The 57,671-nt window shown below is 35.5% G+C and carries 53 protein-coding genes, 1 tRNA gene and 1 riboswitch (2 of these 55 cut by a window edge); of the genes, 41 read left to right on the top strand and 13 right to left on the bottom strand.

Annotated elements, in window-relative coordinates; all coding sequences use genetic code 11:
• Both HNR32_RS01515 and HNR32_RS01510 read right to left on the bottom strand, forming a co-directional pair.
• On the bottom strand, positions 1-780 hold the 5' portion of the coding sequence (locus tag HNR32_RS01515) for a 4-hydroxybutyrate dehydrogenase (RefSeq protein ID WP_183859014.1). It extends 336 nt beyond the left edge of the window; only the first 780 of its 1,116 coding nucleotides appear in the window; its start codon is at positions 778-780; its stop codon lies beyond the left edge, outside the window.
• Positions 781-795: 15 nt separating this feature from the next.
• Positions 796-2,187 (bottom strand): aspartate aminotransferase family protein, encoded by a 1,392-nt coding sequence (locus HNR32_RS01510; RefSeq protein WP_183859013.1) that lies wholly within the window; start codon positions 2,185-2,187, stop codon positions 796-798.
• Between the two features lie 287 nt (positions 2,188-2,474).
• On the opposite strand from HNR32_RS01510, the gene HNR32_RS01505 reads away from it, so the two are divergent.
• The 4 genes from HNR32_RS01505 (at position 2,475) to leuB (ending at position 6,768) form a co-directional block, all read left to right on the top strand.
• On the top strand, positions 2,475-3,656 hold the full coding sequence (locus HNR32_RS01505; protein WP_183859012.1) for a PucR family transcriptional regulator: 1,182 nt from the start codon (positions 2,475-2,477) through the stop codon (positions 3,654-3,656).
• Positions 3,657-3,926: 270 nt separating this feature from the next.
• Complete coding sequence (gene leuC / locus HNR32_RS01500; protein WP_183859011.1) at positions 3,927-5,186, top strand: 3-isopropylmalate dehydratase large subunit; 1,260 nt, start codon at positions 3,927-3,929, stop codon at positions 5,184-5,186.
• A gap of 24 nt (positions 5,187-5,210) precedes the next feature.
• Complete coding sequence (locus HNR32_RS01495; protein WP_183859059.1) at positions 5,211-5,708, top strand: 3-isopropylmalate dehydratase small subunit; 498 nt, start codon at positions 5,211-5,213, stop codon at positions 5,706-5,708.
• Positions 5,701-6,768, top strand: a complete 1,068-nt coding sequence (gene leuB, locus HNR32_RS01490) for a 3-isopropylmalate dehydrogenase (protein ID WP_183859010.1) — start codon at positions 5,701-5,703, stop codon at positions 6,766-6,768. Before HNR32_RS01495 ends, leuB begins: the two co-directional genes overlap by 8 nt.
• A 35-nt stretch (positions 6,769-6,803) precedes the next feature.
• Here the strand turns inward: leuB and HNR32_RS01485 are convergent, their stop codons facing one another.
• The 3 genes from HNR32_RS01485 to HNR32_RS01475 are packed head-to-tail and all read right to left on the bottom strand — an operon-like array spanning position 6,804 to position 8,612.
• Complete coding sequence (locus tag HNR32_RS01485; protein ID WP_183859009.1) at positions 6,804-7,208, bottom strand: ExbD/TolR family protein; 405 nt, start codon at positions 7,206-7,208, stop codon at positions 6,804-6,806.
• Complete coding sequence (locus HNR32_RS01480; protein ID WP_183859008.1) at positions 7,195-7,827, bottom strand: MotA/TolQ/ExbB proton channel family protein; 633 nt, start codon at positions 7,825-7,827, stop codon at positions 7,195-7,197. Before HNR32_RS01480 ends, HNR32_RS01485 begins: the two co-directional genes overlap by 14 nt.
• A 29-nt stretch (positions 7,828-7,856) precedes the next feature.
• Positions 7,857-8,612 (bottom strand): energy transducer TonB, encoded by a 756-nt coding sequence (locus HNR32_RS01475; RefSeq protein ID WP_183859007.1) that lies wholly within the window; start codon positions 8,610-8,612, stop codon positions 7,857-7,859.
• 115 nt (positions 8,613-8,727) lie between these two features.
• Positions 8,728-8,900, bottom strand: a riboswitch (cobalamin riboswitch).
• Positions 8,901-9,168: 268 nt separating this feature from the next.
• On the opposite strand from HNR32_RS01475, the gene HNR32_RS01470 reads away from it, so the two are divergent.
• Genes HNR32_RS01470 through HNR32_RS01460 form a run of 3 tightly spaced genes read left to right on the top strand, consistent with a single transcriptional unit; the run spans position 9,169 to position 11,973 of the window.
• Complete coding sequence (locus HNR32_RS01470) at positions 9,169-9,981, top strand: ABC transporter ATP-binding protein (RefSeq protein WP_196611110.1); 813 nt, start codon at positions 9,169-9,171, stop codon at positions 9,979-9,981.
• Positions 9,982-10,019: 38 nt separating this feature from the next.
• Positions 10,020-10,940: an apurinic/apyrimidinic endonuclease family protein gene (locus HNR32_RS01465; RefSeq protein ID WP_183859006.1), complete on the top strand. Its 921-nt coding sequence runs from the start codon at positions 10,020-10,022 to the stop codon at positions 10,938-10,940.
• A 31-nt stretch (positions 10,941-10,971) separates the two neighbouring features.
• Complete coding sequence (locus tag HNR32_RS01460; protein ID WP_196611109.1) at positions 10,972-11,973, top strand: ABC transporter substrate-binding protein; 1,002 nt, start codon at positions 10,972-10,974, stop codon at positions 11,971-11,973.
• A gap of 31 nt (positions 11,974-12,004) precedes the next feature.
• Here HNR32_RS01460 and HNR32_RS01455 read toward each other — a convergent pair whose 3' ends face one another.
• Entirely contained in the window at positions 12,005-12,853 is an 849-nt protein-coding gene (locus HNR32_RS01455) for a MerR family transcriptional regulator (protein ID WP_183859005.1), read from the bottom strand.
• A gap of 237 nt (positions 12,854-13,090) precedes the next feature.
• On the opposite strand from HNR32_RS01455, the gene HNR32_RS01450 reads away from it, so the two are divergent.
• The 4 genes from HNR32_RS01450 (at position 13,091) to HNR32_RS01435 (ending at position 18,706) form a co-directional block, all read left to right on the top strand.
• Positions 13,091-15,052 (top strand): TonB-dependent receptor plug domain-containing protein, encoded by a 1,962-nt coding sequence (locus tag HNR32_RS01450; RefSeq protein WP_183859004.1) that lies wholly within the window; start codon positions 13,091-13,093, stop codon positions 15,050-15,052.
• A gap of 31 nt (positions 15,053-15,083) precedes the next feature.
• On the top strand, positions 15,084-16,997 hold the full coding sequence (locus HNR32_RS01445; protein ID WP_183859003.1) for a TonB-dependent receptor plug domain-containing protein: 1,914 nt from the start codon (positions 15,084-15,086) through the stop codon (positions 16,995-16,997).
• A gap of 120 nt (positions 16,998-17,117) precedes the next feature.
• A complete protein-coding gene (locus tag HNR32_RS01440; RefSeq protein ID WP_183859002.1) occupies positions 17,118-18,152 on the top strand; it encodes a FecCD family ABC transporter permease in 1,035 nt (344 codons plus the stop codon).
• Between the two features lie 14 nt (positions 18,153-18,166).
• Positions 18,167-18,706: a hypothetical protein gene (locus tag HNR32_RS01435; protein WP_183859001.1), complete on the top strand. Its 540-nt coding sequence runs from the start codon at positions 18,167-18,169 to the stop codon at positions 18,704-18,706.
• 94 nt (positions 18,707-18,800) lie between these two features.
• Here HNR32_RS01435 and alr read toward each other — a convergent pair whose 3' ends face one another.
• Positions 18,801-19,970 carry an alanine racemase gene (alr, locus tag HNR32_RS01430; RefSeq protein ID WP_231038116.1) on the bottom strand — a complete coding sequence of 390 codons (1,170 nt, stop codon included), beginning with the start codon at positions 19,968-19,970 and terminating at the stop codon, positions 18,801-18,803.
• A 128-nt stretch (positions 19,971-20,098) separates the two neighbouring features.
• Here alr and HNR32_RS01425 point away from each other — a divergent pair.
• A tRNA-Val gene (locus HNR32_RS01425) sits at positions 20,099-20,175 on the top strand.
• 42 nt (positions 20,176-20,217) lie between these two features.
• Here HNR32_RS01425 and HNR32_RS01420 read toward each other — a convergent pair.
• Positions 20,218-21,126, bottom strand: a complete 909-nt coding sequence (locus HNR32_RS01420; RefSeq protein ID WP_183859000.1) for a DMT family transporter — start codon at positions 21,124-21,126, stop codon at positions 20,218-20,220.
• A gap of 139 nt (positions 21,127-21,265) precedes the next feature.
• Here HNR32_RS01420 and HNR32_RS01415 point away from each other — a divergent pair, with 139 nt between their 5' ends.
• Together HNR32_RS01415 and HNR32_RS01410 are read left to right on the top strand one after the other, a co-directional pair.
• Positions 21,266-21,514: a type II toxin-antitoxin system Phd/YefM family antitoxin gene (locus tag HNR32_RS01415; protein ID WP_183858999.1), complete on the top strand. Its 249-nt coding sequence runs from the start codon at positions 21,266-21,268 to the stop codon at positions 21,512-21,514.
• Entirely contained in the window at positions 21,515-21,775 is a 261-nt protein-coding gene (locus HNR32_RS01410; protein WP_183858998.1) for a Txe/YoeB family addiction module toxin, read from the top strand.
• Between the two features lie 105 nt (positions 21,776-21,880).
• Here the strand turns inward: HNR32_RS01410 and dhaM are convergent, their stop codons facing one another.
• From dhaM to HNR32_RS01385, 5 genes are all read right to left on the bottom strand, one after another.
• Positions 21,881-22,282 (bottom strand): dihydroxyacetone kinase phosphoryl donor subunit DhaM, encoded by a 402-nt coding sequence (gene dhaM, locus HNR32_RS01405; protein WP_183858997.1) that lies wholly within the window; start codon positions 22,280-22,282, stop codon positions 21,881-21,883.
• A gap of 17 nt (positions 22,283-22,299) precedes the next feature.
• Positions 22,300-23,316, bottom strand: coding sequence for a galactofuranose ABC transporter, permease protein YjfF (yjfF, locus tag HNR32_RS01400; RefSeq protein WP_183858996.1), 1,017 nt, complete (start codon positions 23,314-23,316; stop codon positions 22,300-22,302).
• Positions 23,313-24,353, bottom strand: a complete 1,041-nt coding sequence (locus tag HNR32_RS01395) for an ABC transporter permease (RefSeq protein WP_183858995.1) — start codon at positions 24,351-24,353, stop codon at positions 23,313-23,315. Before HNR32_RS01395 ends, yjfF begins: the two co-directional genes overlap by 4 nt.
• Positions 24,353-25,861 carry a sugar ABC transporter ATP-binding protein gene (locus HNR32_RS01390; RefSeq protein WP_183858994.1) on the bottom strand — a complete coding sequence of 503 codons (1,509 nt, stop codon included), beginning with the start codon at positions 25,859-25,861 and terminating at the stop codon, positions 24,353-24,355. The genes HNR32_RS01395 and HNR32_RS01390 overlap by 1 nt, the downstream gene beginning before the upstream one ends.
• Positions 25,862-25,957: 96 nt before the next feature.
• Complete coding sequence (locus tag HNR32_RS01385; protein WP_183858993.1) at positions 25,958-26,974, bottom strand: ABC transporter substrate-binding protein; 1,017 nt, start codon at positions 26,972-26,974, stop codon at positions 25,958-25,960.
• Positions 26,975-27,367: 393 nt separating this feature from the next.
• Here HNR32_RS01385 and HNR32_RS01380 point away from each other — a divergent pair, with 393 nt between their 5' ends.
• The 27 genes from HNR32_RS01380 to HNR32_RS01250 form a co-directional block, all read left to right on the top strand.
• A complete protein-coding gene (locus HNR32_RS01380; RefSeq protein ID WP_183858992.1) occupies positions 27,368-28,468 on the top strand; it encodes a GntR family transcriptional regulator in 1,101 nt (366 codons plus the stop codon).
• A gap of 94 nt (positions 28,469-28,562) precedes the next feature.
• Positions 28,563-30,458 carry an ABC-F family ATP-binding cassette domain-containing protein gene (locus HNR32_RS01375; RefSeq protein WP_183858991.1) on the top strand — a complete coding sequence of 632 codons (1,896 nt, stop codon included), beginning with the start codon at positions 28,563-28,565 and terminating at the stop codon, positions 30,456-30,458.
• A gap of 70 nt (positions 30,459-30,528) precedes the next feature.
• Complete coding sequence (locus tag HNR32_RS01370; protein WP_183858990.1) at positions 30,529-30,852, top strand: PTS sugar transporter subunit IIA; 324 nt, start codon at positions 30,529-30,531, stop codon at positions 30,850-30,852.
• Between the two features lie 232 nt (positions 30,853-31,084).
• Positions 31,085-32,623, top strand: a complete 1,539-nt coding sequence (locus HNR32_RS01365) for a BglG family transcription antiterminator (RefSeq protein WP_183858989.1) — start codon at positions 31,085-31,087, stop codon at positions 32,621-32,623.
• Between the two features lie 9 nt (positions 32,624-32,632).
• Positions 32,633-33,046: a PTS sugar transporter subunit IIA gene (locus HNR32_RS01360; protein ID WP_183858988.1), complete on the top strand. Its 414-nt coding sequence runs from the start codon at positions 32,633-32,635 to the stop codon at positions 33,044-33,046.
• Positions 33,021-33,467, top strand: a complete 447-nt coding sequence (locus tag HNR32_RS01355) for a PTS sugar transporter subunit IIA (RefSeq protein WP_183858987.1) — start codon at positions 33,021-33,023, stop codon at positions 33,465-33,467. The genes HNR32_RS01360 and HNR32_RS01355 overlap by 26 nt, the downstream gene beginning before the upstream one ends.
• Before the next feature lie 51 nt (positions 33,468-33,518).
• Complete coding sequence (locus HNR32_RS01350) at positions 33,519-33,815, top strand: PTS sugar transporter subunit IIB (protein ID WP_183858986.1); 297 nt, start codon at positions 33,519-33,521, stop codon at positions 33,813-33,815.
• A gap of 103 nt (positions 33,816-33,918) precedes the next feature.
• On the top strand, positions 33,919-35,364 hold the full coding sequence (locus HNR32_RS01345) for a PTS galactitol transporter subunit IIC (RefSeq protein WP_196611108.1): 1,446 nt from the start codon (positions 33,919-33,921) through the stop codon (positions 35,362-35,364).
• Positions 35,365-35,484: 120 nt separating this feature from the next.
• Complete coding sequence (locus tag HNR32_RS01340; RefSeq protein ID WP_183858985.1) at positions 35,485-36,840, top strand: sn-glycerol-1-phosphate dehydrogenase; 1,356 nt, start codon at positions 35,485-35,487, stop codon at positions 36,838-36,840.
• 137 nt (positions 36,841-36,977) lie between these two features.
• Positions 36,978-37,682 (top strand): L-ribulose-5-phosphate 4-epimerase, encoded by a 705-nt coding sequence (gene araD / locus HNR32_RS01335; RefSeq protein WP_311636239.1) that lies wholly within the window; start codon positions 36,978-36,980, stop codon positions 37,680-37,682.
• A gap of 120 nt (positions 37,683-37,802) precedes the next feature.
• Positions 37,803-38,003 (top strand): hypothetical protein, encoded by a 201-nt coding sequence (locus HNR32_RS01330; protein ID WP_183858984.1) that lies wholly within the window; start codon positions 37,803-37,805, stop codon positions 38,001-38,003.
• A 217-nt stretch (positions 38,004-38,220) separates the two neighbouring features.
• Positions 38,221-39,321, top strand: a complete 1,101-nt coding sequence (gene chvE, locus HNR32_RS01325) for a multiple monosaccharide ABC transporter substrate-binding protein (protein WP_183858983.1) — start codon at positions 38,221-38,223, stop codon at positions 39,319-39,321.
• Between the two features lie 90 nt (positions 39,322-39,411).
• The gene (locus tag HNR32_RS01320) at positions 39,412-40,974 is read left to right on the top strand and encodes an ATP-binding cassette domain-containing protein (protein ID WP_183858982.1); all 1,563 of its coding nucleotides are present in this window, start codon (positions 39,412-39,414) and stop codon (positions 40,972-40,974) included.
• Positions 40,971-42,188: a multiple monosaccharide ABC transporter permease gene (gene mmsB / locus HNR32_RS01315; RefSeq protein ID WP_183858981.1), complete on the top strand. Its 1,218-nt coding sequence runs from the start codon at positions 40,971-40,973 to the stop codon at positions 42,186-42,188. Before HNR32_RS01320 ends, mmsB begins: the two co-directional genes overlap by 4 nt.
• A 554-nt stretch (positions 42,189-42,742) precedes the next feature.
• Complete coding sequence (locus HNR32_RS01310) at positions 42,743-44,176, top strand: sugar porter family MFS transporter (protein WP_183858980.1); 1,434 nt, start codon at positions 42,743-42,745, stop codon at positions 44,174-44,176.
• A gap of 245 nt (positions 44,177-44,421) precedes the next feature.
• On the top strand, positions 44,422-45,516 hold the full coding sequence (locus tag HNR32_RS01305; protein ID WP_183858979.1) for a GntR family transcriptional regulator: 1,095 nt from the start codon (positions 44,422-44,424) through the stop codon (positions 45,514-45,516).
• A 254-nt stretch (positions 45,517-45,770) separates the two neighbouring features.
• Entirely contained in the window at positions 45,771-47,375 is a 1,605-nt protein-coding gene (locus HNR32_RS01300) for a xylulokinase (RefSeq protein WP_183858978.1), read from the top strand.
• A gap of 209 nt (positions 47,376-47,584) precedes the next feature.
• Positions 47,585-49,069, top strand: a complete 1,485-nt coding sequence (gene araA / locus HNR32_RS01295) for an L-arabinose isomerase (protein WP_183858977.1) — start codon at positions 47,585-47,587, stop codon at positions 49,067-49,069.
• A 245-nt stretch (positions 49,070-49,314) separates the two neighbouring features.
• Positions 49,315-49,980, top strand: a complete 666-nt coding sequence (rpe, locus tag HNR32_RS01290) for a ribulose-phosphate 3-epimerase (protein ID WP_183858976.1) — start codon at positions 49,315-49,317, stop codon at positions 49,978-49,980.
• Positions 49,981-50,430: 450 nt separating this feature from the next.
• Positions 50,431-52,353 (top strand): BglG family transcription antiterminator, encoded by a 1,923-nt coding sequence (locus tag HNR32_RS01285; protein ID WP_183858975.1) that lies wholly within the window; start codon positions 50,431-50,433, stop codon positions 52,351-52,353.
• A 50-nt stretch (positions 52,354-52,403) separates the two neighbouring features.
• A complete protein-coding gene (locus HNR32_RS01280) occupies positions 52,404-52,868 on the top strand; it encodes a PTS sugar transporter subunit IIA (protein ID WP_183858974.1) in 465 nt (154 codons plus the stop codon).
• Positions 52,869-52,881: 13 nt separating this feature from the next.
• A complete protein-coding gene (locus HNR32_RS01275) occupies positions 52,882-53,175 on the top strand; it encodes a PTS sugar transporter subunit IIB (RefSeq protein WP_183858973.1) in 294 nt (97 codons plus the stop codon).
• A gap of 150 nt (positions 53,176-53,325) precedes the next feature.
• A complete protein-coding gene (locus HNR32_RS01270; RefSeq protein ID WP_183858972.1) occupies positions 53,326-54,591 on the top strand; it encodes a PTS galactitol transporter subunit IIC in 1,266 nt (421 codons plus the stop codon).
• 167 nt (positions 54,592-54,758) lie between these two features.
• Positions 54,759-55,802: a zinc-binding dehydrogenase gene (locus HNR32_RS01265; protein WP_183858971.1), complete on the top strand. Its 1,044-nt coding sequence runs from the start codon at positions 54,759-54,761 to the stop codon at positions 55,800-55,802.
• A 43-nt stretch (positions 55,803-55,845) separates the two neighbouring features.
• Complete coding sequence (gene rpiB, locus HNR32_RS01260; protein ID WP_183858970.1) at positions 55,846-56,298, top strand: ribose 5-phosphate isomerase B; 453 nt, start codon at positions 55,846-55,848, stop codon at positions 56,296-56,298.
• Positions 56,299-56,333: 35 nt separating this feature from the next.
• Complete coding sequence (locus tag HNR32_RS01255; RefSeq protein ID WP_183858969.1) at positions 56,334-57,023, top strand: ribulose-phosphate 3-epimerase; 690 nt, start codon at positions 56,334-56,336, stop codon at positions 57,021-57,023.
• Positions 57,024-57,063: 40 nt separating this feature from the next.
• Positions 57,064-57,671: the 5' portion of a galactitol-1-phosphate 5-dehydrogenase gene (locus HNR32_RS01250; protein WP_183858968.1), read on the top strand. Its footprint extends 451 nt past the window's final position; only the first 608 of its 1,059 coding nucleotides appear in the window; its start codon is at positions 57,064-57,066; its stop codon lies beyond the right edge, outside the window.

The raw sequence follows: 57,671 nt of genomic DNA, 5'->3' as shown, positions 1-57,671 counted from the left end.
ACCTAAAGGATAGCTAAGGGCATGTACTGCGGCACAGCCGGCATTGCCAAATGCAATACCAGCATAAGTGCTGGCTGTAAGAAAGTCATGTAGTAATTTATCATCTAAAGCAGTTTTATCTGCGGCAATTTTTTGGTAACCAGCAATAATTTTATCCATAGCATTTAAGGAAAACATTTGTGTCAGTTCAGTAGCTTTAGGTGAAGTAAATGATTCTATGGCATGGATTAGTGCATCCATGGAGCTGGTGGCAAAAAAGCGAAATGGCAGATCATGCAGTAATTCTGGAATTAGTACAGCTTCATCGGCAAAAAGAGCATTATTGGCCAGACCTAATTTAGTTTTGTTTTTTGTCAGCTCCAATATAGAAATATTGGTTACTTCACTGCCGGTACCACAAGTAGTCGGTATTAAAATTAATGATTTATTTTTTTGCGGTGTTATCTCACCAGCGAATAATTTATCAACAGGCATTATTTGCTTTAAAGCAAATAATTTGGCAACATCGAGAATTGTACCGCCGCCAATAGCAAAAACGCGTTTTATTTCTATATTTTTAATATCATTATAAATACCTTCAACCATTAAATCGGTAGGTTCACCAACACCGTATTTGCGATAATCAATAATAGTGGCATTAGTAAATTTATTGGCAAAGTTAGCATCTAAGGAACGCTGGCTGATAAATACAAGGTCACCTTTGCCAATGGCATATTCATTGCAAAATTCAGCTGTAGAATCACATACGTTGATCTGGGGCGCCAAAACAAAACTTTTCATTATTTCCTCCATTAATCAGGCACCGATATTAGCAGCAGAAGAATCTTCCTGATAATTAGTGCATTTTTTGATAGCAGCTTCAAAAATATCAAGACCGGCGTCTAATTGTTCGTCGGTAATAACTAATGGGGCTAAGAAACGAATGACATTGCCATGTATACCGGCATTTTCGATTAATAAGCCATGTTGGGCAGCTTCTTTAATTAAGTTATTGACAAGTGTACTGTCAGGCTGTTTACTTTCTTTGTCTTTAACGAATTCTATGCCAATCATTCCGCCTAAACCGCGAATGTCACCGATAACATCATATTTTTGCATCCATTCATTATAGCGTGAAATCACTTTTTTGCCAATTTCAGCAGAACGCTGGGCTAAATTATCACGCTGCATGATTTCAATGGTTTTTAAGGCAGCAGCACAGGCAAGGGGATTACCACAATAGGTACCGCCGATAACACCACCTGGAACAGACTGCATTATTTCATCACGGGCACTGATAGCACTTAATGGAACACCAGCAGCAATGGATTTTGCCATGGTGATAATATCTGGCTGAACACCAGCGTCTTTCCAGTATTCTGTAGCAAACATGCGTCCAGTGCGGCAAAAACCAGATTGAACTTCATCAGCAATCAGCAAGATGCCATATTGGTCACAGATTTTGCGCAGTGCTTTGACCCATTCAATAGGGGCAGGAATAAAGCCGCCTTCACCTTGGAGTGGTTCAACAACGATAGCTGCTACATGCTGAGGGTCAGAGCAGTTATTGAATGTTTCATGCAATTTTTCGATATAATAATCAATAGCGGCTTCTATTGGCATACCTGCTGGACGGCGGTAAAGATAAGGGAATTCAGCACGGTAAACACCATCAGGGAATGGTCCCATACCTTTAGCATAAGCTTTTTTAGCAGTCATAGACATTGTAAGCAGGGTACGGCCATGGAAAGCACCGGAAAATACAATGATATTTGGGCGTTTAGTAAAAGCCTTGGCTATTTTTACGGCATTTTCATCGGCTTCGGCACCGCTGTTAGCAAAGAATGTTCTTTTTTTATCACCTTTTACTGGGACTAAAGAATTTAGTTTTTCAGCAAGGGCAACATAACCTTCATGGGTTACAACATTGAACATGCCATGAAAATATTTATCAGCCTGAGCTTTTACGGCAGCAATTACTTCCGGATGGCTGAAACCAATGTTTAAAACACCCACACCACCGATGAAATCCAAGAAACGATTGCCATCAACATCTTCGATAATCGCACCTTCAGCATGATCGATAACGACTGGATAACCGCAGCGAATAGCAGCAGGAATGGCTTCATCACGACGATTTATAACAGCAGCGGCTTTAGGGCCGGGAACAGTTTCAGTAATAATTTTAGGTAAAGCAGTTTTTAACATAATAAAATCCCCCTTGATAAATAAAAAAATACACAGCAAGGTCTTATCCGTATGGATGGCACCTTTGCCGTGTCCTTATTTAATGTATAGATATATGGTAGCTTAATGCTAAGATGACTGCAACGGGACAGGTAACTAATTTTTTACGAGACATTTGTACTTCGTGCACAAAATATGCTTGAAGAATGATGTTTATTTATTGTATTATTGAAATAAGATTATTTGATTATTGTTTTTTAGTAATAATCGCTGGGGAAAATAAACTGCTGGATATATGGAGATAAATAATGTCGATTCATTTAAAAAAATTATGTGCCGAAACGAAGGATATCTATCAACTAACATTATTAACAGCAAAAAAAACATTGGAAAAAGAAATAATTTGGGTGCAATATACGGAAGATATTGCTACCTCTGATTTCTTGCGCGGCAATGAGCTGATAATAACAACGGGTCTTTGTTATAAGGAAAAAGATTGGCTAAAAAACTTTATTGAAGAATTAATCAGCCGCAAGGCCGGAGGATTAATTGTAAATACCGGTAAGTACATTCAGCCTGATGATATAGATGAAGAAATAATTACTTTATGCAATGAGCATAAACTGCCGCTTATTATTATGCCATGGCGCATTCATTTAGCTGATATAATGCAGGACTATTTAAATAGGTTGTTTTTAGCTACGCAAAAGGAAAATGATATTACCGAACATATTAAGGCCGTTCTTTTTGAGCCTAAATTAGTAAAAAACTATGCTGAGTATTTTAGACGCCATGATTTAGATAAAAAGAGTTTTTATATGGTAGTAACGGCAATAAAGAATGAAACAATTACAGATAAGTTACAGGAAATCTTCATTTTAAGGCTGAAAAATATAATGAATATTATTGGTGAGAGATATCTTATTTTTTGGCAAAAAGATAAGTTGGTAATATTATTGTTTTCCAATAATATTGAGACTATAGAAAAATTACTGGCTGATATTAGGCAATCATTTACGTTTAAGCAGCCGGATAAAAAAATAATCTATGGTATAAGTTCACGGCATGACGAATTTATCGAGCTGGTTTCAGCTTTTAAGGAAGCGGCAGCTGCACAAATTGTAGCTGAAGCTCAGCAGAAAAATGAACTGTTTTTTGACAAGATTGGTATATATAGGTTGTTATTTACAACAAATAATAAAATACTGCTGCAGAAAATGCACGATTCATTATTGCAGCCATTAGTAGAGTTTGATAATAAGCATAATTCGCAGCTGTATAATACCCTGCGGACATATTTGTTCAATAATAACAGTCTTAAATTAACAGCGCAGATTGAATTTACCCATCGCAATACTATAAACTATCGTATTATAAAAATACGCAATATTTTAGCTTGTGATTTTGATGATGCTGCCATGCGCTTTGAATTAATGCTGGCATTTTATATAGCGGAATATTTGAAAATAACAGAAGCGATAAATGATTAACTGTAATAGACTAATAATGTAGATAAATAAAGAAAAACGCAGCAACCTATTATTATATTATTAGGTACTGCGTTTTATTTGTAGTTAACAAAATCTTGACAAAAGGATAAAAAATGTACTATCATAGCATACAGGCTAATTTACAGTTTTACACATAAAATCAATAAAAATATCAAATATATTGGTAAAACTGTTGAAATAATAATTAAAAACAGCTGGAAAAGATAAAAAAATATAAAAAGAGTTTTTATAGGTGGAGGGGTTTTACTTATGGGAATGAATATGACTGAGAAAATTTTGGCAATGCACGCCGGATTGCAGGAAGTAGCACCTGGTCAGTTGATAACTTGTAAACTAGATATGGTACTGGCTAATGATGTTACAGCACCACCGTCTTTTAAAGAGTTTGAAAAAATAGGTGTGCCAGTATTTAATAATACGAAGATAGCACTAGTTCCTGACCATTTTACACCTAATAAAGATATAAAATCTGCGGCACTATCCAAAGCAGTGCGTGATTTTGCCCAAAAACATAATATTATCAATTATTTTGAAGTAGGCCGCGGCGGTATTGAGCATGTTATATTACCGGAAAAAGGGATAGTCGCACCGGGGATGCTTACCATCGGAGCTGACTCCCATACATGTACATATGGTGCACTGGGAGGATTTTCTACCGGTGTGGGGACTACTGATTTAGCCGTAGGATTGGCAACTGGTGAAGCTTGGTTTAAAGTACCGGAAACAATAAAGGTAAATCTTACAGGCGAAAAACCAGCGGATGTTACTGGTAAAGATGTAATGCTGACGCTTATTGGCATGATAGGGGTAGATGGGGCATTATATAAAGCAATTGAATTTGCTGGTGACGGCGTAAAAGCATTGTCCATGGATGACAGATTAACTATTGCTAATATGGCGATTGAAGCCGGCGGCAAAAATGGTATATTCCCAGTTGATGATGTTACCAAAGCTTATATCAAAGACAGAGTGAAAAAAGAATACACGATAGTAGAAGCCGATGCGGATGCTAAATACTGCCAGAATGTAGAAATAAATCTATCTGAACTTGTTCCAGTAGTGGCTTTCCCTCATTTACCGGGCAATACCAAAAAAGTGAATGAAATTCCGGAGATAAAGATTGATCAGGTAGTTATCGGTTCATGTACTAATGGACGTATTGAGGATATGCAGATTGCAGCGCAGATAATGAAGAATCGTACAGTCCATAAAGATGTCCGCTGTATTGTAATTCCGGGCAGTCAATGGGTTTATAAGGAAATGATAAAACGCGGTTATGCTGATATCTTTATTGATGCCGGAGCTGCTGTGAGCACACCAACCTGCGGACCATGTCTAGGAGCACATATGGGAATACTTACAGCACATGAACGCTGTGTTTCTACAACTAATCGCAATTTCCGCGGACGTATGGGACATGTGGACAGCGAAGTTTATTTAGCCGGACCACAGGTAGCAGCAGCTAGTGCTGTTTTGGGCAGAATTGCCCAGCCGAGTGATTTGAAATAATAAATTATGATGGGAGAAATAAAAATGGCATTAGAAGGAAAAGTATGGCGCTATGGCGATAATATTGATACGGATGTTATTATTCCAGCACGTTATTTAAATTCATTTGATCCGCAGGAATTGGCTTCTCATTGTATGGTAGATATTGATGAATCATTTGCCCAGAATGTGCAGGAGGGCGATATCATGGTCAGTGGCAAAAATTTTGGCTGTGGTTCATCGCGCGAACATGCACCGGTTGCAATAAAGGCTAGTGGTGTGCCGGTTGTAATTGCGGCAAGCTTTGCTCGCATATTTTACCGCAATGGTATAAATATCGGACTGCCATTACTCGAAATCGGTGATGATGTAGAGAAAATAAGCGCTGGTGACAGATTGCGTGTCGATAAAGTCACGGGAAAAATAGAAAATCTTACAACCGGTGATGTGTTTAATGCTCATCCATTGCCGGGATTTGTTGAGAATATAGCTAAAGCCGGCGGCTTGATAAATTACATTAAGGAGAAAAAAATCAATGCCTAAAAAAATAGTTGTCATCCCCGGTGATGGAATAGGAAAAGAAATAACTGATGGTGCTGTTGCCGTTTTGCAGGCAGTCGATAAAAAATATAAGCTTAATTTAGACTATGATTACTATGATGCGGGCGGTACAGCCTATGATAAATTTGGTGTGCCTTTACCGGAAGATACTTTAAAGGCGGCACAGCAGGCCGATGCGGTGTTATTTGGCGCTGTCGGTGGTGATAAATGGGATAATGTTGCACCGGATTTGCGTCCGGAAAAGGCAATTTTAGGTTTGCGTAAGGGACTTGGTTTATATGCTAATCTGCGTCCGGTCAAGACTATGGATGCACTTATTGAATACTCACCATTAAAGCCGGATATTGTACGCGGTACTGATGTAATGATTGTGCGTGAGCTTATTGGCGGCGTATACTTTGGCGATAAATGTGAAGAAGAAGATTATAACGGTACGAAAAGGGCCTGGGATTTAGAAAATTACAGTATCCCGGAAGTGGAACGCATTGTTAACCTAGCGATGCAGACAGCACAGGGACGCAAAGGAAAAGTTACTTCGGTCGATAAGGCCAATGTGCTTGCTACTTCGCGTTTATGGCGAAGAACAGCGGCTCAGGTAGCGGCCAAATATCCTGATGTAAAAATGGATAATATGTATGTGGATAATTGTGCTATGCAGCTGGCTATAAATCCTACTCGTTTTGATGTTATCGTTACAGGTAATTTGTTTGGTGATATCTTAAGTGATGAAGCGGCTGTATTGGGTGGTTCCATTGGACTTATGCCATCGGCAAGCATTGGGGAACAGACCAGTCTGTATGAACCAATACATGGTTCAGCTCCTGATATTGCAGGTAAGGGAATAGCCAATCCATTGGGGACTATTTTATCGGCAGCAATGCTATTGCGTTATTCACTGCAGGCCGATGAAGCAGCTGATGCCATAGAAAAGGCAGTTAAGGATGTACTAAGTCAGGGCTATCGCACAGCTGATCTTTATAGTGAAGGTTTTAAAAAAGTAAATACTGAGCAGATGACACAAGCTGTTATTGCTAATCTATAAATAAAAAACTCTCGACTTTTTAAGCCGAGAGTTTTTTATTTATTGTCAGAAGCCAGCCCAAAACGGGTAATGCCGGCACCTTTTAAGTTATCGAGTAAATTCATCAGCATGTTGTAATTTATATCCTTATCGGCTCTGATTACAACAGCAAACTGCGGATTTTTAGCTTTTTCCTGCTGTGCCTGCTGTAATAAAGCAGATTGGCTGATAGGTTTATCTTCAAGATATAAGCTGCCATCTTTTTTTAAACTTACTACATAATTGGCCTGTTTTTGCATCTGGGCATTGCTGGTCTTGGGCATATCAACCGGAACAGTTTTTATATTGGTCATATATAATGTACTCAGCATAAAAAAAACCAGAAGAAAAAACATTATATCGATCATCGGAATAATCATAACTTCAGGTTTGTTGATGGAACGGCGATCACGCAGACGCATGATTTTCACCCCGTGCATAATATGCTTCAACTAAAGAAAAAGACTGCTCCATATCGGTAATGATATTATCAATTCTTTGGGTGAAATAAGCATGTATTATCAGAGAAATTATGGCAACACAAAGTCCCATGGCCGTAGCGATAAGAGCTTCGCCAACACCGCCGGTAATAGTGGCAGTCTGCCCTGATTGTAAATTAAATACACTAAAAGCTGAGATCATACCGCTGATTGTGCCCAAAAGACCTAATAGTGGTGCCATGGTAACAATAACATTTAAATAATATAAACGGCGGCGAAACTTAGCCAGAATAATTCCTGACTGAATTTCAAAAAATGCTTTGATATTATTGGCAGCCATTGGCGATTTTATCATTGCAGAATGCAGGATTAAGGCCAGGCTGCCATGGCTTGTCGCGGTTAGTTGCTGTGCTTCAGCAAATTTGTCATTATTCATCAATCGATAAAAAACAGCAGCAAACTGGCGTCCAGAATCAAGCTGACGAAAATACAAGAAACGCTCAATACCTATTGATAGAACAAATAATGAGCATAATAGCAGAATGTACATGACAAAACCGCCTTTATGAAAAATGGTAATGCCCTGAGTAATAAAATCCATAAATATTCTCCTTAGTATAAGCGTAATTATTAATTATTTAGATGAAAAGTAAAATTTTTTGAGATGCGGCAACGTACGTTTTGATTACGACTGTTGCGGGCGGGGACAAATTTATATTTATAAGCAGCGTTAATAGCAGCATTATCGAAGGCGGTTTGTCCAGAGGAACTTGTAATAGTAACATTTTCTACGTGACCGGAAGCACTTATGAGCATGGTTAAAGATGTAGTGCCTTCTAAGCCCGAAGTTCGCATGCTGTCGGGATAAATTGGGGCAGGAGAATTAGTAGGCCGTGGTGGGATGCTGACACGAAGTGCATCGGGATTAGAAGTACTTCCATTACCGGGATGACTGCCGGAGCCATAACCTTGTCCATTTCCAGATGCAGCACCAGAATTTGTACCAGTACCATTGCCAGTACTATTTCCTGCATATTGCGTGCCTGCAGCAGTACCAGAAGCATTATGCTCAGTGAGTGCATAATGTTTTGTTAAAGAAGTAACAGTTGTTGATACTTGTGCAGCCGATGGATTTTCTGTGTCAGAAACATTATTTTGTGATGCTGATAAGGTTATAGCATTAGTATTGGCAGAGGTACCTTCATTATTAGAGCCGCCAGAAGATAAATATGTTGAATTATTATCAACGATATAAATTGTAGTATCAGGATTGGCATTAACATGATTAACAGAGAAAAAACCAGCGGATGCCAATGAAATAAATAAAAGCAGATGTATAAATAACGAAGTGAACCAAGCTGTTTTATTATACGAAAATGATAGCATAATATTACCTTTCTAAAAAAATAAAGAGTACATTTCCGATAAGAATGTACTCTTTGCTGATAAGATAAATTTCTATCATGAAAGATAATCCCCATTCCCATCGCTCGTGAGTATAACGGTGATTTTTAAACAGGCAGTTCTTCTGGCTCGGGATCATTACCATAGTGCGCCTTCCCAGTTTCCCAGTGGCATTGATGCACAATGATTCCCCTTTACAGCGGCGGGACCGCGACGGTGTTGACCGTACTTTTCTATTAAGCGTTAAGCACCTGTTTGTTTATGTGATAATAATTATTATCAATAATAAAATCTACTACATATAATATAAAGCTTTATGATATTTGTCAAGAACCATATATCTTAACAAATAATAGGATATTGATATTATTCTTTTTAAATTATATAATGAAGCTGTCTGCTGGCAATTAGCCAGTTTTTTTGTTTGAAAAATAGATATATGTTAATAGTACAATAGTATTTTGTGTGAAAGTGTTTACTGTAGATAAAATATATTAAGGAGTGTTTTATCATAGAAAGTATCATAGAAATTGAAAATTTGTCAATTGGCTATAAGAATAAAAATATTATATCCAATATTAATACTACAATAAATAAGGGGGAGGTAGTAGGAATTATAGGACCAAATGGAACAGGGAAAAGTACATTTTTAAAGACATTACGAGGAATAATTCCGCAGATAGGTGGAGAAATAAAGTGTTTTAATAAAAATATTTTAGATTATAGTGAACGGGAGTTAGCTAAATTAATAGCGTATCTACAGCAGGATGTATATGTGGGTTTTGGTTATACCGGTAAAGAACTAGTTTTGTCAGGACGCTATCCTTATTTGAAATGGTGGCAAAATGAGGCTGAAAAAGATGAAAAATTGGCGTTGGAATGCATGCGGTATACTGGGACTTTAGAGTTGGCAGATATCCCTGTAAATGAAGTTTCTGGAGGGCAGAAACAGCGCATTTTATTAGCAAAAATATTGGCACAACAAACACCAATTTTATTTTTGGATGAGCCGACAACAGGTTTAGATATGGTTTATCAGGAGGAAATTTTTCGTTTTGTACGAGAACTGGCACAAATAGGGAAGACTGTAGTAATGATTGTGCATGAATTAAATTTGGCAGCTAAATATTGTTCACGCATTTTATTGTTAGGAAACAATAAAGTTTTAGCTGAGGGTTCGCCAAAAGAGGTTTTTACAGAAAAATTGCTTAGTATAGCATACAAGGTACCTATACGAGTATTGTATGATGATAATAGTAATAATATTGAAATAGCGGTAAAAAGTGATATGAACAGAGAACAACAACGAAAAAAATTATTACAGGATATGTTTCTAATATATTTTAATTGACTATATAGGGGGTATATAGTTTATTATAACAAATAATTATGAAAAACTTATTGAATTATTGTGCGATACAATGGTATGAAAGAGAACTGGAAAATAAAAATATTGATTTGGAACAATATTTATTGCAACATAAATTAGATGGTGTGGAGCAGTATATATATAATGGGCAATTACTGTTAAAATCATATGCTGACATTAGTGTGGGAGTTCATTTAGCATACTGGCCTCAATGGCTTGAATTTTGGAAATATAATAAATCGAATAAGACTATTGTTGTGAAAAATAGACATGAATGGATAGAAAAAATAAGAACTAATATTAAAGCAGCACTTACCCAAAAACCAGAATATCTTGTTTGGCATATTGCAGATTGCAGTGAAGAAGAAACTTATACATTTAAATTTAAACATACAGATATGGAAGTAGTAGCTGCCGCTGCAGAGGTTTTTAATGAGGTGGTTTCAGATATACCCTCAAATGTATGGATTTTATTTGAAAATTTGTGCTGGCCGGGCTTGCGATTATTGGATAAGGATATTATAAAACGATTTCTTTCGCTTATTAATAAAAAAAATATTGGTATTATACTTGATACAGGTCATTTAATGAATACGAATCCATTAATAAGAACACAAACAGAAGCGGTCGACTATGTCTGCAGGATTATATCTGAACTGCATGAGGAGTCTCAGGTCATAAAGGGACTTCATCTAAGCTGCTCATTATCTGGTGAATATCAGCAGTCATTTAACCATTGTTTGCCGGATAACATAGAGAAAGCGGATCTGATGAAGCATATTATTTCTTTAGATCAACATCGGCCATTTACTAATAAAGTAGTACAAAAAATATTTAATTATGTGCAGCCGGAATATGTGGTGCATGAACTAATATACGATAATTTTACTGATTTAGATAATCTTTTAAAACAACAATTTGTATCAGTGGGAAATATATAGTTTAAGCTAATTAAAGAGAAAGGAGTAATACATGCAGAAAAAAACAATAATAGGAATATATATGAGTATATTATTAATAATATATTGTGCTATGTTATTAGCAGGTTGTGACAGCAATACTGCTGCAATAAAAAATCAGGACGGTCGATATTCTGTTGTTGACAGTCAAGGCACGACTGTGGAGTTTTCATCTAGACCTAAGCGAATATTAACTTTATCTATGAGTACCGATGAAATTGTATTAGGGTTAGTTAAACCAGAAAAACTAGTGGCAGTTAATTATTTGTTGGATGATTCTACAAGTTCGAATGTTTCTGGACTGGTAAAAAATATTAATATAAAAATTAAAAATCCATCGGTAGAAAAAATATATTCGTTGAAACCTGATATAGTAATTGTTCCGAATTGGGGAGATTTGGCAAAAGTAAATAATTTACGTGATATGGGACTTAATGTAGTTGTAGTTCCTGGAGCGAAAAATATACAGGATGTTAAAATTTCAATACAGATTATAGCTGATGCATTAGGTGAGCATAATAAAGGAATAAAATTAATTGCCCTTATGGATAAGAAACTGGCAGATATAAAAAATAAAGTTGATAAGATTCCTGAAGATAAACGTAAAAAATTAGTGCTTATTTCATTAATGTCTGCATATGGTGGTATCGGATCGGCATTTGATGACGAATGCAGATCTGCTGGAGTTATTAATGGTGCAGCTACAGCCGGAATACATAATGGAGAGGCGTTGACAAAAGAAGAATTGGTAAAAATTAATCCGGATATATTATTAATGCCTACATATAATGATCATGGAACTTTTAATATAGAAAAGTATAATCAAAAATATCTTTTAGATCCCTCATTACAGACAATAAAGGCCATAAAAGACAAGAAATTAATATATCCAAGGGAAGGGTATATTTATAACGTTTCGCAGGATATTGTTTTTGGTATTCAAGAAATTGCTCGATGTGTATATGGCAGCGAATTTAATTTTCCTGATAATATGCATTTATCAGTTGTTGATTAAAATAAAACCACTGTTTAATAAAATGTTTTTATTAAACAGTGGTTTTATTTTGTACATGGATAGTTAATTGATTTATGTACTGGGATACATCAGTAGTAAGCCAATGATTTTTTAGCGGCATTACAAAAATATCACTTACTGGTATGAGGTTATTAATTTTCATAAAATTATTCAATTTAGGCATTAGCTGAGGGGCTTTTTCATAATAAGTGCCCTTAAATACCATAGAGATATAAAGACCAGCAGGGCGTATATAAATGGAATGGTTGTTTAAATATTCCTCAGTATCATAAATAGAATAAAAAGCAATAGACTTATTATAGATATTAGAAAAAAAATCATTTTTATTTATAACCCAGCCAACATTTTTTTCTCTAAATTCATTTTTGGAGAATATTTTATAGACATGCCGAGCAGTCATTTTTATTATATTTTTTCCCAGTTGATTATTTTCTATATGGGTTAAACAAAGATTTTTAGCCGGTTCAGAAGTAAGTAATATCTGGTCAAGAATAATATTATTTATATTTAGGGTATTTTGTTTAACTAAGGAAAGACTTTGATATGTTTTTTGCAGGCTGGAAATTTCTTTCAGGCATTGAGAACTTTTTTTATCAATTAATTTGATAAAGTTTTCCAGAGATCTATTAGCGAGATATTCTTTGATCTCAACTATTGGAATATCAAGATTACGTAAATTAATAATAATTTCCAAAGTTAAATATTGATGTATATTATAGTGACGATAGCCATTGCTGCTGATAAACTCGGGCTTTAGCAGACCAATTTTATCATAATAGAGCAGAGTTTGCTTAGGGATTCTATATAAATTAGCTAATTCGCCGCTGGTAAAATAATTATTATGTTCAGTTTGTTTCATTTTCGCACCTGCCATTCGTTGTTAATATAACATATTAAATTATGGTTAGCAATTCCTGTGAAAAGATATTGACTATATACGAACTATATAGTTTATACTACGACAGTGTTTGTTATAAAGCAGAAAAAAGGAGCGCGCAGTAGATTTTTACTGCGTTTTTGTATGTTTTTATAAATAAATTTAATAAATAATTCTATAAATAATAGAATATAAAATATATTTAAGGAATGGTAATTTATGTATAACAATTGGAAAGGACTAACAATCTCGACAGTACTAACAATCAGTATGGTATTACTGCCCTTAGCAAAGGTGCAGGCACAGAAACAGACAGATCAGGATATTCAGACATTTAGTCTAGAGGATACGGTGGTAACAGCAACAAGAATACCTAAAACAATGATTAATACTCCGGCTAATGCCCAGATAATAACAGCCAAACAAATAAAAGACGGGGGCTACAGTAGCGTTTTTGAAGCAGTAAAGGCTTTAGCACAGGCGAATGCTTACAGTTATCAGGATGATGGCAGTGACTATGGGGCGATGATGTCAAGGATAAAATTACGTGGCATAGATGATGGTACGCTGGTTCTAATAAATGGAAATCCCTGCAATTATATGAATCACGCGTCGCTTAGTAATATACCTATAGATCAGGTAGAAAGAATTGAGATTGTAAAAGGTGCTAATTCCGTATTATACGGACCGCAGGCCATGGGTGGGGTAATAAATATTATTACTAAAAAGCCAGTAAAAACCAGCAAAATATCGGGTAAGGTTTCTGTTACAGCTGGCAGCAGACTGGAAGGATCAGCAATAAATGTACAGACAGATGTATTTGACTTAGGGATTAAAAAAACAATTAGTGATGATTTTTTTGATGTAGAGCATCCGGGTACAACTGGTTCAGGAAAAGCCTTAAACATAAAAGATAAAAGTTCTGAGCAAATGTATTTTGATGCCAATCTGGCTAAACATTTAAATTTCAGTTATGGACATACTAATAGTAAAGCTAAATATGAGACAGGTTCGTTTACTGATTATATTGCCAACATGAAATATTTAAGTAATATTGAAACGACAAATAATAACTATACCTTGGTATATGATGATCAGGATACCGGGATAAAAGCTGTTGCTGGTTATAATACATACAATTCAAGTACCATATATGATAAATCATATCCTTCACATTATACTGATGTAAAATATTTTGGTTATAATGCTAATTTTGATGTACAAAAGAAATTAGATTTGAGAAATGATAAGGATTCATTAATAATAGGAGCTAATTATGCAAGGGAAGCTTTAAAATATACAAAATCAGCTGCGGCTGTAACAACAAAAAACAATCGCGACAGTTATTCGTTATATCAATCTTATGATTGGCAGGCAACGGATAAATTGAGTTTTATCTTTGGTGCCCGTGAGTACCATGTAACAAGCTCACAGTATCAAAGCAGTGATACACAGATTCTGCCGCAAATTCAGGGATTATATAAAGTAAATGACAAGTCATCATATTATTTTAATGTTGGGAAATCATTTGAGATGCCAAGCATGAGTTCAGGATTTTCTTATAACAGCAATTTTGTGATAAATTCTGATTTAAAACCGCAATCGGGTTGGTCCTATGAAATCGGACATAAAATTGAAGATAAACATAAAGCTATAACTACAGATATTTTCTATATGACAGTTAATAATAAATTTTACTGGGATAAAACTGATAGCGGAGCAAGTATTATGCGCAATCATGATAAATGGAAAAATGCAGGACTTGAATTTAATTATAAACAAAAAATTGATAAAAATTTATCAACAGATCTGGGGTTTACAATTCAGAACCCCAAAGCGTATTCCAATGATGATGGGAAATGGAGTCAGGATTCATCTAAATATGTAATTAATCTGGGAGCTAATTATAATAAAGATAAATTTATGACCGATGCCCGTATTTTTGCTTATCTTGATCGAGAACCAGCTTATTATAATTATGAACGTACATCTTCGTCATCAACTGATCATAATTTGGCGAACAGCTGCGATTTTACGCTTACTTTGCAGTATAAACCTACTGAGATTGATTGTTTTAAAATAGTAGGCCGAAATCTTTTTAATCGTGATGATGTTATAAATAATCATGAATATTATACATTGCCGGCTAATGTTACATTTACCTATGAAAGAAGTTTCTAAAATTTATTAATTAACAAAGGAAGTAATAACAGTGAAAAGGTATTGGAATCGTACGACAATATTGTCAGTTTTAGTTACAGGTAGTTTAATTTTGGGCACAACACCTGCTGTCTATGCGCAGGACCAGGATGATTTACAGACATTTAGTTTGGGTGATACTGTAGTAACAGCAACAAGAACACCGCAGAAAGAGCTTACGGCTAATGCTGATATTACGGTTATCACAAAAGCGGATATTGAAAAACATCATTATATAAATGTAAGTGATGCCTTGCGCCATGTTCCCGGGGTTAATATTGAAAGTCAAAGTGCAACTGGAGAAAATTATAGTTCTAATGGGATTTACATAAATGGTTCATCTAACGTGGTTTTTTTAATAGATGGGATGAGAATGAATACTAATGGATCATCATCTACAAAAGCCCCAGTAGATGAATTTATTAATATGGATTCTATTGAAAAAATTGAAGTATTGAAAGGTTCAGCTTCTACTCTATATGGTGCAGATGCCGAGGGCGGAGTAATTAATGTTATAACTAGAAAGATGCTCAAGGATGGAGTAAAAACAGATATTAGTACCTCAATGGGAAGCTATGGCAAGAAACAGTATAATGTAGCAAACTATGGCCGTGCCAATAGATATTATTGGTCATTAGATGCACAGAAACGGCGTATGGGTGATTATAAAGATGCAAAAGGACATAATGTTGTAAATGATATAAATTCTGAAACGCTTAATTTTAAACTTGGCAAGAAAATCAGTGATAAAGCTGATATTGTTTTTGATTACCAAAAATATAAATCAGAATATCAAAGACCGGATATTGGCACCATGGATCCAACAGTAGATTATGGGACAAAAGATAATGAAAAAATAAGTCTGCAGTATAAACAAAAAATAACGGATAGGTTGGAGAATACTTTTTCATTGTTCAGAAATAATAGTGTTTTAAGGGATGCATATAATGGCAGTTATCCTTGGTATATGGATTTAACTACTGAAGGGTATAATGATCAGCTGACATATAAAACTGACAATCATACTTTGATAGGAGGTGTTGACTATTACTCAGATAAGATTAACCACTATGATGATACATCAGATGTGTTCAATAATATATCTATTTCAAATCGGGCTTATTTTTTGCAGGATCAATGGAATATAACTTCTAAATGGAATTTAACATCGGGTATACGCTATAATAAAAATTCTATATATGGAGATCATGCTATCCCTAGTTTTGTTTTAGGCTATAATAGTGATAAGAATACAAATTACTATGTAAGTTATAAGCGGTTTTTTGTAGCACCTAAATTATTTCAGCTATATTCTACATGGTATGGTAATAGAGATTTAAATCCAGAAGAGGGACGTACCTGGGAATTGGGCGTTAATCATATCTTTAATGATAATCTTAGTGGAGATTTTCATGTATTTAGTCAGCATGCTGATAATATGATTAGATATGATGATTCATATAGGTATTACAATACTGGAGAACAAGAATCAGATGGATTTAATTTATCGTTAAATAAAAAGTTCAATAAAAATCTTAGTGCAGATTTGGGATATACTTATTTGCATATTGAAGCTTTAGATGGAAAAAATCCTAATAATAATGGATTATTGCCGGAAAGTGTTTGGACATTGGGTTTGAATTATACCGATAATAATAAACTGGATGCCTATATAAATACACGTGGAGTAATAAACCGTGAAGGGAAAAAAGGTATAAATGCTGATCATGGTGCATATGTTACTTATTGGGTATGGAATTTGGGAGCTGATTATAAAGCAACTGAAAATATAACTATTTATGCTAAATTGAACAATATATTTAATCAGTATTATGATGAAGGTGGAACGGCGGGCACACCAACAGGTAGCTACTGGTACGCGATGCCGGGTCGTAATTTTGAACTTGGTGTAAAATATTCTTTCTGATTGCTTAAAAACAGTTATATTGGTAAAATTTGTATGATATTATGAATTACTGATATAACTGTCTTTTTTGTTATATTATAATAGAAAATTAAAATTAGAAAGAAACTGAGGCAGAAATATATGTCGGCTAGAAAACAAAAAAATAGGTTTTTTCTATCAGGATTAACTGTTCTTTTAGTAATAGTGGCTTGTTTTTCGCTGACATGCGGGCAGATAGATATACCAATGAAAAATACTTTGGCGATAATTGCTTATCATATAGGATTGCCAGTAAAAAGTGGCGATTTTAATGCGCAGCAGGCGGCTGTAATATGGTTTATTCGTATGCCACGTATGATTATTGGCTTATTGGTAGGGGCGGCATTGGCAATTTCAGGCGCAGTAATGCAGGGGGTATTTAGTAATCCTTTGGCTGGACCAAGTATGATTGGGGTATCGTCAGGGGCAGCTATGGGAGCGGTGCTCGCTATAGCCTTGGGATTATCGGCACAAAATGCATTTTTTTTGCCGGCCTTTGCTTTTGCTGGCAGTATTTTGGCAGTAGTATTAACGGTGTTTTTATCAATGCGTAATGGTAAAATCGCAGTTATGACATTATTGCTGGCGGGGATAGCAGTAAGTATGCTGTTGGGTGCCTTGACATCAGGCATATTGACTATTATAAATGAACAGAAACTGCAAAGCTATTTGTTTTGGATTATCGGCGGATTGGATTATCGGCGTTGGCTTCATGTATATATAGCTGCAGGTCCTATCTTGATAGGTATGGCAATAATATTTTTATTGTCACGTCATTTGAACATACTGGTGCTAGGTGAAACCGAAGCTAAAAATGTTGGAATGCCGGTAATGGTTTTTCGTATGGGATTGTTATTTTTGGCAGCTATGGTTACGTCAACATCAGTCTGTGTAAGCGGCAATATCGGGTTTGTTGGTTTAGTTGTGCCACATATGATGCGACTGCTGATTGGCCCTGATCATCGTATATTATTGCCAGCCAGTGCTTTAGCCGGTGGTGCGTTTTTGGTAATTTGTGATTCTTTGGGGCGTATTATTTTGCCAGCAACGGAAATAAGAGTAGGAATAATGACGGCAATATTGGGAACGCCGTACTTTATATATTTGTTGAGAAAAATGCAAAAATATTATTTTTAATGGGAGTACGAATTATGAAAACAATAATAGCCTTTTTGTGCTGTTTATTTATTGTGACTACAAATGCATATGCAGCAGTAAAAACAACAGAAAATCAAAATCCATTGGACTGGCATATCAGTGTACAGCCGCAGCCTTCAGCAGAGGAAGTGGAAGCTGCCCGCTGGGCCTTGATTTTAGAAAATAATGTGGGGATTTATGCTTATGCCATTGATTCCATGCAGTTTGTACAGGATAAAAAAGGCCAACAGGATAAGAATAAAGTAGCAGTAGATGTAAAGACTATTTTTACAAATAAAGAAATTTTAAATAAGCTGCAGAATAAATATGCAGATAAATTAAAAAAGGGCGAAAAAGTTTTATCATGTGAAATCAATATGCAGTTTGATGTAAAAAATCATACATATGCCGATAGTGATATAAATATTTATACTGATAAAAACAGATTAATTGCTACGCAAAAAAAGAAAATTGTATTTAAGCCAGTTCCAGCTAAAACTTTTGCTGAAGCTATGTTGGAAATCTGTCAGGAATATGCCGTAAATAAAGTATAAAATAATAAATAAAGATATATACTAAGAAGTGATAAACTAAAGACCAGCACAGAGAAGATAGTTATCTGTGCTGGTCTTTAGTTATAGCTATATTTTAATATAAATAATTTTTGCAAAAAGCTGGTTTATTGTTTTTAATATATATGCGTGGCAGACGGCGAGCCATCATGCATACTATTTCATAATTAATCGTTCCAAGTTCATCAGCTAGTTCATCGGCAGTTATTGATTGGTTATTTTGGCTGCCAAATAAAATGACTTCATCACCAATATGTACATTATCAATATTACTGATATCAACCATGCATTGATCCATGCAGATATTGCCAATAACAGGAACTTTTTGCCCGTGGATAAGAACATGGGCTTTGCCCGAGAGCATACGTGTATAGCCATCGGCATAACCTACCGGCAGGGTAGCAATAATACAATCTTTATCAGCAATGAATTTACGCCCATAGCTGACGCTGTCACCAGCATGCAGCTGTTTAATATGGGTAATACGGCATTTAAAGGACATTACTGGTTTCAAGGCTGTTTTTGTTATATCAACTTCATTAGAAGGGGCAAGTCCATAAAGAATAATACCAGCCCGGGCCATATCAAGATGATAGTCCGGCAAATCAATGATCGAGGCGCTGTTGGCACAATGGCGGGTATTGATATGAATATTTCTTTGCGCCAGACTATCATACATATATTTAAAGCGGCGGAATTGTTCATTGGTATATGATTTATCAAGACAGTCAGCAGTGGCGAAATGAGTAAAGATACCTTCCATAACTATATTGGGCAGTTTACTGATACGTTCAATTTCATTGAGGCTTTGTTCATTGGGCTGAAAGCCGATACGTCCCATGCCACTGTCAATTTTTATATGAAAACGGATTTGACGATGTTGTCGTACAGCTTCATCAGAAAAAGCTTTAGCAGTAGCATAATCAAAAACGGGTATATCAATACCGTAAAGTACGGCTTCTTTAGCCTGCTCAGGAAATACCGGACCTAAAATAAGTATGGGTGCGGTTATTTTATGTAAGCGGAGTTCTATGGCTTCATCGAGTTCAGCAACAGCAAGACGGTCAGCACCATTGGCTAACAGCAGTGGTGCTGTTTCGCAGGCACCATGACCGTAGGCGTTGGCCTTGATAACAGCAGTTAATTGGGCAGTTTTTTGCGTTAAACGGCGGATTTCCCGCATGTTTTGTGCCAGCTGGTCTAAATCAATTTCCACCCAGGCTGGGCGTAAGGCTTTCATATCCATAAAAATTCCTTCTTTTTAATTGATATTATGTAAAATAGTATAGTTCAGATTGTAGCAGATATTGTAACAAAACAAAAGATTGACAAACAAATAAAACTATAATATATTAGTAGAGCATAATTTAATAAGGGGCTATAGCTCAGTTGGTTAGAGTGTTACGTTGACATCGTAAAGGTCACAGATTCGAATTCTGTTAGCCCCACCAGTAAAAATTAAACCTTATGGAAAATTCCATAAGGTTTTTGTATTAATGCAGGCTTTTTTTCCTGACGGAAAAATGAAATTTATTTTCTGATATTAAAAGACCAGATAGGGTCAGCAGGCAGCCGCAGGCCGTAATAACAGTGAGCTTTTCATTAAGAAACAGCAGGGCGGTTATTATGGTTACAATAGGAATTAAATAAATATAGGCACTGCAGTTGGTAGCACCCAGACGGGCAATTGCCATGTTCCAAGTTATAAAGCAAATGGCAGATGCACCAATACTTAAAAATAGTATATTGAAAAGATAGCCGGTATTTTTGAATAAGGATAAATCAATTGAGATATTTTGCTGCCAGGCGATGGGCAGCATGAATAACAGGCCATAAAAAAACATTTTGCGGGTGGCGGTTATGATATTGTAGTTCATTAATGAAATTTGTTTGGTGATAATAGAGTATATAGCCCAGACAAATGCTGCTAAAACAGCTAATATATCACCAAGCGGGTTAAGATGGAAAGCGGCATTGGCATTAAGTGATATCATAATAATACCTATAATAGCAAAAAGAAAACCGAGTAAAAAGGCTGGACGCAAATGTTCATTTGATAAAAATATATGCGCTAAAAAAGCCGTAAAAAAAGGTGAAACAGATACAATAATACCAACGTTCGAGGCAAAGGTATATGTTAAGGCGATATTTTCCAGCAAGTAATATAATGTAATTCCGGTTAGTCCGGCCGCAGCAAAATACAGTTCGTGCTTTTTATTAAAATTAAGCAAATCATGTGGATAAATCAGGCATAAACTGATAAAGCCAACTAAAAAGCGAATGAATAAGATTTCCACGGGAGAAAATACAGTTAGCAGATATTTGGTGGAAACAAAGGTGGTGCCCCAGATTATAGCCGTAAATAACGCTAAAATATGACCGGTAAGTCTGTAGTCTTTCAAAAATATCACCTCATTAATAATTAGTGTGACTAAGATGATACGCACAAAAGATATTTTTGTCAATATTATGAGGCTGATTTTTAACAATATATTGACGTACGATATTGAGTACGTTATAATTTTTATAGAGGTGATTGTTATGATAACGGCTAATGCTTCAAATTTCAGAAAAAATTTATATGGGACGCTTGAACAAGTAGCAAAATATAATCAGGTAGCAACGGTAAACACTAAAGATGGCGACGTTGTAATGATTAGTGCGGATGATTACAATAATTTGATGGAAACATTATATATATCATCAGTTCAGGGCCTGAAACAGGACTTATTAAAAGCCAAAAAGGCTCCGGCTTCAGACTTTGTTAGCGAAGATGAGGTAGAATGGTAATTGTATAAGATTTTGTATCATAAAAAGGCTATCAAAGACATTCAAAAACTAAAAAGTGCTAATTTAGATAAAAAGGCAAAAAACATAATCGAGGTTATAAAAGAAAATCCATTCGAAAATCCACCACCATATGAAAAACTTGTAGGTGATTTAACGGGATTTTATTCTAGACGCATTAACGTACAGCATCGTTTAGTTTATGATGTTGTTGAAGTAGAAAAAACGGTTAAAATTTATCGCATGTGGACGCATTATGAATAATATATTTAACACTCAAATTTTAAAAGGCTGTCGCATAAAGTAATTAATGTGCGACAGCCTTTTTGTGTTAGAGAGAATTTATTTAGATAAAAATTCATTACATTATTAAGGGGTGCTTTTAGGAATAGATTTGGCATTTTCAGCCGCCAGCAGTACAGCTTCAAGATCAGCATTTTCACTGGCTTTGGCTGCAGCGGCAATAGCACCTTCTAAAATAGGGGCATCAGCAATTTTTACTCGATGAGCTAATTCAAACGGCAGGGCCGTAAGGGCAAGTCCTGCTGAAATTATGGCACTGCCGACATCAGTGATGACAATAACACCATCATGACCATTGTCAGCATCCTTGATGGCCTGACAAATTTTTTTGTTATCGGTACCAAAACTGCCATCGGCTTTGCCGCCAGCAGGAATAATAACTAAGTCTTTGGCGGAGAGTTTTTGGCTCATTTGGCATACGCCTTCAGCAATACTGTTTAAGTGAGAAACTATTACAAGTCCGACCAAAATAATACCTCCTTACATTATTTATCCGACTTAATAGAGCTTGATGAAGATAATTTGTTTTTATGCTCAGTGATAAGTGCCTGCATAATAATGAACACGCATAATAGCGCACCGACAACTATTTTTGTCCACCAAGCGGATAAGGTGCCCTGGAAGGTTATAAATGTCAGAATAATTCCTTGGATTAAAACACCAAATAATGTTCCTGGCATAAAACCTACACCGCCTGTTAATAAAGTACCGCCAATTACCGAGGAAGCAATAGCATCCATTTCCATGCCTAAGCCATGCAGGGTATACCCCGAAAGCATTATCCAGGAATAAACAATGCCGGCAAGGGCAGAACAAAAGCCGCTTATTATATAGACAAGAATCTTGGTCTTAAATACAGGCAGCCCCATTAAGGATGCGGAACTTTCGCTGCCGCCGATGGCAAAAATTGTTCGGCCGGTTTTAGTGTATTTTAGGAAGATAGTAGCCAGTATCAGTACAATAATAGCTACTATAGCACCAACTGAAATGAAACCGGTATCAAAAATTCGGATGCGCTCACTGGCTAATGCAGCATAGGCGGGATTATCGATTATTATGGTATTACGGGAAATAACTGCTGTTAAGCCGCGGCAGAAAAACATACCAGCCAATGTAATAATAAATGGCTGCATGTCAAACATGGTAATCAAATAGCCTTGGATAAAACCAACGGCTATACCAATCAATAGTACTAAGGGAACAGCGGCAAAAACAGGTATGGAGGTATTCTTTAGTAAATAAGCCAGTGACATGCAGACTAAGGCCACAACCGAGCCCACTGAAAGATCAATGCCGCCAATTAATAAGGTAAAAGTAACCCCGACGGTTACTATGATTAAAGGAGCATTATCGATAAAAAGGTTGTAGAAAACCTGGGCATGAGTAAAACCACGATAGTTCATTATACCGGCAATATATAAGATTATAAATAAGCTTACCGTAACAAAAAAGGGAAAGTATTGGGAGGCTATAGCTGTACTTAGACGGCTGCGAATGTTCATGTTCTATCCACCACCTTTTGGCTTTGTCGTTTATTTTTCCAGCTGTTAAATACAGTCTGGAATTTTTTGGATTGGACTAAACACAAAATAATAACGGTAATAGCTTTGACTACTGGCAGCTGGTCAGAAGATACCCCGATAGCATACATGGTGGTAGTAAGTGTCTGGATGGTGATAGCGCCGATAATACTGCCGCCAATATAGAATTTGCCGCCGCTTAGTAATGTGCCGCCTAAGGCTACGGCTAAAATGGCGTCCATTTCCATGTTAAGACCGGCATTATTGGCATCAGCTGCACGTATCAGAGAACTTTCGATAAGACCGGATACGCCGGCACAAAAGCCGGAGAAAGCATAGACAAGAAATATTATTAAAACAACATTTATGCCGGCATAACGGCTGGCGGTGGGATTGATACCAACAGATTGGATGAAAAGTCCTAATGAAGTTTTTTTCAATATAAGAATGACAAGTAAAACCATAAGAGCGGCAATGAAGATAGGTGTTGGTAAAATACTGCCGGGAATATTGGCACCAATATAGCTAAATGGTTTGTAGTAAACGGTAATGATTTGTCCCTGGGTTAAGAGCTGGGCGATGCCGCGTCCGGCAACCATTAAAATAAGGGTGGCAACAACGGGTTGGATTTTTATTTTTGATACCAGTAGACCGTTCCAAATACCGCAGATAACGCCGATGCCAATACCAGCGAGCATTGCTAAAATCATGGGATGCTCAGGTATACCGTCACCACGTCCGCCGATAAGCATACAACAAATAGCAGCGGAAATTGCGACTACTGCACCTACAGAGATATCAATGCCACTGGTGGCGATAACAAAGGTCATACCTAAGGATAAAATTATCAAAGAAGATGAACGACTCAGGATATCAATAAGACGTCCGTATAAGTGGCCGTTTTCCATGCTGATAGCCAGAAAATCATTTACAAAAACAATATTGAATAACAGTAATATGCCTAAGGCAAATAGTGGCAAAAACATAGAGCTGGAAGTAATTTTTTTGAATTTATTCATTAATTTTCACCTCCGGCAATAGCTTTCATGATGTTTTCAGAAGAAATTTCTTCATTTTCTATTTCGGCGACTTTTTTATGGTCACGCAAAATAATCAACTTGGTACAGGTGCGGATCATTTCATCCATTTCACTGGAAATAAAGACAACAGACATGCCCTTGGTTTTGGCTAAGGTTACGGCCATTTTTTGGATTTCACTTTTGGTGCCTACATCAATACCGCGAGTAGGTTCATCAAGAATTAGCAGCTCAGGTTCTGTAATCAGCCAGCGGGCGATGATTACTTTTTGCTGGTTGCCGCCGCTGAGATTTTTTATTAATTGTTCACGGTCAGAAACTTTTATTTTTAATAAATTAATGCAGTCATCAGCCAGCATGACCTGTTTTTGGTAAGGAATATGGCGGAACATGCCTTCTTTAGCCTGCAGGGCAAGGATGATATTATCGCGCACACTTAGATCACCGATTATGCCCTGCAATTTTCTGTCTTCAGGACAAAAGGCAATTTTTTTCTGCATAGCTTTCATGGGATTAGAAAGCTGCACTTTATCGGAGTGTATTTTTAGTTCGCCCTTATTTATTTGGTTTATGCCAAATAAGATTTCCGCTGTTTCCGTACGCCCTGAGCCTAATAAACCAGCTAGTCCGATGACTTCGCCCTTATGAATAGTAAGATCCATTTGATTTAGCTTGCCAATGCAATTAATATTATTGGCTTCAAGAAAAAGCTGATCAGAAGGAATGCTCTTGGCGGCAGCTTTATCAAATTCTTTTACACTGTCTAAATCTTTGCCGACCATTTTGGCAACAAGCTCAACTTTGGGAAGTTCAGTGGTAATATACTCACCGACTAGTTCGCCGTTACGAAGAATTGTAATACGGTCACATAATTCATATATTTGCTCGAGAAAATGCGAAATAAAGATTATTCCCATATTGCGTTTTTTTAGCTCACGGATAATGGTGAATAGTCGTTTTGTTTCTTCTTCATCAAGGCTGGAGGTAGGTTCATCGAGAATAAGTATTTTGGCATCAATTTCAACAGCTCTGGCAATAGCAATCATTTGTTGGATAGCTACGGGAAAATTATCCAGGGTTTTAGTTACATCAATATCAATATTAAAAGTATGTAGCAATTCCTGGGAGCGTTTATTGATTTGCCGCCAATCTATAAAGCCAAATTTACGCGGTTCACGGCCGATAAAAATATTTTCAGCTACACTTAAATTAGGGCAAAGGTTTACTTCTTGGTAAACAGTTGATATACCGAGAGTTTGTGCCTCTTTTGGTGTCTTAGGAAAAATTTCTTTATCATATAATGTAACGGTTCCATTATTGCGTGGATATACGCCGGTCAGCACTTTAATCAAGGTGGATTTTTCAGCACCATTTTCGCCCATTATCGAATGAACTTCGCCGGACTGCAGGTTGAAATCAACATTGGATAAGGCTTTTACGCCAGGAAATATTTTGTCAATATGACGCATTTTTAATATAGTATCACCCATATTTTCACCTCATTTCATAATTTGGATATTATAAAACGACCGATACTTATTACAAGCTTAATTTGTCTAAGTAGCGGTCGTTATTTAATCTGGATATCAGTATTTTCTGCTAGGAAGAGTGTCTTTGGCGGTGTCAGCTGGGAATACGCCTTCTTTTACGAATACGTTCTTTTCAACTTTTTCGCCCTTTAAGATTTTTTTAGCAGTTTCCATCAGTAATTTACCTTGGAGAGGATTGCATTCTACAGTACAATTTGATTTTCCTTCAATCATAGCTTGGAAGATACCTTTAACACCATCGATAGAAATGATGGTGATGTCTTTACCAGGTTTTAGACCAGCAGCTTCGATTGCCTGGATAGCGCCTAAAGCCATATCATCATTTTGGGCGAAGAGAATATCAATTTTATCACCATAGGATTTTAAGAAGGATTCCATTACTTCCTGTCCTTTTTGTCTGGTGAATTCACCGGTTTGCGATGCCAAAATTTCGTATTTGCTGGCATCAGGAGAAGCTTTCATAGCTTCAGTGAAGCCTTGGGAACGACGAACGGCAACAGAGGAACCAACGGTGCCTTCTAAAACTACGATGTTAAATTTATCGCCGCCATCGCGAGGCTTTTTGTTTTGTTTCTTCATATATTCATCAATCCATTTGAAGGCGTTTTGACCTTCGGTAACGGAATCGGTACCGATTTTGGCAACGTATAAGGAATCATCATTTAATTTAACATCACGATCGACAATGATTACAGGAATTTTTGCATCTTTGGCTTCTTTTAATACAGTGTCCCAGCCTGTTTCAACAATTGGTGTGAAGGCGATTATATCAACGCCTTGGGCAATGAAGGAACGAATAGCCTTGATTTGGTTTTCCTGTTTTTGTTGTGCATCAGAAAAGATAAGTTTGATACCAGCATCTTGAGCAGCTTGTTTGATATCTTTGGTATGGGCTGTGCGCCATTCAGATTCGGCACCAATTTGCGAAAAGCCCATTACAATTTGTTTATCACCCTTGCCTGCTGATGATTTGTCAGAGGAGGTATTGCTGCCACAGCCAATAGCCATAGTTAACAGCAATAATCCTACTACAATACTTAAAACCTTTTTCATGATTTCACCCCTTGATATAATATGGATTCTAAAGGTGGAGTAACACGAATATAATGCACCTCTTTTCTAAAAAAGAATAAAATTTCCGACAATGATGTCACTCAACCTTCTTTTTAACTAATAATATCATACAAGTTTTAAATACTTATTTCAATAGTAAAATGAGAAAAATTTGAAAAATTTAAAAAATTTAAATTTTTTTAAATATATATAGCATATTATTTGTATTACGTTTATAATGAGCTGTGTATATAAAATTACGAAAATACAAATTATTCACGAATTAATATGGAAGATATTTAAATTTGTATGATAATATTAAGACCGTAAGCTGAGAATGTTTTTGAAAATCATATAATTAATGATGAATTTGAGAAAAGGGACGGTGATTTCATGATCGAATCAGATGGACCAAAGTATATCGAATTGATGGAATGGATACGCAGTCAGATTTTAAGCGGTCACTTAATACAAGGAACAAAACTGCCATCGGAAAATGAGCTGGGACAAAAATTTTCAATAAGCAGGCAAACTGTTCGCCAGGCAACAAGCGTATTGGAGAGTGAAGGCCTGCTGGAAAGACGCCGCGGCAGCGGAACCTATGTTTTATCGGCAAAATCACAATATAAAAAGAACACAAAGAATATTGGGGTGGTTTTGACTTATATTGATGATTATATATTTCCCAGCATAATAAAAGGTATAGAAAAAGTACTAACCCAAAATGACTATTTTATGCAATTGGCGTTTACTTATAATAAAACAGATAAGGAATATGATGTATGCAATACTTTTTTGCAAAGTAATATTGACGGACTTATAATCGAACCGGCTAAAAGTGGGATACCGTTCGTAAATCAAAAATTATACAGGCGTATAGGAGATATAGGAATTCCATATATATTAATTCATGCTGCGGCCAATGTAGAACCAAAAGTTCCTAGCGTTTGCATGGATGATTATAATTGTGGAGAACAGGCCGCACAATATTTAATTGAGCATGGGCATTGTAAAATTGCCGGTATCTTTAAGGCGGATGATATGCAGGGGCAGCTTAGGTACTCAGGTGCGATGAATATCCTAAAAAAATATGATGAGTGTAAAGCATATACTTTTTGGTATACAACAGAAGACATTGAAGATATAAAAAAAGGCGATCTTACTCAGGTGATTTTAAATAGGTTCAAGGATGCTACAGCAATTATCTGTTATAACGATCAAATGGCCAAAACTATAATTAGCATGTTTAAAAGTATTGGTAAAAATATACCTGAGGAGATATCGATTATTAGTTTCGACGATTTAAATGTCGAGATTTCTTCAAGTGAGGGTATAGGGCTGACATCATTTGTCCATCCAAAAGAAAAATTAGGGATAGTAGCAGCTAAACAATTGATACAATTAATAAATAATCCACAGTTAAAGGAGATGGCTGGTGTTAAATTTGCGCCTAAGCTGGCGGAAAGAAATTCGGTACGGCTAATCAAAAACTAAATAATTTGTATCATTCGTGAAAGTAATTAAAATACAGCCAAATATTATATGTTATAATAAAAACATTAATAAAAGTATGACAGGAAGAATAAAAATGATTTTAACTATAGAAAATTTGGCTAAAAGCTATGGCGAAAAAGTACTGTTTGAAGATATAACTTTTTCGGTGGATAATGGGGATAAAATTGGTATTGTTGGTGTTAATGGAACGGGTAAATCAACACTGATCCAAGCAGTAGCGGGTAATATTCCCATAGATAAAGGTGAATTTATCAGTATGAAGAATATTCGTATTGAATATCTTTCCCAGGATAAAAAGATAAACCCAGAAAATACAGTTCTAACGGAGACCTTCCGCGGCAGTCAGCTTTTGATGCAGGTGCTGCGTGAATATGAACTGCTATTGCAAAAAACGCAGACCGGAGCAGTTGATGAAAAGGAGCAGCAGCGGATAGTCCAATTGTCGGCAAAGATTGATGAATTGTCAGGCTGGCAGCTGGAAAGTGATGCGAAGGCTGTTTTAACTAAGCTGGGCATAAATGATTTTAGTAAAAAAGCGGGACAGCTGTCTGGCGGTCAGCAAAAACGACTGGCTTTAGCGTCAGCATTAATACAGCCGTGTGATTTATTATTACTTGATGAACCGACAAATCATCTTGACAGTGAAACGATTGCTTGGCTTGAAGAATATTTGACACACTTAAATTGTGCTATAATACTTGTTACACATGACAGGTATTTTCTAGATACTGTAGCCACAAAAATATTGGAACTGGATAAAGGTAAATCGTATGTATATACGGGAAATTACAGTTCTTTCTTAGAACAAAAGACAGCACGTATAGAAAGAGAAAATGCCTCTGAACAAAAACGGCAGAATTTTTTGCGTAATGAGCTTAAATGGATCCGTCGTGGGGCACAGGCCCGTTCAACTAAGCAAAAGGCGAGAATACAGCGCTTTGAAGATGTAAAAAACCAAAAAGCTGATTTAATGCGTGAAGATGTGCAGATTTCTTTAGGTGCAAGTCGCTTAGGTAAGTCAGTTATTGAAATAGAAAATATGTCCTATGCTGTTGATGATAAATTGATAATAAAGGATCTTACTTATACAGTGACAAGGCACGACCGTATCGCGGTATTAGGTCCTAATGGCATAGGTAAGTCTACATTACTTAATTTATTGGCAGAAAAATTGCAGCCATCAAGCGGCACTATAAAAATAGGCCAAACGGTAAAAATAGGTTACTTTACGCAAAAAAACATCGACATGGATGAAAATATGCGGGCGATTGAATATATCAAAGAAGCCGCTAATTATATTACTTTGACTGATGGCAGCCAAATTACGGCTTCGCAGCTTATGGAACGATTTTTATTTGATGGCACTTTGCAATGGACACCAATAGCAAGATTATCTGGTGGAGAAAAGCGCCGACTTTATTTATTGCGGATTTTGATGACAGCACCTAATGTGTTATTGCTGGATGAACCGACTAACGATTTGGATTTACAGACGATGGCAATCTTAGAAGAGTTCATTGATAAATTTGACGGGGCAATAATTTTTGTTTCACATGATCGATTTTTTGTTGATCGTTTGGCAGATAAGGTTTTTGTCTATGGCAGGGATGGTCAGTTGCAGCAATATCCTGGCGGCTACAGTTATTATAAAAATATGATAGCAGCAGATGAGGAAAACAGCAGCGAAAAAAAGACCGATAAAGTATTGAAAACAGTAAAAAAAGAAAAAGTAAATAATACTAGAAAATTTACATATAAAGAACAGCGTGAATATGCGCAAATAGAGGCAGTAATAAGTGAAACGGAAGCTAAAATACATATTCTTGATAAACAGATGGAACAAAATGCCAGTGATTATGTAAAAATAAAAGAACTGGATAGTGATAAAAAAGCAGCACAAAAAAAGCTGGATGAATTGATGGAACGCTGGACTTATTTAGAGGAAATTGCTGAGAACATAGAGAAATAAATACTAGGATAAAGGTAAAATTGTTTCTAATGGACTAGTAACTATATTTATGCTAAGGAGCTTAGTGAAGATGACTAGACAAAAAAATAATGAAAATGTATGCCTTGATATTGTAAAGGAAGCCAATACTGCTAAAAATGGTTATTTACAGGCTATTCAGCTGGCCAAACAGGGGGAGTTTGAAAATGCAGTAAAGGAAGTAAAAACTGCTGATGAATATTTTGATAAAGCCCATGCTATACATACTGAATTATTGCAGGCTGAAGCTGATAAAGGGAAAACAGAAGTCGATTTATTGTTAGTGCATGCAGAAGATATTATGATGAATGCTGAATCAAGTAAAGTTTTTACTATGGAGATTATTGCACTATATCTGAAGCTGTCTAAAATGTAATATAAGTATATAAAAAAGAAAAGCGGTTTTGTTTGCGGCTTGTGCAGAAATGTACAAGCCGTTTTCTTTGCCTAATAGCAAAGTTGATTTATTTCCGTAATTACAGTTTTATTACGGAAATAAATTGATTGCTTTCGTTGAAAAAAACAAAAATTTAGAAAATAAGGAAAAAATATAAACTATGTAAATAATAATAGCTTTGTTAAAATTAAATAGCAAAGGGAGATACACAATGGATAAGGCGAAAAGAATAGAGGAAATATTGGAATTGTTGCAAGCTTATCCCGATGGTGTAAGTGGTGAGTTTATTTCCAGACAAATAGGAGTTTCTTCAAGAACCATTAGGACAGATATAAAAATTTTGCAAAAAATGATTAGCGGCTCCTCTGTACAGGTGAAATCAGCTCCGAGAAAGGGATATGTATTAAGCGGGGATAAAAAAGAAATGCTGGACAGCACTTTGCGTCAGAACATGACAGTAAAAAGAACAGAAAATCCAGTAAGTTATATTATTTGCCGCTTATTGGAAAAGGATATAGCAGATGAAACAATAACACAAATGGAGTTAGCGGACGAACTATATGTGAGTTTGTCGACACTAAAAACATATTTTGCTAAATGCAAAAAAAACTTAAATAAATATAATATACAGATTATTAGTTATAAGAAAAATGGTCTAAAGATTGAAGGAACAGAAGTACAGATCAGAAACTGTGTTTTTGATTATATGAATTTAAGTAAAAAATTCCATCAAAAAATAATAGCTGATATAGATATTATTTCTATTGATGAAATAATCAGCAAGGTTTTACGTGAAGGGCAGCTGGAAATTCCCGATACAGATAAAAATATATTGTGCCTGCATATGGCAATCGCATTGGTGCGTGATAAAAATGGGCATAATATTTCTTATCCTATCAGCACAGTAAAAAAAATAGATAAAACAGTTGAATATGAAATTGCCAAAAATTTATTGGAATATATGTATGCTGTATTAAAAATTGATGTTGACTATAATGAAATATATTATATTACACAGTGCTTGCTGGTCAGTAAAAAATTTTTTAATGCGGCAACGAATAGGGAAAATTTAGAAGTAAAAAAAATAGTTGTTTCAATATTAAAGAAAATAAAAGATGAATTTTTAATCGATTTTACTGATGATAGATATTTAGCTGATGGCTTGTCACTGCATCTTACAATAGCAATAAACCGTATCCAATTTCAGATGAATATAAGAAATGAATTGTTGGAAACAATAAAAAACGATTACCCACTGGCATTTCAAATGGGAGTCGTTGCCAGTAAGGTTGTAGAAAAAAGCGGCAATATAAATATAAATGAAAATGAAATAGGCTATATTGCACTGCATTTTGGTGCAGCGTTAAGCAGAAAGGGGATAAATGAGGAGAAAACAGCAGCAAAAAAAATTGTTATTGCCTGTGCAGCAGGCTTAGGTATTGCGGTCCTGTTGAAAGCGAAGCTTACTGAATATTTTAAAAATAAACTGGATGTTATAAAAATTATTCCAGCATATAATGTGGATGATGATTTATTGCAAAAAGTTGATTATATATTTACTACAGTCCCAATTACGAATATTAAATCAGATAAGATTATAAAGATAAATAATATATTGAAAGAAGATGATATTGAGAAAATACAAAGACAGGTGTTTGGCAGTACAACGATAACAAAAGGCTATTTAGAAAATTTTTTACCTAAAGCTAATTTTTTTACAGCTAAAAATTTTATCAGCAAAGAAGAATGATTGAATTTTTTGACAGAGAAGGCAATTGTGGCAGGACTTATGAGTGTTAAGACCCAAAAATCAGTTTTCGAACGAGAAAAGGTTTCTTCGACTGCTATCGGAAATTTAGTGGCAGTTCCCCATCCTATTTATAATGATACCGATAAATCATTTATATCGGTATTGATATTGGATAAACCGGTATATTGGGGAGAGTTTCTTGTGCAGGTGATATTTTTGCTCAGCATAAAAAAAGGCAATACAGAATTATGGGAAACGATATTTTTAAAATTAAATGATTATATTCGCTGTTTAGGCGGAGTAGAATCTTTACTTAAAAATAAATCGTATGACATTTTTTTAAAGGAATTTTCTGATATGTTCTCAGGACTTAATATAAAAAAAGGGGAAAAAATGAATGGATACCGAGTTGATAAAAATTGATTTATCAGTTGATTCTGGTGAGGGAGTGATAAAAGAATTAGGTCAATTGATGACCGGCAAAGAGTATGTAAAACAAGGCTATATAGAAGCAGTGCTCAAAAGAGAAGCAGTATTGCCAACGGGACTTAATATTGGCGGTACTTGTGTGGCAATACCTCATACAGATCCAATATATGTAAATGAGGCTGCTATTGCCGTAGGTAGATTATGTAAGCCCGTTAAATTTCATAATATGATTAATCCAGATGAGGTGCTTGACGTAAAAGTGGTTTTTTTATTAGCAGTTAAGAATCCTCAATCGCAGGTGGAATTATTAAAGAAGCTAATGGCGCTGTTTCAAAATATAGAGTTATTGCAGCAGATAGAAAAAGCACAAAAAAAAGAAACGATCGCAGGAATTATAGAAAAGGCAATACAATAGTTTTTAATCCGGCCGGATTAATATATTAATTTTATAAATGGGGGATATATAATGAAAAGCATTAATATTTTATCAGTTTGCGGGTCAGGTACAGTTACTTCATCAATGGTTGCAGGGAAACTAAAAGAAAAATTATCAGAAAAAGGTTATGCGGTTTCAACAACGGAAGCTCGGCCAACGGAAGCATTGAATTTAGCACAGTCAGGTCGATTTGATTTTATTACATTTACAAGTCCTTTAACACCAGGGGATTATGGTATTCCGACTATAAATGCATTTGCCTGTCTTACGGGAATGGGTGAAGATGAATTTTTTGCAGAAGTCTTAAAAACGGTTGAATCATTATAAAATATTTTAATAAGAGTATAAGAAATTTGCCAGAAATATATATTGATGGAATAGTGCTATAAGGTTATTTGTTTATAAATTTATTATATGGGGAGATATTATTATGGATTCAGTGTTGGTTTTTATGAAGACAATTATTGATACTTTTGGTTCAGCGATCATAGTACCAATAATTATATTTATAATTGCAAAAATATTTAAAGTATCTACACAAAAGTCTTTTTTATCGGCAGTTTATGCTGGTGTAGGTTTGCAGGGATTTACACTGCTGCTTAATTCATTTACACCTATTATTACACCAGTAATTAATCAGATGGTTAATTCTTCTGGCGTGCATTTGCCGGTATTTGACGTTGGTTGGCAGGCAACAGCATTAGTAGCATTTTCAACAAGTGCTGGTATGATTTATCTGGGGTTGGGGATAGCTCTTCAAACTATTTTATTTTTAGTGAAATGGACCAAAATATTCCAGCCATCTGATTTATGGAATAATTATTCTTATATGGTATGGGGTGCGATGGTTATCGGTGTTACGGGAAGTTTTCCGTTAGGCATAGGCTGTATGGTTCTTTTAAATTTATATTCATTATTGATATCCGAGCTCGTGGCAAAAAGATGGTCAACGTATTATAAATATCCTAATTGTACAATTATTGCAATGCATAATGTAGAAGCATCAATTTTCGCAGTGCTTATTGATCCTGTATATAATATGCTGGGCTTGAATAAAATGAAACTTAATCCGGTTTATTTGCAGCAAAAATTTGGTTTTTTAGGTGAACCAATGACATTAGGTTTATTTTTAGGTGGTTTTATCGGCATACTAGGTAATGTACATGCTTTATTTACATTGGCGGCCTGGGGGCAGATTTTGAAAGTGGCTATAGCAACCAGTGCCGTTATGGCAATATTCCCTAAAATAGCCAGTATGTTTGCCCAGGCATTTGCACCTATTACTGAAGCTGCCCGTAAATTTATGCAAAAAAGCGGTAATAGAGAATGGTATATTGCTGTAAATGATGCGGTAGGATATGGTGAACCAGCTACACTTATATCAGGACTCCTGCTTATTCCAATTATGCTGGTAGTAGCTATCCTTTTACCAGGCAACAGTGCTTTGCCGGTAGTTGATTTATTGGCATTGCCTTATATGGTACAAGGCTTAGTTGCCATTCATAATGGCAATATTTCTAAGATTTTAGTTTCAGGTATTATTTGGTTTGGCTTAGGGCTTTATATTTGTACTTATACGGCTCCATTGTTTACCAATATGGCACTTAGTGTTGGGGTGGCTATCCCTGCTGGTGCTATGCTGATAACGAGCTTTAATATTTTAGGCAAACCACTTATTGGACTTGTGTTTTTAGCGTTTCTTACAGCAAGTCCCATATGGATTGGTGCAGCTATAGTAGTTTACTTTGTACTATGGTTCCTGTTTAGAAAAAATAATGATAAAATCAATGACTATCTGCAGCGTCAGGCAATGAAGAATGCCGGGGCTGAAGGCGATGATGACAGCTTACCATCACACCATGCCGTAGCGGGCTGATTTTTGTAAAAAAATTTTATTATAATAAAATTAATTAATAGTAGCAGTAAATAATAAAAATACATGAATAGATGATTAACTGTTCATGTATTTTTATTATTTACAAAGGAGGAAGTTTTTATGGATTGGGAAAAATATTTAAATAAAAAGATAAGCTGTACATGTGGACGAGAACATGAATGTGATATAGAACATGTTAATGTAGGAGAAGATGCTATAGGTTTTACCGCAAAATACATACAAGAAGGCAAATATAAGTTTATATGCATAATAGCAGATAAAAATACCGATAAAATAGCAGGCAGTGAAGTATATAAAAATTTAGCTGACAATAATATCAAATATACGAAATTTATATTTGATGATAATGATCTTGTTCCCGATGAAAAGGCCATAGGCACTATTTTAACACAAGTACCAGATACGACCGATTTAATATTGGGATTGGGTTCAGGAACAATCAATGATTTATGTAGATTTTGTGCCCATAAGATGAAACTGGATTATTTTATCATTGGGACAGCACCTTCGATGGACGGCTATGCTTCTGATGTAGCCCCCTTAATAATTAATAATTTAAAAACAACCTATGAAAAAGTTGGACGGCCTAAAGTAATTATTGGTGATACCAATATATTAAAAAACGCACCGGAACATATGATTACAGCAGGTGCTGGTGATATATTCGGCAAATATATCTGCCTTACTGACTGGAAATTAGCCCATTTAATTACTGATGAATATTATTGTCCTTTTATAGCAGATATTATGACAACAGCCGTAAGTGAAGTTGCTAAAGCAGCTGACAATGGTATTGCCCAGCGTGACAGCCAATCATTGGCTGCGGTAATGGAAGCGTTAATATTGGCTGGCGTTGGTATGAGCTACAGTGGTAATTCGCGTCCGGCCTCCGGCAGTGAACATCATATGTCACATTATTGGGAAATGAAATTTTTGCAGCAGGGTAAGCATGATATTTTACATGGCACTAAAGTAGGAGTTGGAACAGTAGTTGTGCTGCATTTATATAAATATGTTAAAAATATATTAAAAAATAAAAACCTTGAGCAAATGACAAAATCAAATTTTAATAAGGCCGAATGGGGTCAAAAAATATTAGAAATTTATGGACCGGCAGGTCCAGGCGTTATCAGCTTGGAAGATAAGGTTATGAAAAATAGTGATGGCAATGTTTTAGCGCGCAGAGAAAAAGTAATTGCCAATAAAGATGAAATCTTAGCAATGATAGAAAAACTGCCAACTATTGAAGAAACTGTAGCACGCATGAAAAAAATAAATGAACCATATTGCCCTACACAAATCGATATAAGCGAAAAAATGGTAAAAGACAGTATTATCTATGCTAAAGAGCTGCGCAATAGATATGGAGTGTTACAATTGCTGTATGATTTCGGAGAACTTGAAAAAGCGGCCCAAATAGTATGTGCGGAAGTTATGCAGCTAAATAATAACTAGAGATAGTAGTGGCTTTTTTTAGAAAAATTATTATTTTTTTAAGATTTTATCATAAGTTAGGTTAACAAAATAAAATAAATACTGTATAATGTAAAACAAATAAATAAAACATCATACAATTTATGGGAGGCTTTTACATGCTGGAAGATTTAAAGAAAATCGTATTTGAAGCCAATAAGATGCTGCCAAAGTATAAAATGGTAACATTTACATGGGGCAATGTATCGGGAATCGACAGAGAAAAAGGCTTGATGGTAATAAAACCATCAGGGGTTGACTATGATGGTATGAAAGCAGACGACATGGTTGTGGTTGATATGAATGGCAAGGTTGTCGAAGGTGATTATAACCCATCGTCTGATACTGATACCCATATTGAATTATATAAGGCCTGTCCGGAAATAGGCGGTATCGTGCATACACATTCACGCTTTGCGACATCATGGGCACAAGCTTGTCAGGATATTCCGGCATTAGGTACTACACATGCTGATGATTTTTATGGATCCATTCCCTGTACCAGAGCTATGACTAAAGAAGAAATAGCTGGCAGCTATGAAGCCGAAACGGGTAAAGTAATAATAGAAACTTTTAAGGAAAGAAACATTAACATGATGGAAATTCCAGGTGTACTTGTTTATTCACATGGACCATTTGCCTGGGAAAAAGATCCATTAGCTGCAGTGAAAAAAGCCGTTATACTAGAAGAAGTTGCTTTGATGGCATATAATGCAGTCACAATCAATAATAAGCTGGGAATAATGCAGCAGGATTTACTGGATAAGCATTATTTACGTAAACATGGTAAAAATGCTTATTATGGACAAAAAAAAAATAAATAATTTAGCTATAGAGTTGTCGTATAACAATCTGTGACAGCTCTATTTTTTTATGAAAGTTGACATAATTAACTTTTAGCGTAAAATAAAGAAAAAGATATTATCTGGAAAGGAATGACGTTTATGAATATGGATTTTTTTAAAAAAGTTGTCAGCGTACGTGAAGGGCTGATTCTTATTGTTTTAATAAGTTTTTTACATGATATGGATTTTTCTAATATGCATTTATTTGACATACTGGTGTTAGTCGTTACCACAGTATGGCTTATTTTGTTAGCAAAAAAAATAAATAAAGCCTATAAAAAAGAAAAACAGGATAAATAAATATCATACAATAAAATAATATAATTTTAAAAATATTGAAGTTTCATAAATTTGGTAGTATACTAAATCTGTGAAATAAGTAATACATATGTTTGATAAGTAATACTTATCAAAGGGCGATATTTAATAAAATATGTGTATTATGTAATAAATTGGTATACATATAAAGTGTATAAATATATTGAAAAAACAGATTATTTTAAAAGGAGAGAAAAGAATGACAAAAATTACTAGAGCGACAAAGCTATGCATGACAGCCTTGAGTATTTTTATGGTTTTTCTCTTGGCAGGATGCGGTTCATCGGCCAGCGGAGGTAAGGGCTCTAAGGTTAAAACAATTGGAGTGGCAATGCCAACACAGTCTTCACAGCGTTGGATACAAGACGGTAATAATATGAAGAAAAAATTAGAATCACTTGGTTATAAAGTAGACTTGCAATATGCTGAAGATGATATCCAGGCACAGGTCTCTCAGATTGAAAATATGATAACTAATGGTGATGATTGTTTAGTTATTGCAGCAATTGATTCGGGAGCTTTAGTAAACGTCCTCAAACAAGCTAAAAATAATAAAATTCCAGTTATTGCTTATGATAGATTATTGATGGACACTGACAGTGTTTCATATTATGCAACCTTTGATAATAAACTTGTTGGGGTTCAAATTGGTAAATATGTCGAAAAAAAATTAGGCTTAAAAGAAGGCACGGGGCCATTTAATGTAGAGTTCTTTACAGGCTCACCTGATGATAATAACGCTCATTTGCTCTATGCTGGTGAAATGGAAGTACTTAAACCATATCTCGACAATGGACAGCTTGTATGCCCATCTGGACAGACTAGTTTTGATTCTACCTGCATTTTACGTTATTCACAGGAAGTTGCTCAGAAACGTATGGAAAATTTGATTTCCGGCTATTATGCCAATGGTAAAAAACTTGATGCGGTTGTAAGTGCCTTTGATGGTTTGAGTTATGGTATTGCTGCAGCATTGCAGGGTGCTGGTTATCAGCCTGGTAAAAACTGGCCGATAATCACTGGACAGGATGCTGAACTTATGGCTGTAAAAAATATTATTTCTGGTAAACAGTCACAGTCAATTTTTAAAGATACTCGTATTTTAGCAGATAAATGCGCTACTATGGTGCAGGCTGTATTGGATGGCAAAAAACCAGAAATAAATGATACTAAAACATATGATAATCATGCTTTGGTAGTTCCTTCTTATTTGTGTACGCCAGTATCTGTTGATAAAGGTAACTTCCAAAAAGAACTTGTTGATAGTCATTACTATACCAAGGAACAGTTAGGCCTATAATCAACACTGATGATTTTTGTATAAAAAAATGAAAAAGCCGGATGAGAGTATTTATGCTTGTCCGGCTTTTTTGGAAGGAGATGTTATATTGTGAACGATAATATATTGGAAATGACTCATATCATAAAAGAATTTTCCGGGTTTAGAGCATTGGACGATGTTAATTTTACTGTAGAGCGCGGTGAAATACATGCGCTTTGTGGTGAAAATGGTGCTGGAAAATCAACATTGATGAATGTATTGTCAGGGATATACCCTTATGGTACATATGGCGGCGATATCATTTATAATAAAAATGTTTGTAAATTTAACGACATAAAGGAAAGTGAAAAAAAAGGAATAGTTATCATACATCAAGAATTGGCATTGATCCCACAGCTTTCTATTGCGGAAAATATCTTTCTGGGTAATGAAAACGTACGTCTGAAGAATGTTATTGACTGGGACATAACGCAAAAAAAAGCAGCGGAAGTTTTAGCGCGTATTGGCTTGGATCATGAAAACGTAAATGCCTTGGTGGGAGATTTAGGTGTAGGCAAACAACAGATGATTGAAATAGCCAAGGCCTTGGAAAAAAATGTTGAGTTGTTAATTCTTGATGAACCAACGTCAGCACTTAATGAAGAAGAAAGCAATATGCTGCTCGAGCTGCTGTTGGACTTAAAAAAACAAGGAATTACCTCGATAATGATATCGCACAAATTAAATGAAGTCAGCAGAGTATCAGATAATATTACAGCCATTAGGGATGGGCGTACTATTGAAACAATCCATCGAGGTCATGAGCCTATTGATGAAAATAGAATCATTAAGGATATGGTTGGTCGTGAACTTACAAATCTTTATCCCGCTAGAAAAGTCGAAAAGGGCGATATAGTTTTTGAGGTGAAAAACTGGAATGTTTATGATGAAGAAAACCCTGATAGGAAAAAATTAAATGATATTAATTTTAATGTACGCAAAGGTGAAGTGGTAGGCTTTGCTGGGCTGATGGGAGCCGGACGAACAGAACTGGCTATGAGCATATTTGGACGAACATATGGCAGTAAAATTTCTGGACAGATAATAAAAGATGGTGAAGAAATTATCATAAAGGATGTTCAAGGTGCTATTAATAAAAAAGTAGCATATGTACCTGAGGACAGAAAGACATATGGACTGGTGTTAATAAACGACATAAAGTGGAATATGACCTTAGCCAGTCTGCACAATAAATTTTCCAATAAAGGTGAAGTTATTGCTAAAAATGATGAAATTATTGCTGCAAAAGAGTATTGTGACAAAATTAATATTAAAACTGAGTCGGTAGATAAAGTAGTAGGACAACTATCCGGCGGCAATCAGCAAAAGGTTGTTTTGGCAAAATGGATGCTGTCTGATCCTGATGTACTCATATTAGATGAGCCAACCAGGGGGATCGATGTCGGTGCCAAGTTTGAAATATATTCAATTATAAATTCATTGGCACAGCAGGGAAAGGCAGTGGTTATGATATCGTCAGAAATGCCTGAATTACTGGGTATGTGTGATAGATTATATGTGCTAAATGAAGGCGAAATTGCTGGTGAAGTGCCTAAACAGGAAATGGACCAGGAACATATAATGAAAATTATAATGAATCATATTGCTGGAAAGGGGACGAGAAAAAAATGAATGGAGTTTCGGCAGAAAAAAACATAGGACAAGTGACAGCTGATAAGCAAATGAAGGAGCATGTACAGCAATTAAAACAATATGGGATGATAATTGCTTTGATTGTTATATATGGCATATTTGCATTTTTATCAGATTTTAAAAATACAGCACCGATGAATGTAAACAATTTGATAATGCAAAATAGCTATGTAATTATATTATCAATTGGGATGCTGCTATGCTGTCTGACTGGTAATGTCGATTTATCGGTTGGTTCGGTAGTAGCTTTTACCGGGGCTTTAGCGGCAATTATGATTCTAGATTATCATATTGCTATTCCAATTGCAGTAATCGTTACATTGCTGATAGGTGTGTTAATAGGGATATGGCAGGGGTTTTTTATATCATTCTTAGGAATATCACCGTTTATAGTTTCTTTGGCTAATATGCTGGTGTTTAGAGGATTGACTTTGGTTGTATTAAATGGACAGACTAAAGGGCCAATGCCGGCAACGTTTACAAAGATTGGGGCTGGTTATTTACCACAGGTGTTTGTTCATGCTGGTGGGGTGCGTTTGGAATTATTGGCATTATTGGCAGGTGTGGCGATTTCTATAGCTGTGATAATGATGGAATTAAACAGCAGGAAAAAGAAAGCTAAAGTTGGTTTCGAAAATCCGCCAATCATTGTGACTGTAATAAAATTATTTATTATTATTTGTATTATAAACTTTTTTACGCTGAAGTTTTCCTTATATATGGGTTTGCCATTTGTATTAGCTATTATGCTGGGGCTGATTCTTATTTATGCGTTTATTACGACAAGCACTGTACCCGGCAGGCAGATTTATGCTGTCGGCGGTAATAAAAAGGCGGCGGCACTTTCTGGTATAAAAACTGACCGCGTTATGTTTTGGATATATACCAATATGGGGCTATTGGCAGCTCTAGCTGGAATCGTTTTGACGGCAAGAAATGCGTCAGCTACACCAAAAGCTGGTGATATGTTTGAAATGGATGCGATTGCTGCCTGCTATATTGGCGGGACAGCAGTAGCTGGCGGTGTTGGTACGGTTACTGGTGCTGTAGTTGGTGCATTTATAATGGGGGTTTTAAATAACGGTATGTCGCTGTTAGGCTGGTCGGTAGACGTTCAGCGTGTTATTAAAGGGTTGGTTTTATTAGCGGCAGTTGCAGTGGATGTATATTTAAAACAGAAAAAGAAGAGTTGATAACGGAACGAGGGACAAGTGGAATAGTTTTATAAAAACCGATAAGCGGCTGTTGTGTGTTATATAAATGCATGACAGCCGTTTTTGTTTGCAATAAATAAGTGAATAATATGATTTAAGTAAAAATAATATTTACATAGAAGAGTTGTAAGATAACAACATAATAAAAATACAAAAATGAAGATATAGATTGATAATCATAAAAAAACGCTGAAAAGATAAGTATTTGTTAAAAACCTGCGATATAAAGCAATTGACGCTCTAAAACATTATATGGTATAAAGAATAGCGTGTTGTAATAAATGAAAATTTACAGGTGATTAAGGTGGAGAAGGCGTAAGGTAATTAGATTTTAAAAATAAATTAAATTTGTATGACAATTTTCAATATTTGATATTGCAATATAAAAAAGATAATGATATAATCATTATCGATGAAAGTCATACAACTTTTTTAAAATGAGCAATATTCGTAAAGCTTATTGCAATTATTAGAGATAATTTTTCAGACAATTCAAAGATGTTTTATTAAAATGAAAAAGGGTGGGTATTATCTTGGCTAGTACAAATTTAAATTCAGAGGCAGTATATTCAGGAACTGCGGTAGAACAGGCAGAAAAAAGCAAAAAATTGCGTACCTTGGTAGCTTGCGCAGCTGGAATGGCAGGACTTTTATTTGGTCTTGATATCGGAGTAATTTCTGGAGCACTGCCATTTATTACAGAACAATTTACATTGACAAGCAGCATGCAGGAATGGGTTGTAAGTTCAATGATGTTTGGTGCTGCTGTTGGTGCTATTGTAACGTTATGGATATCTTCAAAGTTAGGCCGTAAAAAATCTATTTTGACAGCAGGCTGTTTGTTTATTGTTGGCTGTTTAGGTTCAGCTTTTGCGCCAAATTATGAAGTGCTTTTAGTTTCACGTATTATCTTAGGCTTTTCTATTGGGGTAGCATCTTATGTTGCACCATTATACTTATCGGAAATGTCGGAAAAAGAACATCGTGGACGTTTGATTTCAATGTATCAGTTAATGATAAATTTTGGTATAGTAATAGCTTTTATATCTGATACCGTTTTAAGTGGTACAGGCAGCTGGCGCTTGATGCTTGGTGTTATCAGCATACCGGCATTTGTTTTAGTAATTGCTGTTACCAGATTACCAGACAGCCCACGCTGGCTTGCAGCGAAAGGTTTTATCAAAGAAACTGAAGATATTTTACATAGATTGCGCGGCGATGCCAAGAAAGCACAGTCTGAACTTAAGGAAATAAATGAAAGCTTGAAAGTAAAACAGGAAGGTTTTGGTTTGTTTAAAGCTAACCGTAACGTTCGTCGTGTTGTATTTTTGGGAATGCTTCTTCAAGTTATGCAGCAGTTTACTGGTATGAATATAATTATGTACTATGCACCAAAAATTTTCAGCTTGGCTGGATTTGAAAGTCACACTGATCAGATGTATGCAACTATCCTTGATGGAATGACCTTTGTTATCATGACTTGGGTAGCGATGCAGTTTATTGACAAAATTGGCCGCAAACCGGCATTGAAGGTTGGTTTTGGCATTATGGCAGCTGGTACTATTATTTTAGGCTGGTGTTTGTATCAGTTTGACAATGGTAATACCCAAGCTTGGATTTCCTATATGTCAGTCGCAATGACTATTTTATGTATTGCTGGTTATGCTATGAGTGCAGCTCCAGTTGTTTGGATCTTGTGCTCGGAAATTCAGCCGCTTAAGAGCAGAGATTTTGGTATAGCTTGTTCTACTACGACTAACTGGGTTTCTAACATGATTATTGGTGCAACTTTCCTTAGCTTATTGGAAGGTGTTGGCTCAGCGCAGACATTCTGGCTTTATGGCTTGTTTAATGTTCTCTTTATTTTCTTGACCATATATATGGTACCAGAAACTAAAGGTGTATCTTTGGAAAAAATTGAAAATAATTTGATGGAAGGTAAAAAATTACGCAACATTGGTTGCTGATGATTTACTTGATAAAAATTATAGACAGAAAAACGCTAGCCGTATTGTCGGCTGGCGTTTTTTTATTGGTGGATATTTACAAATAAAATATATAAGATATTTGTAAAAATACTATTATTTATGCAAATGAAATTCTAATATTAGAGAATGCAACTGATAAAAACTAGACAAAAAGCGAAAAATCATTCATAATTATTAAATAAAAAAATAAATGTATTAAAAATTAAGATGGGGCATTTGATTATATGAGAAATATATCTAAATATGTAGAGTTAATGAACTGGCTGGAAACACAAATTTTAGATGGCACTTTAGAGTCGGGGGATAAAATCCCATCGGAAAATGAATTGGGGGAAAAGTTCTCCATAAGCCGCCAGACTGTTCGTCAGGCAACAAGCGTACTGGAAAGCCGTGGCTTGTTGGAACGCCGCAGGGGTTCAGGTACGTATGTAAAGTATTCATGTACGGAGCAGGCTATGCCGATTAGTTCGGCGAAAACCATTGGCGTGGTAACGACATATTTGAACGATTATATTTTTCCCGATATTATAAAAGGCATTGATGATGCATTGGAAAAAAAGAAATATTTCGTTCAAATGTCACTTACTTATAATAATATGGAAAAAGAAGCTAATATAATTAATAATTTATTGTCTAAAAATATAGAAGGACTGATTATAGAGCCAGCTAAAACAGGTCTGCCTAATATGAATGGGGCAATCTATGACCGGATAAAACAGTTGGAAATACCATGTGTATTTTTAAATACGGGGTATCCGGATTTGGGTATTCCCTGTGTTTCAATGGATGATTATGCCTGCGGTAAAGAAGCAATTGAATATCTTGTGAAAAATGGTCATAAAAATATTGGTGGCTTGTTTAAGCTGGATGATATGCAGGGAAGACTCCGCTATGCCGGATGTATTGATGCACTGCGTAAGGAAAAAATGAGTTTTGCCGATAATGATCTCATTTGGTATACAACTGAAGATAATAATGAATCGTTTTTGCGTCATTTTCAAGACAGGGTTTTAAAGATAAGTAAAAATTGTACTGCAATGGTTTGCTATAATGATGAAATGGCCAGGCAGATAATAAAAATATTATATGATGCTGGCAAGAAAATTCCAACGGATTTTTCACTTATAAGTTTTGATGATGCCAGTCTCGATTTTCAGATGGAATTTGGTTTTGGACTGACGACTTTTGCCCATCCTAAACAGAAATTGGGACAAATGGCAGCACAAATGCTGCTAAAACTAATGAATAATGAAACGGTTACTGATGTTAAATTTCCGCCGGATTTAATAAAACGTTCATCAATTAATAAGATAAAGTAAATAATGAAAATAAAACCAAGGTACAGTTGAAAAGTGCTTTGGTTTTATTTTTTTATAAAATGACAGTAAATTTAGATAAATTTAATTATTATTATTTTTTTATAAAAACTTATTTACATAATAGAAAATAAGATGTATTATATATATAAAAGCTGTATGACAATTATTAAAAAAGAATGACAAATCAAAAAATAACGTATTATAAAATAATCATTTTTAAGTGATTATGAAACACTAGGAGGTGCACTGTTTTAATGAACTTAGTTGAAATTTCACAGGCAATAAAAGATGGACGTGTTTCTCTGGGAATTGAACTTGGCTCAACGCAGATTAAAGCAGTTTTAGTTACTGATGATTTTAATACCATCGCTTCCGGCAGTTATGTATGGGAGAATCAGTATAAGGATGGTGTATGGACATATCCTTTGGAACAGGTTTGGGAAGGTATTCAGGAAAGCTATAAGCAATTAGCTGCAGACGTAAAAGGAAAATATCATGAAACATTGACTAAGATTGGTGCAATTGGCATCAGTGCGATGATGCATGGTTATTTGCCTTTCTCTGAAGATGGCAAGCTGCTTACACCTTTTAGAACCTGGCGCAATAATATAACTGAACCGGCTACCGATAAATTAACAGAGTTGTTTAACTTTAATATTCCGCAACGCTGGTGTATTGCCCATTTATATCAGGCTGTATTAAACAAAGAAGAACATGTTGATCAGATAAGTTTTATTACGACATTGGCAGGATATGTTCACTGGAAATTGTCCGGCGAAAAAGTTCTTGGTATTGGTGACGCTTCGGGGGCATTTCCTATTGATGAAGCAATTAAAAATTACAACGAACAATATTTAGCTGCGTTTGGTCAGCTGGATGATGTGAAAAAATATTCATGGGATATTCGTGCTGTTTTGCCAAAAGTATTATTGGCTGGTGAAAATGCGGGCACTTTAACAGCGCAGGGAGCTAAACTGCTTGATGCAAGTGGTAATCTTACTGCGGGCAGTATGATGGCTCCGCCGGAAGGTGATGCCGGAACCGGTATGGTAGCCACTAACAGTATTAGAAAACGTACCGGTAATATCTCAGTTGGCACATCGGCTTTTTCCATGGTTGTACTGGATAGGCCGTTAAAGCAGCTGCATCGTGATATTGATATTGTAACAACACCAGATGGATCGAATGTAGCAATGGTTCATGCCAACAACTGTTCATCAGATATTAATGCGTGGGCTGAAATATTTAAACAGTTTGCTGGGCGATTAGGTATAGATTTGCAGCCTGATAAATTATATGAAGCTTTGTTTTTAACGGCAGCAAAAGCACAGCCTGATGCTGGCGGACTTATTAACTACAGCTATTTGTCAGGCGAAAATATTACCAAGGTAACTGCTGGGCGGCCTTTATTTGTTAGAACCGCTAATTCGAAATTCTCTTTGGCAAATTTTGTTTTGACACAATTATATGCAGCCTTTGCCCCAGTGAAAATAGGTATGGATGTATTGACTAATGAAGAGCAGATAAATACAGAAGTTCTTGTAGCACAAGGTGGTCTATTTAAGACACCAATAATTGCGCAGCAGGTTTTGGCTAATACACTTGATACACCAATTACTGTAATGAAAACAGCAAGTCAGGGCGGTCCTTGGGGAATAGCTGTTTTAGCAGCTTATGTAAGACTGGCTGATAAAAATGAAAGCCTAGAAGATTTCCTTGATGGCAAAGTATTTGAAAATCCGGAAACATTGACTTTAAATCCTGAACCAATGGGTGTTAAAGGCGCGCAGGAATTCATAAAGAATTATCAGGATGGCTTGGCGGTAGAACGTATGGCTGTTGATAAAATAAAAGAATAATAAATTTAATATAAATAACACGTGTTGTGCTGGTTAATAAATTAGTGTGCCTTTAAAGCCGTCCCTTTAGGGAAGGTGGCTTGACGAAGTCAAGTCGGAAGGGTTTAACCCCTCAGGCAGCTTTGCTGCCAGCTCCCCTACAGGGGCGCCTTTCAGACATCTGAAATTTAACTATCACAATGTGAAAATAAATAAAGGGAGTAATAAATATGTTAGCAATTTCAGATTATAAATTTTGGTTTATCGCTGGAAGTCAGCATTTATACGGAGAAGAAGCATTAAAGCAGGTTGCTGTTAATGCTCAGAAAATGGTTGATGAACTTAATGCATCAGGTTTATTGCCGGCTAAAATTGAATTTAAAGTAGTAGCAACGACTACTGAATCTATAGATCGTTTCATTATGGATGCTAATTATGATGAAAAATGTGCAGGGATTATTACCTGGATGCATACTTTTTCTCCTTCCAAAATGTGGATTCGTGGCTTGGGAAAATTACAAAAACCATATCTTCATTTACATACACAGTTTAATAAAGAAATTCCTAATGAAGCAATCGATATGGACTTCATGAACTTAAACCAGTCTGCTCATGGTGACAGGGAACATGGATTCATCGGTACTCGTATGCGTATTGCCCGCAAAGTAATCGTTGGTCATTGGAATGACAGCAACGTAAAAAATAAAATTTCCGCATGGATGCGTGTAGCTATTGGCATCATGGCCTGCAAAACCTTAAAAATTGTACGTTTTGCTGATAATATGCGCAATGTAGCAGTTACTGAAGGCGACAAAGTCGAAGCAGAAATTAAATTTGGCTGGTCAGTAAATACTCATCCAATGTGCGATTTATTGCCATATATTGAAAAAGTAACCGATGCTCAGATTGATGCTCAGGTTGAAGATTATAAGAAAAAATATACTATAAATACTGACAATATAAACTCAGTGCGTTATCAGGCTAAAATGGAAGTCGGCATAAAAGCATTCTTAGTAGAAGGCGGCTTTGATGGTTTTGTTGATAACTTTGAAGACTTATCAGGTCTTGATCAATTACCAGGCCTTGCAGTACAGGATTTAACAGCGCAGGGGTATGGCTTTGGACCGGAAGGTGACTGGAAGGTTGCTGCTATGACTGCAGTTATGAAAACAATGGCGCAGGGTGACGATAAAGGTACCGGCTTGATGGAAGATTATACTTATCATTTTGGCGATGATGATGATCATAGCTATAATCTTGGCGCACATATGCTTGAAGTTTGCCCAAGCTTTGCTGAAGGCACTCCTAAAATTGAAGTGCATGATTTAGGTATTGGCGGCAAAGATGCTCCAGCTCGTCTTGTATTTGAAGGCAAAGCTGGCCCGGCAGTAGCAGTATCGCTTATTGATATGGGCGGTAGAATGCGCCTTATCGTAAATGATGTTGAATGCATAAAGCCAATTATGGATATGCCTAATTTGCCAGTAGCACGCGTAATGTGGAAACCATTGCCTAATCTTGTAAAAGCGGGTGAAGCTTGGATCTTAGCTGGTGGTGCTCATCATAGTGTTTTAAGCTATAGCGTAACAGCCGAACAATTACGTGACTGGGCTGAAGTTATGGGTGTTGAATATGTCCATATTACTAAAGACTTGGATTTGGAACAGTTTAAAGATAAATTAATGATGGCAGATATAATCTGGAAATTAAAATAAGCTGTTCGTTTGAAAAATAAGGAAACAGACGGAAATCTGTTTCCTTATTTTTTTTGAGACAGTATATTATTTTCTTGCGTTTAACAGGCATTTTCTTTCTAGTGAATGATAATATCTTTATATTAGTATTTGATTGCACTATGAATATATGATAAGATAAATGTGATTTGCTGCTGATACAGAAATTATCAGTAAATATTTAAAATTATTTATAAAGCGTAAAGGTGAAATAAAGGAGAATAGCTATGGATATTATATTGTCCCCGTCAGTATTGTCGGCAGATTTTTCTTGTTTGGCAGATGATGTGCAAAGACTGGAAAAAAGTGGTATAAAGCAGATTCATTTAGACATAATGGATGGTCATTTTGTTGATAATATCACTTTTGGTGTAGGAACAATCAAATCGTTGCGTCCGCATACCAAGACAGTTTTTGATGCCCATTTAATGGTTACAAAACCAGATAATTTACTGGAAGGCTTAGCTGATGCTGGAGTAAATGTTGTAACTGTACATAAAGAAGCATGTCTGCATTTATACCATACTTTGGAAACAATAAAAAAATTGGGTATGGATGGCGGCGTTGTTCTTAATCCAGCCACAGATTTTAAATCCTTAAAATATGTAGCAGAAGATGGTTTATTGAAAAAAGTATTAATCATGTCAGTAGAACCGGGCTTTGGTGGCCAGGCCTATTTACCGATGAGCACACAAAAAATTGCCGCATTGAAAAAATGGCGTGATGATAATAATTATGATTTTTCTATACAAGTTGATGGCGGCATAAATGTGGATAATATAAAAACAGTTATAGAAGCCGGTGCTACTGATGTTGTACTAGGATCAGCTATGTTTAAAAATCGTGAAATGGAAAAAAATGTGCAGATGTTTTTTGAACTTTTAGGATTATGATGGCAGGCTTTTATTATTAATAGATGGGTTTGAAAGATTAGCTGTTATATTAAGCATCTTTCCATTATATATTGTTTTTTGGTAGTAGTGGCAATATATATTGAAAAAATGTTTTGATATAGCAGCTTTAATTTTTATTAAAATAAAATAAATACAACTAAAAGATAGAAAACAAAAATAACAAACAAAAAAATATATAATACAATGGCATTAAAAATAAGCTTAAAAAAGAAAACAAAATCATAATAAAGCCTGCTGTTATGCACTTTTACAAATGTAAAACATATGAATGGATAATTATACTATTAGTATTATTAATTAAAAATTGCCGCAATAATGCGGAAAAATTTAATTATTGAAATCTAAATTTCCGCGAGATGGGGAAATTTTTTAAACTATGCATAAAAAAAATTGTTTGCTAGAATGAAAGCAAGTTAGGGAGTGGCGAAAATGCTTAAACTAAAAAAACGCAGTAAAAAGATTTTTGAAATATTAAAAAATCATCCTAATGGAATAACTGGTGAGCAAATATCAAAACAATTGGGTGTGTCTTCACGAACGATACGCTCTGATATTAAGTCTTTACATGAGTTACTGAATCAATATGATGTAAATATTGTGGCAATTCCCAATAATGGCTATCATTTTGACAAAATGGAAAATCTTAATCAATTGGAGCAGGATATTTTTCAAGATAAAAAAATATCGTTTGAAACTTCAGAAGAAAGAGTAAATTATATAATAATACAATTATTGAAAAATACTTTCTCTACTGAACCAATTACTCAGATGGAATTAGCTGATAAGCTATATATCAGTTTATCAACATTCAAAGCTGATTTGAATGAAGCTAAGCAGATTTTTGCTAAATATGATTTAGACGTAACACAGTATAAGGGCAAGGGCATACTACTCACTGGACAGGAGCTGAAAATTCGTTATTGTCTTTTAGAAATGCTTAATAAATATGATAATGATGCCAATTTTTATCAAGAGCTGCTGCCGGATATCAATATCAATACAGTAGACCAGATAATAACAAAGATATTAAATAATAAGCATTTGCAATTATCTGATGATGCCAAAGAGCATTTGTGTATGTATACCGCTATTGCTATAAAGCGATCGGAATATAATAAGCTTATTGTTTATGCTGCCAGTTTAGCGCAAAAAATTAGCAATACCTTTGAGTATGATGTGGCAAAAGATATTGTAGATGAAATATATTCGCAGATGGGTATTGATTTATCGTATGCAGAGATTTATTATATCGCACAATGCTTACTGGCCAGCAAAAAGGTTTTTGATGTGGGTGAATCAACTAGTAAAAAACATGTCAAAGAATTAGTGAATCTAATTTTGCAGGAAATTCGTGAAAAATTGGCGATAGATTTTACTGAAGATGAGTATTTATGTGATGGATTAGCACTGCATTTAAATATTGCTTTGACACGAATTGAATTTCATATGATTATCCGCAATGAGCTGTTAGATACAATAAAAAACGACTATCCATTAGCTTTCCAAATGGGAGTAATAGCCAGCAGCGTTGTAGAAAAATACGACAAGATAAAAATAAATGAAAATGAGATAGGCTATATTGCTCTGCATTTTGGCGCTGCAATCAGCAGAAATGGTATAAAAGAAAATATTAAGGCCAAAAACGTTGTAATAGTTTGTTCAGCCGGACTTGGTATGTCAGTGCTGTTAAAAGCAAAGATTGAAGAGTATTTCCATAACAGATTAAATATTGTGCAGATTATACCAGGCTATGAAATTGATATATCCATTTTAGATGATGTTGATTATGTATTTACAACAGTGCCATTAAAAAATATTAAATCAGATAAAATCATTATGATAAATCGGATGCTTAAAAAAGAAGATATTACAAAAATTGAGCAGCAGGTTTTTCAAAAAAATGAAATGGATAAGGCAGAAATTCAAAAATTCTTTACAGAAGATAATTTCTATGTAAATAAGAAATTTTCTAATAAAACAGAATGTATTAATTTTTTAACCAAAAAAGCGATAAAAAAAGGCTTGATGACAGAAAAAATTAAAGACTTAATTTTTGAAAGAGAAGCGATGGCTTCTACCTCTATTGGGGATTTGGCAGCGATACCGCATCCTATGTATAACGAAGATAATGAATCATTTGTTTCAGTATTAATTTTAGATAAGCCGATTATGTGGGATGATCTTTTGGTACAGGTAGTATTTTTACTCAATATTGGTAAAAATAAGGCTAAATTATGGGAAATGATGTTCTTAAAATTATATAACTATATAAAAATGAAAAATGGTATAAATTCAATGCTTGATAATAAATCTTATAATGTTTTTTTACAGGAATTTATGCAGATGTTTTAATGCAATATAAATAGGAATAGCTTAGAAAAAAGATGGGGGAATATAAATATATGAATGAGATAACTTTAGATGAAAAATTAGTATTGTTGGATATTGAGGGAAAAGATAAACTGGAAATCATTTCTCAGATGGCTAATAATATGGAAAATTTAGGATATGTAAAACCGTCCTATGAAGGTGCAGTCATCGCCCGCGAAAAAGTATTTGCAACAGGCTTGCCTACAGCTTCCTATGGTGTGGCAATTCCCCATACTGACATTGAACATGTAAATACACCGGCAATTTGTGTTGCCCGCTTAGAAAATCCTGTAGATTTTGTGATTATGGGAGAAGAAAGCGAGAGCGTTCCAGTAAAAATAGTTTTTATGTTAGCCATGAAAGAACAACATGCGCAGCTTGAAATATTACAAAAACTTATGCAGATTTTACAAGAAGATGGTGCCTTGGCAAAAATAGTTGAGGCCGATAGCCCTGAAAGTATTAAAGATTTTATGTGCACAAAATTAGGTTTATGAGGAGAGTATTATTATGAAAAATGGTAAAAAATTAGTTTTAGTTGCTTGTGGAACAGGCATTGCTACATCAACAGTTGTAAATGATGCTGTTACCAAATTAGCCAAGAAAAATAATATCCAATTGGAAATTATTCAGTGTAAAATCATGGAAGTTCCCGGCTATTCTGATGGTGCAGACTTATTAGTAACAACTACAGTAGTTGATAAATCAAAATATAAATTCCCAGTAATCAGTGCGCGGGCCTTTTTGACCGGTATAGGCCTTGAAAAAGTTGAAAATGAAATATTAGTTGAATTACAAAGATAAACTAGTCATTTGTCTGCTGATCATTTTCTGATGATGGGCAGACAAGAAGTTTTATTAATTAAAGCAAACAATGAAGATAACTGTAATTATTTATACTGTTCTTTGTACTAACATAAAATAAAAAAACATAATTTTGAGGAGGATATTTGAATGGAAAATTTAATCCCCATGTTTCAATCGTTTTTAGGATTGGGTGCGACAGTAATATTACCAGTATTTATTTTTATATTGGGTTTGTTATTTGGCTGTGGCCCGGCAAAGGCATTTCGCTCAGGTTTAACAATTGGTGTAGGCTTCACTGGTGTATTTTTGGTTGTAGGGTTGCTAACAGAAAATCTCGGCCCGGCAGCACATGCTATGGTTGAAAATTTTGGTATACATTTAAATGTTATTGATGTTGGCTGGCCGGCAGCAGCTAGTATTGCCTGGGCATCACCAGTTTCGGCCCTTGTACTTCCAGTATGTCTTGTTGTAAACGCTATTATGTTATTTACTAAAACAACTAAAACAATGGATGTTGATATCTGGAACTACTGGCATTTTGCATTTTGCGGTGCGTTTGTATATACCTGGACAGGCAGCTTGGTACAGGCTATGATTGCAGCTATTTTGTTTGAAATTGCCGTATTAAAGATTGCTGACTGGACAGCACCATATATGGAAAAATATTTTGAATTAGAAGGTGTTTCTGTTCCAACAGGTTCTACTTGTTCCTATGCTCCTATTGGTATTCCACTTATCTGGCTTATTCAAAAAATTCCTGTAATTAAAGATTTGAAAGCAGATCCTGATTATATTCAGGAAAAATTTGGTATATTTGGTGAACCAATGTTTATGGGTTTGGTACTAGGCTGTATTCTTGGTGCATTAGCTGGTTATACTCCTGGTGCAGTTGTAAAAGTTGGTGTAGCTATGGCCGGTGTTATGGTTCTTATGCCTCGTATGGTTAAACTTTTAATGGAAGGCCTTATTCCTATATCTGAAGCTGCTCGTGAATTCTTAAAGAAAAGATTTGGCGAAGGACACAATATTTATATTGGGCTTGATGCAGCGGTAACAACAGGTCATCCAGCAGTAATCGCTACAGCTCTTATTCTTGTTCCTATTACTGTATTTTTAGCAGTTGTAATTCCTGGAAATAATGTATTGCCATTTGGCGATTTGGCTACTATTCCATTTATCGTAGCTATGATTGTTGCGGCAGCTCGTGGTAATATTGTTCATTCGGTAATCGCAGGTGCAATTGTAATTGCATTATCGTTATTGATGGCAACAGCAGTGGCAACATTACATACCCAGATGGGCTTGGCTGCACACTTTAAAATGCCTGAAGGAACAACAATGATTTCCAGTATTGACCAAGGTGGTAATTTAATTCACTTTGTAATCTTTAAATTATTTACATTATTTAATTGACAGTCAGATTTTGATTTATATATAGTACTGTAACAAATTGTAACGATATGTGGTGCTGCCAGTAGATAATACTAAGCAGCACCAGCATATCCTACTTATAAAATATATATTTTATAAGTAGGATATGCTGGTAACATTATTAGTAAAATTTATGGAGGAGATAATATATGAAAGCGTTAGTTAAAACACAGCCGAATGGTGGACATTTTGAACTGTTAGACAAGGAAGAACCTAAAGCAGGTTTTGGACAGGTAAAGATTAAAGTTGAATATGCTGGTGTATGCGGCAGTGATATCCATACTTTCGAGGGTCATTATAATCAAAAAACATCTGATTTAATATTAGGCCATGAATTTGCCGGCACTATTGCTGAAATAGGTGAAGGTGTTACCGGTTTTAAAATCGGTGATAAAGTTACTTCTGAAACTACATTTACTATCTGCGGCGAATGCAGATTTTGTAAAGAAAAACAATATAATCTTTGCTCTACCCGTACAGGACTCGGGACACAGCAAGATGGCGCATTCACTAACTATATGGTAGCCAGAGCGGCAAGTGTACATATTTTACCGGAAAATGTCAGCTGTCGTGATGCGTCTATTACCGAGGCTGCAGCGTGTGCCTATCATGGTGTAAGCCGCGCTAAAATCACTAAAGGCGATATTGTACTTGTATTGGGACCAGGTCCAATAGGCTTATTAGTAGCACAAATTGTAAAATCTAAAGGCGGCATTGTTGTTATGACAGGTCTTACTAAAGATAAAGAACGTTTGGAAGTAGCTAAAGAAAAATTTGCTATTGATTATATTGCCGATGTGCAGGTTGATGATGTTAAAGGACTTGTTGATAAATTAACCGATAATTATGGTGCCGATATTTGTTTTGACTGTACCGGTGCTGTACCTTCAATGCAGCTGGGAATGGATTTACTGCGCAAACAGGGACAGTATGTTCAGGTAGGCTTATTCGCACGTGACGTTGTTGAAGTAGATTTTTCTAAAATTATTCAAAAAGAATTATATGTAACTGGAACAAGAAGCCAGAATACCCATGATTGGGAACCTGTCCTGAAATTGATGAGTGAAGGCGCAATCAATGCTGATAAAATGATTACGCACGAATTAAATATTGATGAATGGGATAAAGCCTATAATCTTATAAAGAGCGGCGAAGCCATAAAAGTTATATTTAAACCGCTGCCATTAGAATAATAGCTGTATTATCGAAGATTATTTTATAAATGGAGTGTTGATAATGGGTGAAACTATAGTAATTGGCAGTGACCATGCTGGTTTTAAAATGAAGGAATTTATTATTAAACAGCTGCAGGAAAATAATTATGTGATTGAAGATAAGGGGACCTATAACGAAGAGTCAGTAGATGCTGGAATTTATGCTGTACTTGTGGGAGAAGAAGTGGCAACGCATCCCGAAAAGCGTGGTATATTGATTTGTGGTACGGGGATAGGCATGTCGATGATGGCCAATAAAGTAAATGGTATCAGGGCATCATTAGTTACAGATTTATTTTCGGCACAAATGACCAGAGCACATAATGATGCTAATGTTTTATGCATGGGAGCACGGGTGATTTCTGAGCATATGGCTTGGGAGTTTACTAAAGTATGGCTTGATACAGAGCATCTTGGCGGCAAATATACTAAACGTGTGCAGGCCATGATGGAGTATGAAAAAACACGTAAATAAAATTAACAGTAAGAGATGTCAGGGCAGGAGAATATATGGATATTAATTTACCAATGCCAGCTGTATCAGCATCTGTTTCTTGTATGGATTTAGGTCATTTTTATAATCATATAAAAAAAGTAGAAGAAAGTTCTGCGGCATTTTTTCATTATGATGTTGTCGATGGCAAATTTAATAAATGTTATATATTGGGTGATATGCTGTGTGAATATCTGCATAATAATACTAAGTTACCAGTTGAAGTCCATTTGGCAGTATACGATATCGATAATTATATTGATGTATTTGCTGGCAAAGGAGTTGACTATATAGCTGTGCATTATGAGGCGATGGAAAAACCAGCTATTATTTTTAACAAAATAAAAAAACTGGGCATGCAGCCGGTTTTAGCCTATAGAGCTGATACTCCGCCGCAGGAAGATTTTGTCGAGTTAGCCAGGCAGTGTGCATGGATATTAAAGCTAACGGTAAATCCCGGATTTTCCGGTCAAACAATCAAACCGACAGCTGTTGAACATATTAAAATGATGAAAAAAATGCTTGATGATAATAATGTGGATAAGAGAATACAAGCTGATGGCAATGTAAATCCAGCAACTACTAAAATGCTGGCAGAGGCTGGAGCAAGCATTTTTACTGGCGGAACCTCAGGACTATTTGTACAAAATTATTCTATTGAAGAAAATATAAAAAAATTATTGCAGCCAACTAAAGATTTTTTTTAGATGTAAATTTTTATAATTTGGTTGATAAATGGTGATTGTAATGAAAGCTTTAAATTTATATGGAGCGCATGATATTCGCTTAGAGAATATGCCAGAACCGGAAATACAAAAGGATACCAATATAAAAATAAAGGTAACAGCTGTAGGTATTTGCGGCTCAGATATTCATCGCTATGATCAGCTCGGTCCATATGTAAAAGGGATGACCTGGGGACATGAATTTGCGGGAGAAATAGCAGCTTGTGGAGCTGCCGTAAAAAAATATAAGGTAGGGCAAAAAGTTACAGCATGTCCGGCTTTATATTGTGGGGAATGTGAAGCCTGTCGTAAGGGGAAGTTTGCCCAATGTGAAAAATTATCGGTTATAGGCGCCTACTGTCCCGGTGCTTTTGCCCAATATATTGTTATGCCCCAGGAAAATGTAGTACTCGTCCCCCACACTATAAGTGATAAAGAAGCTGCTCTTGTTGAGCCGGCCTGTGTAGCTTTACATGGTATTTATAATGCGGGTGGAATAAGTGCTGGGGATACGGTAGCTGTATTAGGTTGTGGTACAGTCGGCGGGATGGCATTGCAATGGGCTAAAATTAATGGTGCCAGACGGATAATTGCAATAGATATAGATAACAGAAGATTAGCTGCCGCCAA

Origin of the sequence: Pectinatus brassicae (assembly GCF_014201835.1) — a bacterium.
Taxonomy (GTDB): domain Bacteria; phylum Bacillota; class Negativicutes; order Selenomonadales; family Selenomonadaceae; genus Pectinatus; species Pectinatus brassicae.
The sequence above is the reverse complement of the archived record's forward strand: the minus strand, read 5'-3'. Positions and strand labels throughout refer to the sequence as shown.

Excerpts from the sequence above, each read along its gene's own strand:
- HNR32_RS01510 (WP_183859013.1), bottom strand. The coding sequence starts at position 2,187 with ATGTTAAAAACTGCTTTACCTAAAATTATTACTGAAACTGTTCCCGGC.
- HNR32_RS01505 (WP_183859012.1), top strand. The coding sequence starts at position 2,475 with ATGTCGATTCATTTAAAAAAATTATGTGCCGAAACGAAGGATATCTAT.
- leuC (WP_183859011.1), top strand. The coding sequence starts at position 3,927 with ATGGGAATGAATATGACTGAGAAAATTTTGGCAATGCACGCCGGATTG.
- HNR32_RS01495 (WP_183859059.1), top strand. The coding sequence starts at position 5,211 with ATGGCATTAGAAGGAAAAGTATGGCGCTATGGCGATAATATTGATACG.
- leuB (WP_183859010.1), top strand. The coding sequence starts at position 5,701 with ATGCCTAAAAAAATAGTTGTCATCCCCGGTGATGGAATAGGAAAAGAA.
- HNR32_RS01485 (WP_183859009.1), bottom strand. The coding sequence starts at position 7,208 with ATGCGTCTGCGTGATCGCCGTTCCATCAACAAACCTGAAGTTATGATT.
- HNR32_RS01480 (WP_183859008.1), bottom strand. The coding sequence starts at position 7,827 with ATGGATTTTATTACTCAGGGCATTACCATTTTTCATAAAGGCGGTTTT.
- HNR32_RS01475 (WP_183859007.1), bottom strand. The coding sequence starts at position 8,612 with ATGCTATCATTTTCGTATAATAAAACAGCTTGGTTCACTTCGTTATTT.
- HNR32_RS01465 (WP_183859006.1), top strand. The coding sequence starts at position 10,020 with ATGAAAAACTTATTGAATTATTGTGCGATACAATGGTATGAAAGAGAA.
- HNR32_RS01460 (WP_196611109.1), top strand. The coding sequence starts at position 10,972 with ATGCAGAAAAAAACAATAATAGGAATATATATGAGTATATTATTAATA.
- HNR32_RS01455 (WP_183859005.1), bottom strand. The coding sequence starts at position 12,853 with ATGAAACAAACTGAACATAATAATTATTTTACCAGCGGCGAATTAGCT.
- HNR32_RS01450 (WP_183859004.1), top strand. The coding sequence starts at position 13,091 with ATGTATAACAATTGGAAAGGACTAACAATCTCGACAGTACTAACAATC.
- HNR32_RS01440 (WP_183859002.1), top strand. The coding sequence starts at position 17,118 with ATGTCGGCTAGAAAACAAAAAAATAGGTTTTTTCTATCAGGATTAACT.
- HNR32_RS01435 (WP_183859001.1), top strand. The coding sequence starts at position 18,167 with ATGAAAACAATAATAGCCTTTTTGTGCTGTTTATTTATTGTGACTACA.
- alr (WP_231038116.1), bottom strand. The coding sequence starts at position 19,970 with ATGGATATGAAAGCCTTACGCCCAGCCTGGGTGGAAATTGATTTAGAC.
- HNR32_RS01415 (WP_183858999.1), top strand. The coding sequence starts at position 21,266 with ATGATAACGGCTAATGCTTCAAATTTCAGAAAAAATTTATATGGGACG.
- yjfF (WP_183858996.1), bottom strand. The coding sequence starts at position 23,316 with ATGAACATTCGCAGCCGTCTAAGTACAGCTATAGCCTCCCAATACTTT.
- HNR32_RS01395 (WP_183858995.1), bottom strand. The coding sequence starts at position 24,353 with ATGAATAAATTCAAAAAAATTACTTCCAGCTCTATGTTTTTGCCACTA.
- HNR32_RS01390 (WP_183858994.1), bottom strand. The coding sequence starts at position 25,861 with ATGGGTGATACTATATTAAAAATGCGTCATATTGACAAAATATTTCCT.
- HNR32_RS01385 (WP_183858993.1), bottom strand. The coding sequence starts at position 26,974 with ATGAAAAAGGTTTTAAGTATTGTAGTAGGATTATTGCTGTTAACTATG.
- HNR32_RS01380 (WP_183858992.1), top strand. The coding sequence starts at position 27,368 with ATGATCGAATCAGATGGACCAAAGTATATCGAATTGATGGAATGGATA.
- HNR32_RS01375 (WP_183858991.1), top strand. The coding sequence starts at position 28,563 with ATGATTTTAACTATAGAAAATTTGGCTAAAAGCTATGGCGAAAAAGTA.
- HNR32_RS01370 (WP_183858990.1), top strand. The coding sequence starts at position 30,529 with ATGACTAGACAAAAAAATAATGAAAATGTATGCCTTGATATTGTAAAG.
- HNR32_RS01365 (WP_183858989.1), top strand. The coding sequence starts at position 31,085 with ATGGATAAGGCGAAAAGAATAGAGGAAATATTGGAATTGTTGCAAGCT.
- HNR32_RS01355 (WP_183858987.1), top strand. The coding sequence starts at position 33,021 with ATGGATACCGAGTTGATAAAAATTGATTTATCAGTTGATTCTGGTGAG.
- HNR32_RS01350 (WP_183858986.1), top strand. The coding sequence starts at position 33,519 with ATGAAAAGCATTAATATTTTATCAGTTTGCGGGTCAGGTACAGTTACT.
- HNR32_RS01345 (WP_196611108.1), top strand. The coding sequence starts at position 33,919 with ATGGATTCAGTGTTGGTTTTTATGAAGACAATTATTGATACTTTTGGT.
- HNR32_RS01340 (WP_183858985.1), top strand. The coding sequence starts at position 35,485 with ATGGATTGGGAAAAATATTTAAATAAAAAGATAAGCTGTACATGTGGA.
- araD (WP_311636239.1), top strand. The coding sequence starts at position 36,978 with ATGCTGGAAGATTTAAAGAAAATCGTATTTGAAGCCAATAAGATGCTG.
- HNR32_RS01330 (WP_183858984.1), top strand. The coding sequence starts at position 37,803 with ATGAATATGGATTTTTTTAAAAAAGTTGTCAGCGTACGTGAAGGGCTG.
- chvE (WP_183858983.1), top strand. The coding sequence starts at position 38,221 with ATGACAAAAATTACTAGAGCGACAAAGCTATGCATGACAGCCTTGAGT.
- mmsB (WP_183858981.1), top strand. The coding sequence starts at position 40,971 with ATGAATGGAGTTTCGGCAGAAAAAAACATAGGACAAGTGACAGCTGAT.
- HNR32_RS01305 (WP_183858979.1), top strand. The coding sequence starts at position 44,422 with ATGAGAAATATATCTAAATATGTAGAGTTAATGAACTGGCTGGAAACA.
- HNR32_RS01300 (WP_183858978.1), top strand. The coding sequence starts at position 45,771 with ATGAACTTAGTTGAAATTTCACAGGCAATAAAAGATGGACGTGTTTCT.
- araA (WP_183858977.1), top strand. The coding sequence starts at position 47,585 with ATGTTAGCAATTTCAGATTATAAATTTTGGTTTATCGCTGGAAGTCAG.
- rpe (WP_183858976.1), top strand. The coding sequence starts at position 49,315 with ATGGATATTATATTGTCCCCGTCAGTATTGTCGGCAGATTTTTCTTGT.
- HNR32_RS01285 (WP_183858975.1), top strand. The coding sequence starts at position 50,431 with ATGCTTAAACTAAAAAAACGCAGTAAAAAGATTTTTGAAATATTAAAA.
- HNR32_RS01280 (WP_183858974.1), top strand. The coding sequence starts at position 52,404 with ATGAATGAGATAACTTTAGATGAAAAATTAGTATTGTTGGATATTGAG.
- HNR32_RS01275 (WP_183858973.1), top strand. The coding sequence starts at position 52,882 with ATGAAAAATGGTAAAAAATTAGTTTTAGTTGCTTGTGGAACAGGCATT.
- HNR32_RS01270 (WP_183858972.1), top strand. The coding sequence starts at position 53,326 with ATGGAAAATTTAATCCCCATGTTTCAATCGTTTTTAGGATTGGGTGCG.
- HNR32_RS01265 (WP_183858971.1), top strand. The coding sequence starts at position 54,759 with ATGAAAGCGTTAGTTAAAACACAGCCGAATGGTGGACATTTTGAACTG.
- rpiB (WP_183858970.1), top strand. The coding sequence starts at position 55,846 with ATGGGTGAAACTATAGTAATTGGCAGTGACCATGCTGGTTTTAAAATG.
- HNR32_RS01255 (WP_183858969.1), top strand. The coding sequence starts at position 56,334 with ATGGATATTAATTTACCAATGCCAGCTGTATCAGCATCTGTTTCTTGT.